A 55,880-nucleotide genomic window follows, 5' to 3' on the forward strand; every position below is an offset into this window, starting at 1 on the left:
TAAATGTGTGGCAATTTCTACTCAGGCTTCTTTAAAAGAAATGATGTTGCCGGGTCTGTTGACAATAGGTTTTCCATTGGTTATTGCTTTTGCTCCATTATTGTTCGGAATGAACAAATTGGCCATTGCGGAAATGTTGGGAGGCTACATGGCCGGTGTAACAGTTTCCGGAGTGTTATGGGCAATTTTTCAGAACAATGCTGGTGGTGCCTGGGACAATGCTAAGAAGTCTTTTGAAGCCGGTGTTGAAATTAATGGGGAAATGACCTATAAAGGTTCAGAAGCTCATAAGGCAGCTGTAACTGGTGATACTGTCGGTGATCCATTTAAAGATACTTCTGGACCGTCAATGAATATCTTGATTAAATTAACCTGTTTGATCGGCTTGGTCATTGCGCCAATCTTAGGCGGACATACAGAAGATGGAGTTGCTATGGTGAACAATACAAAAGAAGTGACAATAGAAATGAATGTTGAAAGTGAACAATTGGTAGAGGCCATTGTGACTTATGCTACAACTGTTGATGGGGAATTGGTTACGGAAGAAGTTGTTTACAACGGAACTAAGAGCGAAGTCGAAGAAAAGCTGAAGGCATTTGAAAAGGATACCATTGAAAAGAAGGGTACGGCAACCGAAATAACTATTGAAAAAGTGGAGATCAATAAACAATAATTCCCCGCTTTATATATAAAACCATCAGCTAGGCTGATGGTTTTTTGTTTTTAAACTATTCTAGTTTAAATGTAATTGGTATGGCAAATGAAACCTTTACGGCAGAGCCTCTTTGTTTACCTGGTGTCATTTTAGGTAGTTTAGATAAAATTCTTACGGCTTCTTTTTCTAGTACATCGTGCGGACCTCTTTTTTGAATAGCGCCGATGGTACCATCGTTGTTAATCATGAACTGAGTATTTACTCTACCTTGAATTCCCATTTCTTGAGCTAGCTCTGGGTAGCGGAAGTTTTTACGAATGTGTTTTTTCATCATTTCATTGAAGCAGGCGCGTTTGTCTTCTGAACTTTCACAACCAGGAAATATAGGAACCTCTTCAATAGTTGTCCAAATTACTTTTACTTCTTCTGGTTCTTCAATAACTTCAAAATCAGAGGGGTCTACAATTTCCGTGTCGGTGTCAACTTCACTTGCAATAACCTCAGTTTCGATTATGGGTTCATCATCTTCTATGATCTCTATTTCAATAGGTAAGACCTTTGGTTTTGGTGGTGGGGTTGCCTTTAACTCAATAATAGTAGCTTCTTCAATAATGGAATCATCAACCTTGTTCTGGGCTACATCTATTTGATTGATGGGGTCAAAGGATTTCCATTCCAAGGCGGTGTATACCATGGCTAGTACTAACAATAGTCCAATCACGAAGAATGTTCCGCTTTTTTTGTTTAGATCTTTTTGTGGATTCTTTTTTGGTCTCATAATCTTACATTTTTTTTGACTTGTGTGAACAAGACAGGTTATTTTTCCTTTTACTTGTTTAAAAGTATAGCATAGGTGTTGCCGCTAAAATGAGCAATGAGCTAACCCTTGTTTTGAATGAGTGAACGGTCTAAAAAAAATATATTCAAAAGTTTAATGGCTTTGATTGACTGGTATTTTGATAATTCTTGAAATAAATATTTTAAAGGTTGTTGAAAGACCGTAATTTTAACGCCATGGGTATTTTTAAGAAAGATAAACTTCAGATCATCAACTTTCAGTCGTATGGGAGTGCTACTCGTTTATACGTTAGGGGTAGGGCAATTGAAGATGAAAATATCGATTTGGATCAAAAAGGGATTTTCAATTTAATGAAGAATACCTGGAAACGTTTTGAGACCGATGAAATTAAAAATGCACCAATAAAGATTACTTTTTCAAATGGCAACACGGTGCAAGGTGTTACTGATAATGATGGGTATTATTTAATTGATGAGAATATTGAAGGACTGCAAAATTTGGCAAATGAAGAAGGTTGGGTCAAATTTGAGTTGTCATTTAGTAATACCAAATTAAAAAGGGAGATTCTTTTACAGAATAGGTTTCCTGGAGAAATGCTAATACCTAGTGCTAATGCAAAATTTGGGGTAATCAGTGATATAGATGATACCATTTTACATACAGGTGTAGTATCTTCTTTAAAATGGAAGGTTATTATAAATACCATGTTCAAAAGGGCTACAAAACGTTCTCAATTGGAAGGAGCTTCGGATTTTTATACAAAATTGCATTTAGGCAAATCTGGCGATGAAGCCAACCCTATTTTTTACGTAAGCCATAGCCCATGGAACTTATACAGGTATTTGGAACTCTTTTTAAAGACTAACAATTTCCCTAAAGGTCCGGTTCTTTTACGAAGTATGGCAAGTTTTAAAATGCGAAAGAAGAGTGATGAAAAACCGCAAAAACAAAAGGAAATCAGCAATTTGCTCATGTCTTATCCCAATTTGCCATTTATTTTAATTGGTGATAGTGGTGAAAAAGATGGTGATATCTATCAAGAAATATCAACTCTATTTCCGGGCAGGATAAAAGCTATTTATTTGCGTAGCGTAAATCATTCCAAACGTATGGCACGAATAGAAAATCTCTTTGCGGATTTTAAGGATATTCCATTTTTAATGGTCAATAAAACCGAGGAAGCTATACAGCACGCCAAGAAAAACGGATTTATATAAGGTTTAATTCTTTATATTCTTGATCGGGATCCATCTGGCGTCATCAAAATCATTTAGAGCATTGATCAATTGAAAGCTTTTAAAATGTTGTAAATCGGCCGTTGTAATTTTTTTTTCCGTTATTTTATTTTCATCTAATAACCTAGCTCTACAAGTGCCTTCAAGTAAAGGGGTAGAAGGGGTTACAATATGTTCGCCATCGGTAAGTAGAATGTTAGCGTAAGAGGCATCGGTAATAAATCCGTTCTTAACGATCAAAACATCATCACATTGGTCACGTAGCTTAAAAAGGTTGTTCAATTTTTTACGATTGTTTCTTTTAACGGTGTATGAAATAGTATCATCATTAACCAATTGTAGAGAGGTGGCTATGCTATTTTTATATTCGGAAATAGAGAAACGGGTACCGTGCTGTTTATAGCCAATACGTAACTTGTATTTTAATGTATTGTCTAAGTTGGTAAGGTGAATACCATCAAATAAAGAATAGGTAGGGTGGGTTTTATATTGTTGCATGTAAGAAGCTCTAAATCTAGCTTCGTGGTATTGTTCGTTTTTAATTTCACTATTTTCTATACAAACAGATTCAAATAATGGGTACATATATTTTTTCTAAAAGTTCGTGATATTCTTCTTCCATCTCGCTGAGGTGGGTTATACCGCCACCACTTTTGTAGAAAAGCGTATCGTTAATTTTTTCAATAAACCGAATGCTAACTGCACTGTCTATTTGTTGTCCATCAAAAACACCAAAAATACCTGTGTAAAAACCACGTGGTGCAATTTCTGCCTTTGAGATAATTTCCAAAGTTTTCTTTTTAGGAGCCCCACTAATTGATCCTGCGGGTAATGTTTTTAATAGTAATGTAGCAAATTCGTCTTTCCAGTGTTTAGGAAGCTCTCCCTGTATTTCCGTGCTGGTCTGTAGTAATTCTTGATCTCCTTTTTTAATTTTATCTACATACCTAAATTTATTTACCCTAACCTTTTTTGCGATCATAGAAAGATCGTTTCTAATTAGATCAACAATGGTGTTGTGCTCGTACAGTTCTTTTTTATTGGATAACAACAACTCTTTGGCATTGGGAACATTGCTGTTGATCGTACCTTTCATTGGATAAGAGAATATGTTGTCCTCCTTTATTTTAAGATAACACTCAGGTGAAAAAACAACAAATTTATCTTTATATAAAAGCTTATATGGCGCATGCGCTTTTTGGTAAATCTCCTTTAATTCTAACGGGGTGTCAAGCGCCGTTGGAAAGGTAAGGTTTAATAAAAAGCTATTACCTGTTTTTAACTCATGTTTTACTGTTGAAAAAGCCTCATTGTAAATTTCTTCTGAAACCAATGTTGGTTTCAGGTCAAAATTTAATTTTTCTAAAGATGAAGATGCTAGATTCCCATCATTACCGTTACCTTTTATATTGAAAAAGATATTTTCGTTAGCAGCTTCTTCAAACGTAAAAACCTGTTTCGTTGTTTTGTCAAAATCTATGATAAATAAAAAGGGAACTCCATCTTGAAGAAAGCGGGTAACTTTATGTTCAAAATTTTCCAATGGTTTCGGGCTTTGCAAAAATGAACCTAAAATAGACCGTTGATTTGAGCGTCAATTTTATTGAGAATACTTCCTAAATCTTCAGGATTGTCCACAAAATCCAAATCATCTACATCAATGATCAATAAATTGCCTTTGTTATAGCCATGTATCCAAGCTTCGTAACGTTCGTTCAACCTGCTCAAATAGTCAATGGAAATGGTATTTTCATATTCCCTGCCTCTCTTATGAATTTGTTTCACCAAATTAGGTATAGAGCTGCGTAGGTAAATTAGAAGGTCTGGTGGATCTACCAGGCTTTCCATTAGATCGAATAAACTAGAGTAATTTTGAAAATCCCTATTGGTCATAAGGCCCATAGCGTGTAAGTTGGGCGCAAAAATATGTGCATCCTCGTAAATGGTCCTATCCTGTATAATTTCTTTACCGCTTTCCTTGATCTGTAAAATTTGGCGGTATCTACTATTTAAAAAGTAAATCTGGAGGTTAAAGCTCCAACGTTCCATCTGATTGTAAAAATCATCTAAATAAGGGTTCTCTACTACATCTTCAAAATGAGCTTCCCAATTATAATGTTTTGCAAGTAATCTGGTTAGGGTCGTTTTTCCTGCACCGATATTTCCGGCAACTGCTATGTGCATAGAATTAAATTGATTAATGGTTGTGTTCTTGTTCCCAAGAAGAATTCGATGGTACAAGATACAAGATAACAACAGGAAGTAAAAACATATTTGTTGTATGGCATAAAAAAAATGAAAGGAACGTAATTATTAACATACTTCAATTAAACCAAAAGCCAAAATTGGTGTCATACAAGCATTCTAATACGTACACATGAAGATATATAAGTGGTTTTTGAGTTTTATAATCCTTTGTATGGGCATAAACTTGCATGCACAGGATTTTCAAGGAAAAGCGGTATACCAGAGTAAAACTCAGGTAAATTTTGATTTTGGAAACCGAAATATACCAGAGGACCGAAAAAAGGAGATGACGGAGCGTATTAAAAAGGCAAACGAGAAAACCTTTATACTCAGCTTTGATAAAACAGCATCTATTTATAAAGAAGAGGAGAAGTTAGAGCAACCTGGAGAAAGAGGTGGTGGTCGTGGACCGCGGTTTGGAGCTATGGCCGGTACAGATGGCGATTTATATAAAAATATAAAAGAGCAAAGGTATTTGATAAAGAACGAGCTTTTGGGTAAGATTTTCTTGATCGATGATGAGTTGGAGACCTTGGAATGGAAAATGGGTAGCGAGTCTAGAAAAATAGGAAATTATACGGCGTTCAAGGCAACGGCAACAAAGACTATAAAAAGACCCAATATGAGTGCCATTTTTAGAAGACCTGGTAGAGGCGGGCAAGATAATGAAGAGAAGGAGAAAGAAGCTGAATTTACCATTAAAGAAGTAGAGGTCGTTGCGTGGTATACTCCCGAAATTCCTATAAATCAAGGTCCTGGTCTGTATTGGGGTTTGCCGGGGTTAATATTGGCGGTGAACGATGATATCACCACAATTGTGTGTTCGGAGATTACAATGAATCCTTCTGAGAAAATGGAAATAAAAGCACCTAGCAAAGGAAAAAAGGTCAGCCAGGCAGAGTATGATGAAATTTCTCAAGAAAAGATGAAAGAAATGCGAGAGAATTTCAGGAATAGAGGTGGTCGTGGTGGCGGTAGGCCAAACTAATAAAAGTGCTTTTTAATTCATTTCAATTTATACCTATTACATGAGAAACAAAGTGCTTTTAACACTATTGCTAGTGGTGACGTCTGCTGTTGCCTTGGCCCAAGAAATTTCATTGTCCGGTACGGTTAAGGACAGTTTAGGGGTTGGTGTAGATATGGCCAACGTCATTGCGATCAATACGGCTACACAAGGTTTGGAGTCTTACGGTATAACCAACCATGCAGGGCTATTTAAATTGAAGTTGAAAACTGGTGAGCAATACACGGTTAAAGTGAGTTATCTTGGTTTTAAACCGGAGTCGTTTACTTTTACCGCTGGGGAGAATGATGCGGTTAAGGATATTGTTTTGCAAGAGCAGGCGGCACAATTAGATGAGGTAGATGTTACTTATGAAATGCCGGTTTCGGTAAAAGGAGATACTATTGTATATGATACGGATGCCTTTGTATCCGGTACCGAAAAAAAATTAAAAGATGTACTTGAGAACCTTCCCGGTATAGAGATTAACGATGACGGGCAAATTGAGGTAGAGGGTAAAACCGTGAGCAAGGTCATGGTAGAGGGCAAAGACTTTTTTGATGGCGATAGTAAATTGGCGGTAGAAAATATTCCAGCTAATGCTTTGAGTAAGGTAGAGGTGTTACGTAATTTTAATGAGGTTTCACAAATGAAGGGACTCACCAATGACGATGATAATGTAGCCTTGAATATTAAACTAAAAGAGGGGAAGAAGAATTTTTGGTTTGGGGAGTTAACTGCCGGTTATGGTCCAAATGATAGGTATTTGGCCCACCCGAAATTGTTTTATTACAGTCCTAAATACAGTATCAATATTATCACTGACCTTAACAATATTGGTGAAGTACCTTTTACCCGTAATGATTATAGGAATTTTACCGGAGGATTCAGAAATCTAAATTCAAGAGGAGGTAGTTCTATTTCTACAGGGGCAGATGGCTTAGGGCTTTCATCTGCCCAGAATAATAGGGCAAATGATATTGATACAAAATTTGCCGCCGCAAATTTTAGCTATGCACCCATGGAGGGGTTAGATTTAAGTGGCTTCGGCATTTATTCGTATACCGGTACCATTTTAAAATCAGAAGGAGTTACATCTTACATAGCCAGTAATGATGTGGAAAGTACTACCTCAAATACAGATCAAACAATACATTTGGGTCTGGCTAAATTGAGTGCCAAATATCAGCCAAATGATAGTTTTCAGTTAGATTATGACGCATTATTAAAACAATCTGATGATACTGAGGAAGTAAACGTACTGTCCATTTCATCTATAACTGATGAGATCGCAGAGGTGAAGAAACAAAAACCGTTATCGGTAAATCAAAATCTGAACATTTACTATACTTTGAGCGATAAGAATATTTTTGCTGTAGAGGCGCAATATTTGTATCAAGATGAAGATCCATTTTATGAAGCAATTAGAAATGAGTTTGCCTTTGTAGATATTTTTCCGGTAGATGAGAACCAAGAGTTGTATAACATTAATCAGGCAAAACAAGTAGTCACCAATAAGGTAGACGCAAAAGTGGATTATTACAGGGTTCTGGGTAGCAAAAGCAATATTAATTTGACTTTGGGTACCACACAGAGCAATCAAAACTTTAATTCGAACATATTTCAGATTTTAGATAATGAAGATGTTTTAAATATGAATGGCGATGATTTTGGTAATGACGTTGCCTTTCATGTTTCAGATGTTTATGCCGGCTTGCACTATAAAGTTATTTCTGGAATTTTCACGTTTAATCCGGGTGTTACCTTACACCAGTTTAATGTAAAAAATGAGCAATTGGGTAGTGTGGTCAAGGATAATTTAACGTCATTGTTGCCAGATGTATATATAAACGCCCAGCTTAAAAAGTCAGAAAACTTACGATTTAATTATCAAGTAACCCGTTCATTTACAGATGTAAGCAATTTTGCTCAGGGTTATGTGTTGAACAACTATAATTCCCTGTACAGTGGTAACCGGGATCTGGAAAGTGCGTTGAACCATAATGTGTCGTTGAATTTTTTCAGTTTCAACATGTTCAACTTCACCAATATTTTTGCCAACGTGGCATACACTAAACGAATAGATGCCTTAAAAAGCGGGGTGAACATAGTTGGTATCAACAGGGTCAGTAGTACCATTAACTCTAATTTCGATGATGAATCTTTTACGGCAAACGGAAAATATGAGCGTACTTTTGGTAAGATAAAAGCATCGGTACAAGGCAATTTAGGTTGGTCTACCACCAATAACCTTGTTGACGATGAGCAGCGAACCTCAAATTCTTTGACACAGAATTATACGGGCGCGCTTTCTACGAATTTTAAAAATGCCCCTAACTTGGAGTTGGGGTATAGGTACACCGTAAACAATTATGAAAATGGTGATTTGGAAACTACCTTTTATACCAGTAGGCCCTATGCCCGTTTTGATGCCAGTTTTTTAAAGAACTTTATTTTTACCGTAGACTATGATTATTATAATTATACGGATAAGGAAGATACCATAACCAATACCTATAGTTTTTTAGAGTCTAATTTAACCTATCAAAAGAAAGATAGCCGTTGGGAATATGGCATTAAGGGAACCAATTTATTGAATACCAATACATTGAATAGGGATAGTACCAATGAACTTTACTTTAGTACACAGGCGTATTTTGTACAGCCTAGGTATGTGCTATTTTCTGTAAAATATGATATATAACATTTGATGATTCTAGCAGGATAAAGAGCCTTAATTTTAATTGGGTCAATAAATAACATCATATTAAGATAAGGAACAGAACATTTTTTCTATTTTTGCATCTGAATTAAAAAAAGAGGAGGGATTTGACTGATTGCAACCTCTGTTTTAGCCTTAGGGTATAAAGCGAAAAAAATGCTAAAGCAGTTGATGTAGATACCTATCGCATCATACTTCTTTTCGGCATTCATACAAATCCCTCCATAGAATAAAAAGTTTGTTATGCCATATTTATTTACATCAGAATCTGTTAGTGAAGGCCATCCGGATAAAGTTGCGGATCAGATCAGTGACGCCTTATTAGATCATTTTCTTGCTTTTGACCCAGAAAGTAAAGTTGCTTGTGAGACCTTGGTAACTACCGGCCAGGTAGTTTTAGCGGGAGAGGTAAAAAGTGATACCTATTTAGATGTACAGAACATTGCCCGTGAAGTCATTAATAAAATAGGATATACCAAGGGTGAATACCAGTTTAGCGGAGACTCTTGTGGAGTTATTTCGTTGATTCATGAGCAGTCTCAAGACATTAACCAAGGTGTAGACCGTGGAGCAAAGGAAGAGCAAGGGGCTGGTGATCAAGGTATGATGTTTGGCTATGCAACCAGTGAGACCGAAAATTACATGCCTTTGGCGTTAGATATTTCACACAAGATTTTGCATACCTTGGCAGAACTGCGTAGAGAGGGTAAAGAGATTTCATATTTAAGACCAGATGCTAAAGCGCAGGTTACTTTAGAATATTCAGATGCCAATGAGCCACAGCGTATAGATACTATCGTGGTCTCCACACAGCATGATGCTTTTGATGCCGATGATGAAAAGATGCTGGCAAAGATCAAATCTGATATAATATCAATTCTTATTCCAAGGGTGAAGGCACAATTACCGGTAGAGACCCAAAAATTGTTCGATGATCAGATCAAATATCATATTAACCCTACAGGTAAATTCGTAATTGGTGGACCACATGGTGATACAGGATTAACAGGGCGTAAAATTATTGTTGATACTTACGGTGGTAAAGGAGCTCACGGTGGTGGTGCTTTTAGCGGTAAAGATCCAAGTAAAGTAGACCGTAGTGCGGCATATGCGGCACGTCATGCGGCAAAAAATTTGGTAGCTGCAGGTGTAGCGGATGAAATTTTGGTACAAGTGAGCTATGCGATCGGTGTTGTTGAACCCACATCTATTTATGTAGATACCTACGGTACTTCTAAAGTTGGGTTAATTGATGGTGCTATTGCGAGAAAGGTGGCTAAGTTGTTTGATATGAGACCTTTTGCCATTGAAGAAAGATTGAAGTTGAGAAATCCTATTTATTTGGAAACGGCCGCTTACGGTCATATGGGTAAACAACCAAGAACTATTACCAAGGTTTTTGAATCGCCATATAACGGTCGTATTGAAAAAGAAGTGGAATTGTTCACTTGGGAAAAATTAGACAAAGTAGCAGAGATAAAATCTGCGTTTAGCATATAGATATAAAGTGAAACCGTTTTGCACGGTTAGTACTTACACATCTAATGAATATAAAATGCCTCGTATTTTACGGGGCATTTTTTTGTGCACTGATTTATGGAACGATTGTAAAAACATCACGAGTATTTCCGCTGCTTTTAAAAATTGTTTTTATAGTTGTTTTTGGTGCTCAATAATTCATACAAGCCAATTAACACCTCTTCACAACAAGATTATATAGTTTTACCACAAAATCTATTTTGTAGGAAAAGTATTACATATATTTATATAGTAATTATTGGTGAATCCCCAAGTTTTGCCAAGTTATAAGATAAAGAATATGTTAGTACTGTAAAATAAATTATCCATGTAAATACCGGTTGAAGTCCCAAATGTCTGCTTGTATTCCGCATTGTTAAAAAGAGTCTTTGTCTTTAAAAAACCTATAAAATATAAACTTAACCTACGAATGCCATGCTTAAAATGCCCAGATTTCTATTAGCGCTTTTCATTGGTATATGCCTGCAATCGTGTGCAAAAGATACAGACCTTATTTCTGAATTTGTAGTTTTAGATACCTCAAAATACGAATATCGTTCCGTAGAAATGAATCCGGAATTTAAAATTGAAAAATCTATAGAAAATTTAGAAACAGTTGTATTAATTCCTTTTTCTAATTAAATTTAGATCCAACTAAACACTATTTTAATGAAAGACCAACTACTAAAAGAGACCACCATTGAAGAATATAAAAGCGATTTTTTCACCGGCATTGTTATGCTAATGAGAAAGTTGTTTATGATTTAAATGCTTTTGCTTTTCTCAATTTCCTGTGAGAGAAGTACAGTGCCTATCCACCTATCAAAACTTTATTTTAATTTTTCGTTCCCCGTAAATGTAATATTGCGGTCCTACTCGTCTTGCCTTGTTCTCATTTAAAAATGATTGACAGACAGCTAAAGTTAAATTAGCAATTTTCGGTTCAATTTTATTCCGTACAGTAGTAAACTTTCTTAGTTTTAAGATTTCAAACCTTTAAGACATGTCAAAGTTTACCATCAAACAGTTTTTTACGTTCATTTTACTAGCTACAGTTCTTATTTCCTGTAGAAAAACAACACAAAAAGTAGCCGATGCCGAGGTTTCTGATACCTACGTAGAGGATAACTACACAAAAAAGGAAGTGGATATTGCCATGCGAGACGGTGTTACGTTACATACCACTATTTATTCGCCAAAAGATACTTCAAAAGAGTACCCAATTATAATGCAAAGAACCCCGTATAGTTCTCAGCCTTACGGAGCGGGTAATTTTAAAACAAAGATCGCGCCCAACATTCATATGATGCAAGATGGCTATATAGTGGTCTATCAAGATGTGCGCGGCCGTTGGTTAAGTGAAGGGCATTATGAAAATATGCGCGCCTATAATCCCAACAAAAAAACGGAGCAGGATATTGATGAAAGTTCAGATACTTATGATACTATTGAGTGGTTGGTCAATAATGTAGAGAATAATAACGGTAATGTAGGTATTTGGGGAATTTCGTATCCTGGCTTTTATTCTACCTATGCCGTGGTAGATGCGCATCCGGCATTAAAGGCAGCATCTCCACAGGCAAGTATTGCCGATTTCTTTTTTGATGATTTCCACCATAATGGCGCTTACTTATTGAGTTATTTTAGGGCTACTTCATTGTTTGGTACACCAAGACCAGATGGAGATAAACCTATAGATACGGCTTGGTATACATTGCCGGATTTACCTACTGAAGATCAATATCAATTCTTTTTAGATGAAGGACCGTTAAAGAACTTAGATCGATTTTTTGAATACGAAACAGCCGATACCCCACGTATGGCAAAGGAGGGTGTTACCGATGATTATTTTTGGAACGAACTTAAAGAGCATCCAAATTATGATGAAATGTGGCAAAGCAAGGGCTTGATCCAGCATTTAAAAGATGTAAAGCCAACAGTGGCTACCATGGTAGTTGCGGGCGAGTTTGATGCGGAAGATTTATACGGACCGTTAGAAACCTATAAGAATATAGAAAAGTACAATGCCGATAATTACAATACCTTGGTTTTTGGACCATGGGATCACGGCGGATGGGCACGTAGAAAAGGTCAGAATACCGTGGGCAACTATTATTTTGGCGATGGAATTTCTGAATTTTTCCAAGAACATATAGAAACCAAATTCTTTGATCATTTCTTAAAAGGTAATGGCGATAAGAATAGCGGTTTGCCAGAAGCCTATGTTTTTGATACCGGTAGAAAAGATTGGAAAACCTATGATACCTGGCCACCGGCAGGTGTCGTGAAAAAGGATATGTATTTATCTCCAGATCAAGAACTGACTTTTGAGCCAAAAGCAGTGGAAGAAGTAAAGTTTATCAGTGATATTAAAAAACCGGTTCCATATTCAGAAGATATTAAAACAGTATTTACACCAAGAAAATATATGACCGATGATCAGCGTTTTGCAGCTCGCCGTGGTGATGTGTTGGTGTTTGAAACTGACGTTATGCAAGAAGATTTGACCTTGGCGGGTGATATTTTGGCGAAGCTAAAAGTTGCTACTACGGGTACCGCTGCAGATTGGATCGTGAAAATCATTGACGTGCACCCAGCAGATGAACCTGCTTATGAAGGCATGCAAGATCACTTAAAAATGAGCAACTATCATTTAATGGTACGTAGCGAAGTATTGCGTGGTCGTTTTAGAAATAGTTTTGCCAACCCGGAACCGTTTGTGCCAAATGAAAAAACAGATGTAACCATTAAGTTGCAAGATGTATTCCATACCATTAAGAAAGGGCACAAATTACAGGTGCAAGTACAGAGTACTTGGTTTCCGTTAATAGATTTAAATCCGCAGACCTATGTAGATAATATATTTGAAGCTGATGAGTCGGATTTTAAAACCCAAACACATACGGTGTTTACGGATTCTAGTATAGAGTTTTCTGTTTTGGAGTAAGTACTTATAAATTATGGATGATTTTTTTAATCGAGAGGTAGGTCAAATAATTTTGTCAACGTACAAAAGAAGTGAAAAGATAAGAAAATCAGATGGTTATAGTTGCTTCAAAACAATTCATACAATTCGGAATTCATTTTTTATTTACAAACACAACTATATTGAATGGAAGAAAGCATTACATGAATATTACTCGAATGAAGATAATTCCATATCAGACTCAGTGAAAAGACATTATCGACAAAGGGTATTAATTGCTAAAATTCATAATTTACTTTCTAGTTCTACAACTTTTAATGAAATTCATAATGAAGGACAAATAGAAGATTCATTCCATTGTTTTATTAAAGAATTAAGAAATTTCACTATGCATAGGCAATATTTTCCATTGAGTAGTTATGATAAAAATACTGTATTAGAAAATATAAAGTACGAGTCATTTCAAACTGATGAATTTAGGAATTATCTCAGAAATTATATTGCCAAATACCCAAATAGGAAAGGTTTGAAAAGAGCTTTGGATTTTTTGGATAGTATTTTTGGTTCTATAAATTTGGAAGATTTATTAGAAAAGTATGATAAAAAGATGCACGGTTTATACAATAAAAAAATCAGAGAAGTAATAAGTAAAAATAAGGATTTGTTTTGGCAATTAATGAATGATACTGAACAGGTGCATTTAAGTTTGAAGAAAGTTAATAAGTTGCCCAAATATCCTTTGTCCTCACCTGAACTGAGATATTTAAAACTAATTCTAAATTGTCATGACGGTAAGTCGCCATAATTAACCCTATTTTTCTTAACAGTCAAAACCAGCAACTAACAACTAACAACCAACAACGAACAACAACAACCAAAATGAAAAATCTAATTCTAATCGCTGCAGTCCTGCTTTTCTTGCTGCCATTTACGACTAAGGCGCAAAAAAGCAATGCTAAAAAGCCCAATATCATTTTCATCATGTCAGATGATCATGCGTATCAGGCCATAAGTGCATATGATAATAAATTACTGCAAACACCTAATATTGATCGTTTGGCAAAAGAGGGCATGCTGTTTACCAATGCCAGCGTTACCAACTCTATTTGTGCGCCTTCTCGTGCAACCATATTAACAGGCAAGCATACACATATCAATGGGAAAGTGGATAATTATTTTCCGTTCGATACTACACAGGTGACCTTTCCTCAAATTTTTAAAAAGAACGGTTATAAAACGGCGATGTTCGGTAAGCTTCACTTTGGCAATAATCCAAAAGGGGTAGATGAGTTTATGATCTTGCCGGGTCAAGGGCACTATATTAATCCAGATTTTATAGTCACCAATGGTGATACCATAACCAAGCAAGGCTATGTTACCGATATCATAACAGATGTATCACTAGATTGGTTGAAAGAAGAAGCGTCCAATGACGAACCTTTTATGATGATGTACTTGCACAAAGCACCGCACAGACCGTGGTGGCCAAGACCGGATAAGTTTAAGGAGTTCACGAAAAAGACCTTTCCAGAGCCAGAAACGTTATTTGATGATTACAGCAACAGAGGATCGGCGGCAAAGACGGCAGAAATGAATTTGTTGACACACATGATGTACAGTCATGATAGTAAGATCAGACCGGAAACCTTGGCTAAAATGGAGGGTAAGGTTTTACCGGTAGTGGAGGAATTTCCCAATAGTTTTTACGGTCCGTATAACCGTGCAACGGCAGAGCAAAAAGCATTGTATGATTCGGTGTTAGATTCCATCAACGATTTTTTCTATAACAATTGGCCAAAAATGAACGATACCGAGAAAATGAAATGGAAGTACCAGCGCTATATGCAAGATTATTTGGGTAGTATTTCTTCGGTAGATGATAATGTAGGTCGCTTGTTAGATTATTTGGATGAAAGCGGATTGGCGGAAAACACCATAGTGATCTATACCTCTGATCAAGGATTTTATTTAGGGGAGCACGGTTGGTTTGATAAACGATTTATTTATGACGAATCGTTCAAAACTCCGTTATTAGTGCGTTGGCCCAATGTGGTTGAACCGGGAGCTGTAGAAAATGAAATGGTACAGAATTTAGACTTTGCACAGACCATGTTAGAAGCTGTAGGCATCACGCCGCCAAGTGATATGCAAGGCGAAAGTTTAATTCCCCTGTTGAAAGGCGAAAAAGAAAAATGGACTAGAGATGCCGTGTATTATCAATATTACGAATATCCATCTGTACACATGGTAAAGCGTCACTATGGTATTGTGAATAAGGAATTTAAAATGGTGCATTTCTACTATGATGTTGATGAGTGGGAGCTGTATGATAGATTGAAGGACCCAAAGGAAATGAATAACGTCTACAACGACCCTGCCTACGCAGATACCGTTAAAAAATTAAAGATAGATTTAATTGCACTTCGTAAAAAATATAAAGACTCCCCGGAGCAAGATCAGATGTATATAGATAAATATAAGAGCGCAGGGATGATTGAGTAGTTTTTCGTTGATCGTTGATCGTTTCTCGTTGTTCGTTTTTCGTTTATAGTAAAATGTCAGTTCGAGTGCTCTTAAACTAATTTTTCTTTAGGTTAAGAGTGTATCGAGAATATTGTAATTGAACAAGTGTTCCATTGCTTTTAAGCCTTCAGAAAACTAACAACAAGACCAAGAATTATATATTTTTCATAAAATACTAGGTTTTTAAATTTTTCTGCCTTTATATTTGTAGTTCAAAGTTCACAAACGTATTGAATAGTTATCAAGAAAGGTGGAGGGATTAGACCCTTTGAAACCTTAGCAACCCTTTGTTCCATACAAAGAAGGTGCTACATTCTACCCTTAGGGGAAGGATAACAGTAATCGATTTTCTCGATATTACTTTCTTATAACTTTTTGATTTTACTTACTCACATTTTTATGTGTTTAGGTTGGGCTTTTTAATTATTAAAATAATTTTTAAAAACAACAAAATCATGAGTAATCACAAATTAGCAACAAACGCATTACACGCAGGTCACGACACCACTACAAATGGAGGTACAAGGGCAGTGCCTATTTATCAAACATCATCGTATGTATTTAATGATACCGATCATGCGGCAAATTTATTTTCACTTAAAGAACTAGGGTTTATTTACACACGTTTAAACAATCCTACCAATCAAATTTTACAAGACAGGTTAGCTGCTGTTGAAGGTGGTGTTGGTGCTGTGGTCTTTGCATCTGGTACTGCTGCCATTTCTACAGGTTTATTGACCTTGTTAAAAGCGGGCGATCATATTGTAGCATCAAGCAGTTTATACGGTGGTACCTTTAATTTATTGAATGTTACCCTACCAAGATTCGGAATTACGACCACCTTTGTAGATGCATCTGATCCTGAAAATTTTGGAAAAGCGGTACAGGATAATACAAGGGCTTTCTTTGTGGAATCTTTAGGGAATCCGAAATTGGATGTGTTGGATCTGAAAGCGATTTCTAAAGAATCGAAAGCAGCGGGAGTACCTTTTATAGTTGATAATACGGTAGCTACTCCTTCATTGTTAAACCCCATTGAGCACGGTGCCAACTTGGTCATTCATTCATTGACAAAATATATTGGCGGTCAAGGAACGTCCTTAGGTGGCGCAATTATAGATGCCGGTACGTTTGATTGGACCAACGGAAAATTCCCTGAATTTACGGAACCATCTGCAGGTTACCACGGTTTGGTATATAGCGAGGCATTAGGTGCGGCAGCATTTACCTTTAAATTGATATTGGAAGGTTTACGTGATTTTGGTGGGGCATTGAGTCCGTATAACGCCTTTCAAATTATACAAGGTTTAGAGACTTTGCCGGTACGTATAAAGCAACACAGTGCAAATGCATTGGAATTGGCTACTTGGTTAGAAGGAAGGGAAGAAGTGGCTTGGGTAAATTACCCAGGATTAAAGAGCAATAAATACTATGACTTGGCACAAGAATACTTGCCAAAAGGTCAAAGCGGATTGGTTACCTTTGGTATCAAGGGCGGTTTTGAAGCGGCTAAAAAGGTTACCGATGCCACTAAGATCTTTTCTTTGTTGGCCAACATTGGTGACACCAAATCATTGATCATTCACCCGGCAAGTACTACCCACCAGCAATTAACCGCAGAGCAGCAAGAAGGTGCAGGTGTAGGGCAAGATTTAATTCGTTTGTCGGTAGGTCTTGAAGATATAGAAGATTTAAAAGCAGATTTAGAGCAGGCATTTGCCAGTCTTTAAATTAGATAAGGTAAAAGCTGAAACCACCGATCACTGAGCGTAGCCGAAGTGATCGGTGGTTTAAGAAAAAAAGAATATTGGTGGCGGCTGAGCCTAGCCGAAGTCATTGAATGTTCAAGAATATATTATTTACATGAGGTGGCTGAGCGCAGTCGAAGCTCAGCCACAAATTGATTTTGAAATAGATGTTACATCAACTACAGATTAAAAAATACAAGGCCCTAAGCGGTAGTGTTCAAGATATTCAATTATCGTATCAGGTATTTGGGAAAGCTCTTCATACAGCGCCAATAATTTTGGTGAACCATGCATTAACGGGCAATTCTAATGTTACCGGAGAAAATGGTTGGTGGTCTGCCTTGATCGGGGAAGAGAAGTGTATAGATACCAACAAGTACACTATTTTGGCATTCAACATTCCGGGCAATGGTCATGACAAGTTTGTAATAGAGAACTATAAGGATTTTGTAGCCGGTGATGTAGCTAGAATATTTTTATTAGGTCTACAACAGTTAAAGGTAGAGCGTTTGTTTGCATTGATCGGTGGATCTTTGGGTGGCGGTATCGCTTGGGAAATGGCAGCATTGCACCCAACGCTGACAGAACATTTGATTCCTGTGGCATCTGATTGGAAATCGACCGATTGGTTAATAGCCAATTGCCAAATACAGGAACAGTTTTTAGTGAATTCTAAACAACCTGTGCATGATGCCCGTATGCATGCCATGTTATGTTATAGGACTCCGGCTTCCTTTAAAGAACGGTTTAAACGAAGTACTAATGAGGAGCTTAAGGTTTTTAATGTAGAAAGTTGGTTAATGCACCATGGCGATAAGTTACAAGAGCGTTTTCAATTGTCTGCGTATAAGTTGATGAATCAATTATTAAAGACCATTGATGTTACTAGGGATGGTGATGAGAATTTTGTTAAGCTACAAAATAGCGATACCAATATTCATATTATCGGGGTAGATTCGGATATGTTCTTTACTGCCCAAGAAAACAAAGATACCTTTAAGCAATTGGCGCAGGCAAAGAGTAATGTGACCTATGGAGAAGTACAATCGTTACATGGGCATGATGCCTTTTTGATCGAGTTTGATCAGATGGAAAAATTGCTGACCGGTATTTTCAATACCAACGGTAATATCAAGAAAATCAAAATCTTAAAATTTGGAGGTAAATCTTTGAGCAATGGCGAGGGACTTGAGCGTGTTTTGGATATCGTGACACAAAAGGTCAAGAACAATGAGAATGTAGCCATGGTGGTTTCCGCCAGGGAAAAGGCTACGGATCAGCTAGAGGATATGCTGGAGAAAGCAGCCAAGGGAAAAGATTATAGGTCAGATTTTGAAGCGCTGGAGAAGTATCAAAAACATACCTATTCCAACGTAAATCTATCTATGGAATTCAAGGGCTTGGCAAAGCTGTATGAAGGAGTTTCCTTGTTGGGAGATTATAGTGCCAAAATAAAAGATGAGGTGTTGGCGTATGGCGAGTTGATCTCTGCCAAACTGGTAACCAAGCTATTGATCGGTAAAGGGATCAATGCCAAACTTGTAGATACTCGTGAAGTCATTAAGACCGATGATACCTTTGGTGACGCCAAGGTGCTTGAAAATGAATCCAAAGAATTGGTGCTTTTAAAATTTGCTGAAATTCCGAGTGATACGGTAGCGGTAGTTACAGGTTTTATAGCTTCTACAGTGGAGAACGAGACAACTACTTTAGGTAGGAACGGTAGTAACTATTCCGCCGCATTATTGGCTAATTTCTTAGATGCCGAAGAATTACAGAATTATACCCATGTTGATGGTATTTATACTGCAAATCCTGATTATGTGCCGGAGGCGAAAAGACTGGCTAACCTATCTTATGAAGAAGCAAATGAGCTTGCCAATTTTGGAGCTACTATTTTACATGCCAAAACCATAATTCCCTTAATTGAGAAGAACATTCCGTTACGTATTTTAAATACCTATAATGATGATAATGAAGGTACTTTAATAAGCGCTAAATCCAGTAAAGAAGGTATAAAGTCGCTCTCGGTTATAGAAGATGTTGCCATGATCAATATAGAAGGTCGTGGCTTGTTAGGGAAAGTAGGGGTGGATGCCCGTATTTTTAAAGCCTTGCAATCTAGCAATATTAGTGTGAGCATTATTTCCCAAGGATCATCTGAAAGGGGAATAGGTCTTGTGGTGAAAAAGGATAAGGCAAAAAGGGCAAAGCTGGCATTGGAAAATGAGTTTAGCAATGACTTTGAATCCAAAGATGTAAATATGATTACGGTGATGGATGATGTATCTATCATATCTATCGTAGGTCAAGATTTAAGCACTTTTCACAATCCGTTCAATGCATTGATCAAAAACCAGATTGTACCGTTATTGTTCAATAATACGGTATCTGGCAAGAACGTAAGTTTGGTGGTGAAGAAATCGGATTTACATAAGGCTGTCAATGTTATGCACGGTCAGGTGTTCGGCATCAGTAAGAAAATTAATATTCTGATTTTCGGTCACGGTAATGTAGGCGGTACGTTGATAGAACAGATTTTAAAGTCGGCAAAGTCCATTAAAGAGCGCAAGAAATTAGACCTAAGGGTTTTTGGAATTGCAAACTCTAAAAAGATATTGTTGAATGAAAAAGGCATTGCCAAAAACTGGAAGACACAATTAGAGCAGAAAGGAAAACCGTATAAGGTTGATGATGTCTTTGAATTTGCAAAGCGTCACCATTTGGAGAACCTTATTGTAATAGATAATACGGCAAGTAAAGATTTCGTTGCCAACTATTTTGAATTTGTAGAGCATGGTTTTGATATTGTGTCATCTAACAAAATTGCCAATACCTTGCGTTACGATTTTTATCAGTTACTGAGGGAAGAATTGCAAAAAAATCAAAAGCAATATCTGTACGAAACCAATGTAGGAGCAGGTTTGCCATTGATTGATACTATTAAGTTGTTACATTTATCCGGAGAGAATATAACAAGGATAAAAGGCGTTTTCTCAGGTTCTTTAAGTTATATTTTCAATACATTCTCAGAAGTGGATGTACCTTTTTCATCGATTTTGAAAGATGCAATGCAAAAAGGATTTACGGAACCAGATCCACGTGAAGATCTTTCAGGAAATGATGTTGGGCGTAAATTATTGATTTTAGCACGTGAGCTAGATTTGCATAATGAGTTTGCAGATATCAATATTGAAAACCTGATACCTAAAAAATTGCAAGATGGTCAGGTAGATTTCTTCTTACAGCATTTAGAAGTGTTGGATACCAAGTTCAATGAAATTAAGAAAAACCAAAAACCAGATCATGTATTGCGTTATGTAGGTGATCTGCACGGAAATCTTCAGAAAGAAAAAGGAGTGTTAGATGTTAAATTAGTCTCCGTTCCAAAAGAAAGTGCCCTGGGGCAAGTAAAAGGGTCAGATTCCATAATAGAGATCTATACGGAATCTTACGGGGAAAATCCGTTAGTAATACAAGGTGCAGGTGCAGGCGCAGCAGTAACCGCAAGAGGTGTCTTTGGTGATATATTACGAATTGCGGAGAAAGGATGACTTCGGCTCCGCTCAGTCACCGCGTACCAATATTTGTTAGGTAAAAGGCTGGCAGCTGAGATAGCTGAATCCAAATAATAGTAATAAAAATAAGTAAGTTTAATGTTGGTGGCTGAGTGTATATTTGTTAGGTAAAATATTTGTGACTGAGATAGCTGAATTCAAATAATAGTAATAAAAATATGAAAGTTTAATGTTGGTGGCTGAGCGTATATTTTTTAGGTGAAAGATTTGTACTTGAGATAGCTGAATCCAAATAATAGTAATAAAAATAAGTAAGTTTAATGTTGGTGGTTGAGCGTAGCCGAAGCCAATAAATGATAATTGTATGTCAGGATTCATGTATATTTTGGAATGTTCAGACGGAAGTTATTATACTGGTAGTACAAAAGACTTAGATAAAAGAATAGTAGAACACCAAGAAGGTAAAGGGGCTAATCATACAAGATTAAGATTACCTGTGAAGTTGGTTTATGTAGAAGAGTATTTAAGAATTGATTCTGCATTTTATAGAGAGAAACAAATACAAGGTTGGAGAAGAGAAAAGAAAGAAGCATTAATTAATGGGGAATTAGGTAAGTTGCCAGGTTTGGCAGAATGCCAAAATGATACACATTATAGATATTTTAAAGAATAATAAAATGTCAATTCGTCTGAGCGTAGCCGAGATTAGGTGGCTGAGCGTAGCCGAAGCCAAATAATGTGAATAAGAGTAAATTAGTTAGTTTAAGTGGCTGACGGTAGCCGAAGCCAAAAAGTAAAGAAATGAAAAAGAACAACAATAAATTTGAAACGAACGCAATACGTACACAATTAAAACGAAGCGAAAATTTGGAGCATTCCGTTCCATTGTATTTGACCTCTAGTTTTGTATTTGAAGATGCTGAAGATATGCGTGCTTCGTTCGCCGAGGAAAAAGATCGTAATATATACTCAAGATATTCTAACCCAAATTCATCTGAATTTATTGATAAGGTTTGTCAAATGGAAGGTGCGGAGAGCGGATTTGCTTTTGCATCGGGTATGGCAGCGGTATTTTCTACATTGGCAGCATTGTTAGATAGCGGTGATCATGTGCTATCGGCAAGAAGTATTTTTGGTTCTACGCATTCGTTATTTACCAACTTTTTTCCAAAGTGGAATATTGATCACACATACTTTAAAATAGATGCCTTAGAAGAAATAGAGCGTTTAATTACTCCGAAAACAAAAATCATCTATGCGGAAACACCTACCAATCCAGGTGTTGATGTGTTGGATTTGGAGGAATTGGGTAAAATTGCCAAAAATAATAATCTAATTTTAATCATAGATAATTGTTTTGCATCACCTTACTTACAACAGCCTATTAAATTTGGGGCGGATTTGGTCATACATTCCGGTACCAAACTAATGGATGGTCAAGGTAGGGTTTTGGCTGGTATTACCGTAGGTAGTGCAGATTTGATGGATAAAGTATATCGATTCTCGCGAATTACTGGTCCGGCACTTTCACCTTTCAATGCTTGGGTGCTTTCTAAAAGTTTAGAAACACTGGCAATAAGAGTCGACAGACATTGTGATAATGCTTTAAAGTTAGCCGAATATTTAGAAGCGAGCGATAAGGTAAATTGGGTAAAATATCCATTTTTAAAATCGCACCCTAAATATGAAATTGCAAAAAAGCAAATGAAAGCGGGTGGTTGTGTAGTAGCCTTTGAAGTTAAAGGCGGTTTAGAAGCGGGTAGGGAATTTTTCGATTCCATTAAACTATTGTCCCTTTCTGCCAATTTAGGAGATTCAAGAACTATCGTTACGCATCCGGCATCTACAACACATAGTAAATTAAGCGTAGAGGAACGTGCTGCAGTGGGCATATCAGATGGTACGGTCAGAATTTCTGTAGGTCTGGAACATATAGACGATATCATAGCGGATATTGCTCAAGCTTTAGGCTAAAAGATATAGTGATTAAAACAAAAAGCCCGGTACGTACCGGGCTTTTTGTTTGTTTTATATAAGGTGGGTTATTTTGTTAATGTCATATTATAAGTTGCACTAACGCTAGTTGTAGCACCAAAGAAATCTACAGTTTCATCCACTTCATATCGTAATGACATTTTACCATCTGTAAGTTCTGTAATGGTAAAGCCTACTTCTTCATCACCAGTGCCAAAATATAGGATACTGCCATCTAGTCTCCATTCATCACTTTCAAAAAAGTCTTCACCGGTTTCTTCTTCAGTTGATGTTTCTCCCATAACCGTAGTGGTAATCACTGTGGTGTAAGAACCTTCACTGGTTACTATGTTAGGGTTTTCTGAAAAAGTAACTACGGTATCAAAATCTTTACCAACTGCGGTGAAAGTAGTGGGTATAGAAGTGCCGTCAAAATTAGTATCTGATCTACCATCTTTTGTTTCTAGGGCGGTCAGGTTCCAGGTACCCGTAATTTGAGATTCACTGGCGTTGGTAACAGCATCTTCATCGTTAGAGCATGATAAGAACACCAAAGTAAATGCACTTAAAAGTGTAGATAATAATATTTTTTTCATGATTTGGATTTTTAGGTTGCCCAGTATTAACGCTAAAATTGTCGTCTTAAGTATTTCTTCGATATTTTATTATTTGGCTATCTTAGCATCATGCTCTCGAAAAAGACAAAATATGGTTTAAAAGCGCTTTCTTATTTAGCGGCGCAAACAGACAAGCAACCTGTTCAAATTTCAGAAATTGCTGAGAAGGAGAATATCTCCCAGAAATTCTTGGAAAGCATTTTGCTAAGTTTAAGAAAAACAGGTTTTTTAGGTTCTAAAAAAGGTAAAGGGGGCGGCTATTATCTTTTAAGGTCACCCGAAGAGATTTCAATGACCGATGTTATGAGAGTGCTTGAAGGTCCTATAGCGATGGTGCCATGTGTTAGCCTTAATTTTTATGAGACCTGCGATGATTGTCCCGATGAAAACACATGTTCGGTACATAAATTAATGTTGCAAGTGCGTGATAGTGCCTTAGAGGTATATAGAAGCAATACTTTAAAGGATATCATTTCTTAGCGTTCAAAATTCATTCATTTTTTAGTTTACTGGAATTCAATATGTTGCGAAATATTAAATTTTTGCGTCCATTTGTTAATAATCTACTAAATCTATAGGGTAATGGAAATTTATCTGAATTTTTGGCGACTACTTTGAAAATATATACTATTTTTGAAAACTCTATTAAATTAGTAGGGTAATAAAAATTAAGTAAAAGATGATTTCAGATCAACTTGTTTTGAACAAAAAAGAGTCAAAGACTACCTATAAAGAAGATAAAACTTCAGAGAAGCCGCTACGTAGTATTGCAAAAGCGTTTAGTTGGAGAGTAATTGGTACGTTAGATACTTTGGTGATATCCTATATATTAACAGGTGAAATTTCTATTGCGGCCTCTATTGCCTCTATAGATTTTGTAACAAAAATGGTTCTGTATTTTTTTCACGAAAGAATCTGGAATTTAGTAAAGTGGGGTAAATAGAAAAGAAAAGGATTATGGCATTGACAGAAGCACAAGTTCAACAATTGAACGTTCAGTTTAAAGGGATACCACCTCAAGAAATTATTTCTTGGGCAGTAAAACATGCTAAGGTTCCTGTAGTGACTACTAATTTTAGACCGTACGAAGTAGCTATTTTGCATGCTGTTTCAGAGGTGAGAAAAGATATTCCTGTAGTTTGGTGCGATACGGGGTATAATACTCCTAAAACCTATAAACATGCAGAAGAATTGACTGAAAGGTTGAATTTGAACATAAAATTATATGTGCCAAAACAGACTACCGCACATAGAGATGCTGTAATGGGTATACCACAAATAGATGATCCTAGGCATGCAGAGTTTACCGAGCAGGTGAAATTGGAGCCTTTTAAAAGGGCAATGGCGGATTTTAAACCGGATGTTTGGTTTACTAATCTTAGAAAAGGGCAGACCGCACATAGGGATAGTTTGGATATATTAAGCCTAAGTAAAGATGGTGTATTAAAGGTGAGTCCGTTTTATCATTGGAACGATACTCAGCTAGATGCCTATTTGAAAAAATATGACCTACCTAACGAGCATAACTATTTTGATCCAACCAAAGTGTTGGCAAATAGGGAGTGCGGGTTACACAGTTAATCATAGGTAGTAGAAAAAATAAAGATAATTGATCTAAAAAAGTATAATGAGTAATACAAGCACGGAATTGGAGGCAACCCCTTCTTTAGACCTTTTAAAAGATACGTCTCATATAAATGCCCTTGAAAATGAGGCCATTTATATCATTAGGGAGGTTGCAGCTCAGTTTGAGAAGCCGGTACTTTTGTTTTCGGGAGGAAAAGACTCGATCACATTGGTACGTTTGGCACAGAAGGCATTTTGGCCATCAAAAATTCCTTTCCCTTTAATGCATATTGATACAGGTCATAACTTTCCTGAAACCATAGAATTTAGAGATAGATTGGTAGAGGAGTTGGGTCTGGAATTAATTGTACGTAATGTACAGGATTCTATTGATCAAGGTAAGGTGAAAGAAGAATCTGGTAGGTATTCAAGTAGAAATAGCTTGCAGACAACCACGTTGTTAGATGCCATTGAAGAATTTAAGTTCGACGCTTGTATTGGTGGAGCTCGTAGAGATGAGGAAAAGGCACGTGCAAAAGAACGTATATTTTCTGTTCGTGATGATTTTGGTCAGTGGGATGAGCGTAATCAGCGCCCAGAGTTGTTCGATATGTTGAACGGGCAAATAGAATTGGGGCAGAACGTAAGAGTGTTCCCTATTTCTAACTGGACGGAGCTAGATGTTTGGTCGTACATCAAAGAGGAGCAAATTGAAATTCCTTCTATCTATTTTGCGCATAAGCGTAAAACCTTCTTAAGGGACGGTATGATCTGGTCTGCAGAAGATGGTATCGTATTTAGGGAAGAAGATGAGGTAGTAGAAGAGCGTTTGGTGCGTTTTCGTACTGTAGGCGACATGTCTTGTACGGCAGCCGTTCTTTCAGATGCAGAAACGATTGATAAGGTAGTAGAGGAAATTAGGGATTCATCCATTTCAGAGCGTGGCGCACGTATAGACGATAAGCGTTCAGAAGCGGCAATGGAAAAAAGAAAACAACAAGGATATTTTTAATCTGGTTGATAGTTGTTAGTTGTTCGTTGATAGTAGATCACGAATAAAACTAACAACCAACAACCGACAACGAACAACGAAATTGGAAGTACTAAAAATAGCAACAGCAGGTAGTGTAGATGACGGTAAAAGTACCTTGATTGGGAGAATATTGTATGATACAAAGTCACTGACCAGCGATAAATTAGAGGCAATAGAAAAGACCAGTAAGCAAAAGGGATATGATTATTTGGATTTCTCTTTGGCAACAGATGGTCTGGTAGCGGAACGTGAGCAAGGCATCACGATAGATGTAGCCCATATCTATTTCTCAACGGCAAAGAAAAGTTACATTATAGCGGATACACCTGGGCACGTAGAATATACGCGTAACATGGTAACTGGAGCTTCAACTTCACAAGCGGCGATCATTTTGATCGATGCACGTAAAGGGGTAATAGAGCAAACTAATAGACACTTCTTCATCAATAACCTATTACGCATAAAAGATGTAGTGGTAGCTATTAATAAGATGGATCTGGTAGACTATTCTGAAGAAACTTACAATGCAATTAAAGCTGATTTTGAGGCATTGATGGCAAAGAGAGATTATCAAGATCAGAAAATCACTTTTATTCCTGTAAGCGCGTTGAAAGGGGATAACGTAGTAAACTTGTCAGACAAGACCCCTTGGTATAAAGGACAGTCTTTGTTAGAGCATTTTGAAGCATTGGATAGAAAGGATATTTTCAATGTGGGTACACCACGTTTTCCGGTGCAATATGTTATCCGTCCAAAAACGGATGAACACCATGATTTTAGAGGATTTGCCGGTAAAGTATATGGTGGTGAATTAAGCGTTGGTGATGAGGTAGTGGCGCTTCCATCACAGACACGCTCTAAAATAAAGGATATTTATTTTCATGACAAGAAATATAAAACGGCATCAAGGAGATCATCGGTAACCATAACATTGGAAGATGAAATTAATTTGAGTCGCGGAGATATGTTAGTGAAAGCGGGTGATCTGCCAACGGTAGACAAGCAATTTACGGCAACAATTTCTTGGATGGATTCATTGCCTTTGGCAGCCGGTAATAAATATATTGTTCAACATGGTGTCAATAAAGTATTGGCAAAGGTAGAGCAAGTGCACCATAAGATCGCTCCGGATTATTCTGGTATAGATGAGAAAACGGAGTCTTTGGGCATGAATGATATTGCTCAAGTGAGTTTCCGTTTAAATAAACCAATTTTCTATGATCAATTTAAAAATCACAGAACAAACGGTTCATTTATATTGATCGATACAAAATCCAACAGTACCGTAGGTGCAGGATTCATAAGTTAATAAAAACATGTCAATTTTATATTGACTGTTTTTATTAAGTCTATAAAATCTATAGGCAAAATATAGTAATAATTTACATCGGTATTTATACTGAACATTTAATACTAAGCAATGCAAAGTTTTAGAACAGAATTAGAAAATCAGGTAGTTGAAAAGGATATTCTTGAATTGGAACGTAAAATTCATGAGTTTCATGGTGGCAAGCTAGATGAAGAGAAATTTAGAAGTCTTCGATTGGCACGTGGTGTTTACGGACAGCGTCAAGAAGGGGTTCAAATGATTCGTATAAAATTGCCTTATGGTAAAGTGACCTCTAAGCAGTTGCTTCGTATTTGTGATGTATCGGACGAATATTCTACAGGTAGATTGCATATTACCACACGCCAAGATATTCAGATCCACTATGTAGATTTGAATAGAACGCCGCAGTTGTGGGCAGAATTGGAGAAAGATGAAATTACCTTAAGGGAAGCCTGTGGGAACACGGTACGCAACGTAACCGCAAGTGAAACGGCTGGTATTGATGTTGATGAACCTTTTGATGTTTCACCATATGCACACGCATTATTTCAGTATTTCCTTAGAAATCCTGTAAGTCAAGAAATGGGACGTAAGTTCAAAGTTTCTTTTTCCGCAAGTGATGCAGATACCGGTTTGTCCTATATGCATGATTTGGGCTTTATAGCCAAAATACAAAATGGTGAAATAGGTTTTAAAGTAATGCTTGGTGGCGGATTGGGTTCCCAACCACGACATGCGGATGAGTTGTATAGCTTTTTGCCTGCGGATCAGATAATTCCTTTAATGGAAACCGTAGTTCGTGTTTTTGACCGTTACGGTGAGCGTAAAAGTAGAGCTAAAGCTAGAATGAAGTTCTTGTTGAAAGATTTAGGTCTTGACGGATTTAAGGAGCTTTTGGCGGCAGAGAAAACGGCTGTACCTTTTGATACTTTTCCAATAGACCCAGAGGCATATCCTAAAGTAAAGGTGTCGGACTTAGAGGTTCCGGCAGTAGAAGTTAATGATGTAAAAGCTTTTGAACAGTGGAAATCTACCAACGTAATACCACAAAAACAACCAGGTTATGTTGCTTTGGGTATTAAAGTGTTATTAGGTGATTTCTATACGGATAAAGCACGTTTATTGGCAAACTTGGTGCAGAAATATGCAGCAGGTGAGTTAAGATTGTCCTTACGTCAAAATATTTTGATTCCTTTCGTAAAAGAAGAGAACATAGCGTTCTTTTATACTGAATTGGAAAAGTTAGGTTTTGTTGAGGCTGGTTATAATAAGGCCCTTGATATCACTGCTTGCCCAGGTACGGATACCTGTAATCTGGGAATTGCAAGTAGCACGGGAATTGCAGAGGAACTGGAAAGAGTGATAAAAACAGAATACCCAGATTATATAAATAACGATGATGTTGTCATAAAAATCAGTGGTTGTATGAATGCCTGTGGGCAGCACAATATGGCAAATATTGGTTTTCAGGGCATGTCCGTTCGTACAAAGGATAAATTGGTAGCTCCTGCGCTTCAGGTATTGTTGGGCGGTAGCAATGATGGTAATGGTAACGGTCGTTTTGCGGACAAAGTGGTGAAAGTGCCAAGTAAAAGAGGTCCGGAAGCATTGCGTTTGATCTTAAATGATTTTGATGCCAATGGTGGAGATCTATCGTTCCCGGATTATTATGCCGAAAAAGGACAAATGTATTTCTATGATTTTCTTACGCCATTATCATCAATAGATGATTTAACGCCAGAAGACTTTATAGATTGGGGTAATACCGAGCGTTATGAAAAAGCTATCGGTGTAGGTGAGTGTGCCGGTGTTGTTATCGACTTGATCGCAACATTACTTTTTGAAAGTGAAGAGAAAATTCAGAATGCACAAGAAATGTTCGATGCGGAAAAATGGTCTGCCAGTATCTATCACGCATATTCTTCTATGGTAAACTCTGCTAAAGCGATGTTGACCGCAGAAAATACGAAAGTGAATACCCACGTAAGTATCATTAAGGATTTTGATGAGAAATTTGTTGCCGATGGCAGAATTGCCGTGGCTGGTGGATTTGAAAAATTGGTACTTCAATTAAATCAGAACGAACCAACAAAAGAATTTGCACAATCTTACATAAAGGATGCGAAAGAATTTTTGGAAACTGTTGAAAAGTTCAGACAGCAAGAATTGGCAGAAGCATAGATAATGGCAAATCATTTACAACATATAAAGAAACCTAAGTTAACCGTTGTTGGTGCAGGACCAGGTGATGTGGAGCTGATTACGTTAAAAGCGATCAGAACGCTGGAAAATGCCGATGTGGTTTTGTACGATGCTTTGGTAAATGAGGAGTTGCTGGATTATGCCAAGAATGCGGAATTGATTTTTGTAGGTAAACGCAAAGGATGCTATGCATATCAACAAGAGCAAATTAATGAGCTTATTGTAAGTAGGGCAAAATCTAACGGACATGTGGTGCGGTTAAAAGGAGGGGATCCTTTTGTATTCGGTCGTGGTTCGGAAGAAATGGAATATGCTGCCTCGCATGGTTTGCAAGTAGCCATGGTGCCAGGTATATCGTCAAGTTTAAGTGTGCCTGCATATCAAAACATTCCAGTGACAAAAAGAGGTTCTTCAGAAAGTTTTTGGGTAGTTACAGGAACCACAAAAGAGCATAAATTATCAACAGATGTTGCCTTAGCTGCAAAGAGTAGTGCTACGGTAGTCATATTGATGGGGATGTCAAAACTCCCTCAGATAGTGGAATTATTTAAGTCTGAAGGTAAATCGGAATTACCTATAGCTATAATTCAGAACGGAACGCGAAAGAATGAAAAAATAGGAGTTGCGACTATAGATACCATAGTTGATGTGGTGGAGAAAGAAAATCTTTCTAATCCTGCTATCATTATCATAGGAGAAGTAGTTAGACATCGTGAAGCGTTAGCGGAGGCAACTCATAAGTTTGCTGAAGAAAATGTCAGTTTTGTTGAAGTAAATAAAGCATAGCATATTTAGTAAAGGATAAGTATATAGAATAAGTGAAATTAAAAGAAGCTAAAAAGTAGTTGTATAGAATGATGTCAACTTTGTAGAATTACTTTTTACTAAAAAGAGAATTATGATTAAAACAGATATGCTCATTATAGGAGCGGGACCTACCGGATTGTTCACGGTATTTGAAGCAGGATTATTAAAGTTAAAAACGCATTTAATAGATGCATTGCCACAACCAGGTGGTCAGTGTTCAGAGATATATCCTAAAAAGCCTATCTATGATATTCCTGCATTTCCAGAAATTTTGGCAGGTACTTTGGTAGATAACCTTATGGAACAGATAAAGCCTTTTGAACCAGGATTTACCTTGGGAGAAAGAGCGGAAACGCTAGATAAGTTAGAAGATGGTTCTTTTGTGGTAACTACCAATAAAGGAACAAAGCACAATGCACCTGTAGTGGTAATTGCAGGTGGTCTGGGTTCTTTTGAGCCAAGAAAACCACCTATTTCTAATATTGTAAACTTTGAAGATACAGGTGTTTCCTATATGATCAAAGATCCAGAAGTATATCGCGATAAAAAAGTGGTTATTGCCGGTGGAGGTGATTCTGCCTTGGACTGGGCTATATTTTTGACCGATGTAGCGGCAGAAGTAACCTTGGTACACAGAAGGGATGAATTTAGAGGGGCATTGGATTCCGTTGAGAAAGCATCTGAACTGGCGAAATTGGGTAAAATCAAGTTGATTACCAAAGCTGAGGTAAAAGAGCTACACGGTGAAAATGAACTTAAGGCAGTGGTTATTAAGCACACGGACAAGGAAAAAGAAGATACTTATTTAGAAGTGGATAATTTTATTCCTTTATTCGGTCTGTCTCCTAAATTAGGTCCTATAGGTGATTGGGGCTTGGAAATTCAGAAAAATGCCATTAAGGTAAATAACGCAAAAGATTACCAGACCAATATACCGGGAGTATATGCCATTGGTGATGTAAATACTTATGAAGGTAAGTTGAAATTGATACTTTCAGGTTTCCATGAAGCAGCTGTTATGTGCCAATATGCATACCAGCAGATCAATCCAGGTAAGCGCTTTGTAATGAAATATACAACCGTTGGTGGTGTTGAAGGTTTTGATGGTTCTAAGAAAGAAGCAAAGAAAGAAGTAGTACAGAGTATCGCATAAATTATATTATTTGAGTAGTACGGCCTCCGGATGCTTTAGACGTGCGGGGGCTTTTTTTGTGACATTTTTTAAGAATTTCGTTGGCTAAAAAAACCATTGAAGTCTTGGTAAAGAGCGAGTAGTGCCGTTACTTTGCAATTCGTTCCTAATTAAATTGTATTGTTATCAAGAAAGGCGGAGGGACTAGACCCTGTGAAACCTTGGCAACCCTTTCCGTAATGGAAAAGAAGGTGCTACATTCTATCCTAATTCAAAAGGACAGATAACTAAAGAAAGAACATAATTACCTTCCTTTCCTTACTTGATATCATATATTTTAAAGCGAACAAATAATTTGTTAAGCATAAAATGAAGGATATAAAAGAAATTTTAAAAGAGCGTATTTTAATACTGGATGGTGCCATGGGTACCATGCTTCAACGTTATAAGTTTACTGAAGAAGATTTTAGGGGAGAACGCTTTAAGGATTGGGAACATCCGTTGCAAGGTAACAATGATTTGTTGTCGTTAACGCAACCCGATGCTATAGCAGATGTTCACCGTCAATATTTTAATGCTGGGGCAGATATTGTAGAAACCAATACCTTTTCCGGAACTACAATTGCTATGGCAGATTATTTTATGGAAGATTTGGTGTATGAGCTTAACTATGAATCTGCGCGTATTGCCAAAATGGTAGCAGATGAATTTACTGCAAAAGAACCAAATAAACCTCGTTTTGTAGCCGGTAGTATTGGACCCACCAATAAAACGGCAAGTATGTCACCAGATGTAAATGATCCAGGTTATAGGGCTATTTCTTTTGATGAGCTACGTATAGCATATAAACAACAGGTAGAAGCTTTATTAGATGGTGGGTCGGATATTTTATTGGTTGAAACCATTTTTGACACGCTCAATGCCAAGGCGGCATTATTTGCCATAGAAGAAGTTAAAGAAGAACGAAATATAGATGTTCCCATAATGGTTAGTGGTACTATTACCGATGCATCCGGTAGAACGTTATCGGGTCAAACGGCCGAGGCATTTTTAATATCCATATCCCACATTCCTATTTTATCGGTTGGGTTTAATTGTGCTTTAGGTGCAAACCAGTTGGTACCTCATTTAGAGGTGTTGTCTACCAAAAGTGAACATGCGGTCTCAGCGCACCCCAATGCCGGTTTGCCAAATGCATTTGGAGAGTACGATGAAACTCCTGAGCAAATGGCGGAACAGATCAAGGAATACGCGGAAAAAGGATTGGTAAATATAGTTGGCGGTTGTTGCGGAACCACTCCGGAACATATTACTGCGATTGCTGAGGTGGTGGCCAAGTATGAACCTAGAAAGTTGACAGTTGTCGGTAAATAAATCGTTTTTCGTTGCTCGTTAATGGTTTATCGTGGTTTTTTAAATATGATATGGATTATAAAGAATTAGATATTTGGGTGCAGGCTAGGATGTTGGTGAAAACAGTATATGTTTTGACGAAGTCCTTTCCACAAGATGAGCAATTTTCTTTAACCTCACAGGTTAGAAGATGTGTTATATCTGTTCCTTCAAATATTGCTGAAGGTTGTGGAAGACAATCCAATAAAGAAACAATTCATTTTTTACATATTGCTAGAGGCTCCTTATTCGAGTTGGAAACCCAGTTGATTTTAGCAGGAGATTTAAATTATATTTCAGATACAGATATCGTTTTGAAAGAAATAGAAAGAGTGAAAAAGTTGTTGAACGGATTCATAAATTATCACAAGAAGTTATGAGTAAAGAGAACGAACAACGAACAACGAATAACGAACAACGTTTTCTAAAGCTTAGCGGCCTAGAACCCCTAATTGTTACCCCGGAGACCAACTTCATAAACGTTGGTGAGCGAACAAACGTTGCGGGTTCAAAAAAGTTTCTTCGTTTAGTAAAAGAGGAAAAGTTTGAAGAGGCATTGGCAGTGGCTAGGGAGCAGGTTGAAAATGGTGCCCAGGTTATTGATATTAACATGGATGACGGATTGATCGATGGTAAACAGGCCATGGTGAAATTTTTAAACCTTGTTATATCGGAGCCAGATATTTCTCGTGTGCCAATTATGATTGACAGTTCTAAATGGGAGATCATTGAAGCTGGTCTGCAAGTTGTTCAAGGTAAATGTGTGGTAAACTCCATTAGCTTAAAAGAGGGCGAAGAGCAATTTATACACCACGCCAAACTCATAAAAAGATATGGTGCCGCGGTAATTGTTATGGCTTTTGATGAGGTAGGTCAGGCAGATAATTATGAACGTAGAATTGAAATAGCAAAACGTTCGTATGATGTTTTGGTGAACAAGGTAAATTTTGCACCAGAGGATATCATTTTCGATTTAAATATTTTTCCGGTAGCAACGGGAATGGATGAGCATAAATTAAATGCTGTCGATTTTATTGAAGCTACAAGATGGGTCCGTGAAAACTTGCCACATGCCAGTGTAAGTGGTGGAGTTAGTAATGTTTCGTTTTCATTTAGGGGCAATAACCCGGTGCGTGAGGCTATGCACTCGGTCTTCTTGTACCACGCAATAAAAGCAGGTATGAACATGGGTATTGTAAATCCGAGTATGCTAGAGGTGTATGATGATATTCCTAAAGACTTATTGGAGTATGTAGAAGATGTTATTCTAAATAGAAGAGATGATGCAACGGAGCGCTTGCTAGATTTTGCCGAATCTGTAGTTGGTAAAACCAAGGAAAGTAAAATAGATCTTTCTTGGAGAGAAGAACCTTTACAGGATAGAATTACACGTGCCTTGGTAAAAGGTATTGATCAATATATTGTTGAAGATGTAGAAGAGGCTAGAGTAGCTGCCGATAAGCCAATTGAAGTTATTGAGGGCAACTTAATGACGGGTATGAACGTGGTGGGCGATTTATTCGGTAGCGGAAAAATGTTCTTGCCGCAAGTGGTAAAATCTGCCCGAGTGATGAAAAAAGCAGTGGCATATTTACTGCCGTACATTGAAGAGGAGAAATTATTAAATCCGGTTACAGACGGGTCTGGGGCTCCCGGAAAGATTTTAATGGCAACCGTAAAGGGCGATGTTCATGATATTGGTAAAAATATTGTGGGTGTAGTACTGGCGTGTAACAACTATGAGATCGTTGATCTAGGTGTAATGGTGCCACCGGAAAAAATTATTGCAGCAGCTATTGAGCATAATGTAGATATTATAGGGCTTAGCGGATTAATTACCCCATCATTGGATGAGATGGTGCATTTGGCAAAGGAAATGCAACGTAAAGATTTCAAGATCCCGTTGTTGATCGGTGGTGCAACCACCAGTAAGGCACATACAGCGGTAAAGATCGATCCACAATATAAAGAGGCAGTAGTTCATGTAAACGATGCTTCTAGAGCGGTAACCGTGGTGGGCGATTTGTTGCAGAAAGAAACAGCTACGAGCTACAAGAAAAGTATAAAAGATGATTATGATGTGTTTAGGGAAAAGTTCTTGAACCGTTCATCTAGTAAAACATATAAGCCAATTTCTGCAGCACGGAGAAATAAGTTTAAAATAGATTGGAAAACTTCTGAAATTGTAAAGCCGAACAAATTGGGTATTCAGGTGATCGAAGATTTGGATCTGAATGTTTTGGTTCCCTATATAGATTGGACTCCCTTCTTTAGAAGTTGGGAACTTCATGGTAAATATCCTGCAATATTGACCGATGAGGTTGTTGGGGAACAAGCAACCGATTTATTCGCAGACGCTCAAGAGATGCTGAACAAGATAATTTCCGAAAAGAAATTAAAGGCTAAAGGTGTATTTGGACTGTTTCCTGCGAATTCCATTAATGACGATGATATTTTAGTCGAAACTAGTTCAAGTTTAGAAGGGAATACTGGGTCGCCTAGCGGAGCCAAAACAGATGGGAACTATACTTTCCGTACCCTTCGCCAACAATTAGAGCGTAGGGAAGGAGTCGCAGATTATGCCTTGGCGGATTTTATTGCTCCAAAAGAATCTGGGAAACAAGACTACATGGGTTGTTTCTGTGTATCCACAGGGTTTGGTACTGCAGAAATGGCGGCGCAATATGAGAAAGACCTAGATGACTATAACTCCATCATGGTAAAGGCATTGGCGGATCGTTTAGCCGAAGCATTTGCTGAATACTTGCATAAAGAGGTGAGAACGGCGCATTGGGGTTATGCTGCCAATGAAGATCTGAGCAATGAAGATTTAATCAAGGAATCTTACAAAGGTATTCGTCCTGCGCCTGGTTATCCTGCTTGTCCCGATCACTTGGAAAAATTGACCATTTGGGATGTTCTGAAAGTAAAGGAAACCATAGGTGTGGAGTTAACAGATAGTCTTGCCATGTGGCCGGCCGCATCTGTAAGCGGATATTATTTTGGTAACCCGGAAGCCCGTTACTTTGGTCTTGGTAAAATAAAACTGGATCAAGTAAAGGATTTTGCGGAACGAAAGGGGATTTCGTTTGAAGAAGCCGAGAAATGGCTTGCACCAAATATAGTGGAAGCCCCCTAGCCCCCAAAGGGGGCAGTTTTCTTATTATAAAAAGCATATGCAGTTGATTAATATAGAAAATTGGAGGCAAAATAGTAATTTGAGTTATACTCAAAATAGTTAAATAAATTATTAGATAATTAAAAATACCCGAGTAAAAGTTCCCCCATGGGGGGCTAGGGGGCTTATGAAAGTTACAGACCATATCACCAATGCAAAGGGAAAAACACTTTTTTCTTTTGAGATCGTACCGCCGGTAAAGGGGAAAAATATTCAGGAATTGTACAATAATATTGATCCTTTAATGGAGTTTAACCCTCCGTTCATTGATGTGACTACATCGCGTGAAGAAACTATCTATATTAAAAAAGAAGGGCTTTTAGATAAGAAGACTACACGTATGAGACCTGGTACTGTGGGTATTTGTGCATCTATTCAACATAAATATAATGTAGATACGGTGCCTCATGTGCTTTGTGGCGGTTTCACCAAGGAGGAGACGGAATACTTGTTGGTTGATTGTCATTATTTAGGCATACAGAATGTAATGGCTTTACGTGGTGATGCTCGAAGTGAGCAAAAATATTTTGAGCCTACTGATGGAGGACACCCGTTTGCTATAGATTTGGTTAAGCAGATCCAGGATTTGAATAAAGGTAAATATTTACATGAAACCGTGGAGAGCGAACACAGTAGTGAGTTTTGTATAGGGGTGGCGGGTTATCCGGAAAAACATTTAGAATCTCCATCATTACAATCGGACCTAAAGCGATTAAAGGAAAAGGTAGATGCCGGTGCGGATTATGTGGTTACGCAAATGTTCTTTGATAATAAGAAGTATTTTGAATTTGTAGAAGCTGCAAAGGAAATAGGAATTACCGTACCTATTATACCGGGCATTAAGCCTATTGCCGTAAAGAGGCACATGCAATTATTGCCGCAGGTGTTCAGAATAGATATGCCACAAGATTTAATAGAAGCTGTTGATGCTTGCGCCACCAACAAAGATGTACGTAAAGTGGGTATAGAATGGGCAATTCAACAATCTAAGGAATTGAAGGCGGCAGGTGTTCCTGTATTGCATTACTATTCTATGGGGAAATCCGATAATATTAAGGCAATAGCGGAAGCACTATTTTAAAGGTTTAAAAAGTATTTAGTAGAGCGTATTACGTACAAAATGTCCGATAATGATAATACTTTGAACTTAATACTTCGTACTTGATACTTATAACTATTTTTGCCTACAATGAATTTTAAGTTTCTAACCATTGTAATGCTATCGGTAAGTTTTTGCTTTGCGCAAGAAGGTACCAAGAAAAAGAAGTACACGCTTGATGCCAACCAATTCTATGGTTCCATCATACTGCACAATCCAGATATTTCGCATTTGATCACATCGCACCCGGCAGGGGTTATTTTAAGTTATAACCGCAAGACGTACGGGGAAAAAGAATGGGAAGAGTTGTATAATTATCCGGATCTGGGTTACTCCTTTATTTATCAGAATACGAACAACAGCACGTTGGGCGATAATTATGGTTTGTATGCGCACTACAATTTTTACTTTTTTAGGCGGAACATGCAATTACGCGTAGGGCAAGGTATTGCATACGCTACTAACCCGTACGATAAAGAGACCAATTTTAGAAATAATGCCTACGGCTCGGATTTTTTAAGTTCAACCTACTTAATGCTGAACTATCATAAGGAGAATATTATAAAAGGATTGGGATTTAAGGCAGGTGTGTCCGTAATTCACTATTCCAACGCCAATTTTAGGGCACCGAATACGTCTACTAATACCTTGGCATTTAATGCCGGTTTTGTATATGATCTAGATAGTGGTGCTGAAATTGATTATGTACACAGGGAAAAAGAAAAATTGACTGAGCCATTGCGTTACAATTTTGCGTTGAGAGCTGGTTTAAACGAGAGTGATGTTATTGATTCCGGTCAATATGGCTTTGTAGTGCTATCTGCCTATGCCGATAAAAGGGTTGGAAGAAAAAGTGCTCTTCAAGTGGGAACAGATGTATACTTTTCTAATTTTTTGAAAGAGTTGATCAGGTATCAAAGTATTGCTTTTCCAGAGAATAATGTGGATGCAGATGATGATTATAAAAGGGTAGGTGTATTTGCGGGTCATGAACTGTTCATTAATGAAATGTCGGTCATTTCACAATTTGGCTACTACGTGTATTATCCGTTCGATTTTGAAGGTCGCACCTATTTGCGTGTGGGATTAAAGCGCTATTTTGGAGATAGAGTTTTTGGGGCGGTAACCTTAAAGTCTCACGGCGCAAAAGCGGAAGCGGTAGAATTTGGGATAGGAATACGATTGTAGAAATATGATGTTAGAAAATAGAAAACATAAAATGGACATTTGGACAAAAGGGATGTGCCAAACATTTTTGACCTTCACTACTATGTTTGTTTTGCTGGTCATAGGTAATTCTTGCGACTCCGAAAACGCTTCGGATTGTTTTCAGAGTACAGGTGATATGATACGAGAGGAAGTTACAGTAGCTGAATTTACGAGTATTACCGTATTTGAGAATGTGACTTTGGTTATAAAACAAGGCGACACTCAAAAAGTAGAAATAGAAACCGGTGAAAATCTTAGAAATGAGGTTTCTGCTGTTGTAGAAGATGGTCAATTATTACTGACAGATACGAACGATTGTAATTATGTAAGAGATTATGCTACCACTACGATCTATGTAACTACGCCTAATTTGACCAGTATACGTAGCAGTACAGGTTTTCCTATTAAGAGTGACGGAGTTTTGGCTTTTGATAGCTTAAGATTGTTGTCCGAAAGTTTTACGAATCCGGAAGCAGAAACAACAGATGGGGAATTTGATCTAGATTTAGAAGTGGCTTCGTTAAGTTTAACGGTTAACGGCATTGCCTATTTTAAGTTGAAGGGAACAGCGGAAAGTATGAGTATTACCATAGCTGCAGGTGATTCTAGAATTGAGGCTGAAGCATTGATCGCTGATTGGGTTACCATAAACCATAGAGGTTCAAATGATATTTTAGTGAATCCGCAAGAAAGTCTTACCGGAGTATTAAGGGGTACTGGCGATGTACAAAGCTATAACCGCCCGGCAACTGTTGAAGTGGAAGAATTGTATAACGGAAGATTGATTTTTGTGGAATGAATCCCATTTTAAAATATCTGAAAAATGTATTCGCTACTAAACGAGTGTTGGGAGATGACCCGACTTTGACCGGATTGGTAAAAGCAGATGCTATTTTACAAGATATGTATGCCGATGATAAATTTCCAGGATTGGCAATTACGGTTTTAAAAGAAGGAAAAACCATTTTCCAAAAAGGGTATGGGTATGCGGATTTAGATACCAAAAAATATGTAGACCCAAAATCCTCAATTTTTAGAATTGCAAGTGTATCCAAGCCTATAGCGGCTACCGCATTGGCACATATGGTGCAAGCAGGCTTGATCTCATTAGACGAATCTTTCTATACCTATCTGCCAGATTACCCCAAGAAAAAGTGGGATTTCACTATTCGTCAATTGGCTAGCCACACTGCAGGCATACGTGTGTATAAAGGCAAGGAATTCGCCTTGAACGAACCTTTTGGGATAAAGGATAGTTTATCAATTTTTAAAAACGATCCGTTGGTATTTGAACCGGGTACCGAATATTTGTACAATAGTTTTGATTGGGTAATGATCTCGGCGGCCATGCAAGAAGCAAGTGGTATTCCGTTTGAAGCATATGTGCAGGAGAAAGTATTGGATCCATTGGGAATGAAAAACACATACATACCAAGAAGGCATCCTGATGATAACCTTAAGCAATCGGATATAGATGTGAATGCTATTGCAACATCCGAAGCACGGAACAATGTAACTGCATTTTATACCAAAAGCTTGTCCGGGTTTAGAAAAGCGACTCCCGTAGATATCTTTTATAAGCTTGCTGGTGGAGGTTATTTATCAACTTCAGAAGATATTGCAAAATTCGGGCAAGCATTTTTAGATCAAAAAGTAGGGGTAAAAGAAGCCGTTTTGAATCAATTTTTAAATGCTCAGCTAGTAAACGGTAATTCTACATACTACGGTTTAGGTTGGCAGGTAAGTGAAGATGCCAAAGGGCGTAAGTTTTTTGGACATGTGGGTAGTGGGGTAGGTGGGTATTCCAATTTTTTCGTGTATCCAAAAGAGCAATTGGTGTTTTCAATTCTGATCAATAGTACAGACCCTAAAGTACAAGAAGATCTTGATGTTGTGATAGATTCTTTTTTTGATGAGCTTGATTACAACTGATTTAATGTTTTTTAAAATTTAAAGAAAGGGTATATTAGTCTCGCTAACCGTGAGATTTTTAATATAGAATGAGCTTACCACCAGAAACCACCCCAGTTGAAGAGAAAAAAAAGAACATAAAATGGCTTCAACGACTTAAAGAAGAAAGTTGGGAAGCAGAATTGCTAGTTTCTGCAATTGCCATTTTTGGAACGTTTCAACTATTTGGTTTAATAGAATGGGCTACAAATAAATACATTGATCTATTACCTGTTGAGCAATACATTTATGGGTATATGATTGTTTTTTTAGGCTTGTTGGCTATTAGTATCTTGGTTTCTATGTTCGTAATTCATTTCGTTTTACGAGCGTATTGGATTGGATTAGTGGGGTTGAATTCTGTTTTTCCAGATTATAGTATTGAAGATAGTGTATACTCTAAAATTTATACCGAGAAGATTTTGTCCATACTCCCAAAGCAACAAGATACTATTCAAAAGGTAGATGAATTGTGCAGTGTAATTTTTTCTTCAGCATTTACTATTCTATTGATTTACTCTTACATGTCTTTGTTTTTAAGTATTTATATGCTGATATATAATTTGTTATTGGATTATGTGCCAAGTTATATACTGTTAATACCTTTATTTATAATTTCAGGTCTTCTTGTATTACAAATGATTTTTAGTGTCATCGGAAATTTAAAAAAGTACAAGTCTAATGTATTGGTACAAACTTGGATGTTTAAATTGGTCAAATTTACATCAATGGTTACCTATGGTCCTTTATACCGTAATTTACTGCAGGTTTCAATGGTTTTTGGGTCTAATTTTAAGAAGAAAAAGTCTTTAGTTTATCTCGTGCTATCGTTTTTTGCATCAGGCATATTTTTGACATTAGTGAAATTTCAAGATACCAACATTCCTCATTTGATTTTTCCAAAAGATCATGATGTAAATCTAATGTACTTGAGTTATTATAGCGATCAAAACCCTGATGAATCATTTTTGCTGACTCCACAAATACAGTCTGATATTATAACGGGTGAGGCTGTAAAGCTGTTTATTCCCGTATTTCATCATGAACGTAATTATCAAGCTGCTACTTGCGGCGAATATCAAGAAGATGATAACTTGTCCAATGAACAGGAAAGAGTTAAATCTAGAAAATTTTATCTTGATTGTTATGAAAAATATCATAAGGTTACCCTCAATGGTACTTTGTTAAATATTGATTTCCTAAAGAAAGATCATGCTGTTTCAGAACAATTTGGTATTGTAGGTTTTATTGACAAAGAGTTATTGAAAAAAGGTAATAATACCTTGTTGGTCACTAAAACGTTAGGTGATGTAAAAGAATTTAAATGGTCTATTCCTTTCTATTATCAGCCCAATGCACAATTAAAGTAACTTTTTAACGCTATGAGATTATCAAATTTAAATTTATTGACATGAAGGTAAAGTGTTTTTTAATTGTATTGTTTGCAATGGCTATAAACGTTTCTGCACAAGAAATTACGACGTTTACAGGCATATGGGGAATGGAGTATTATCAAGACGATAAGGAAATTACCAAGAAGGAAGTAAAAAAATTATTTTCTAATAATGATGAAATTTATAGCGACTGGAAAAAAGCTGACACAAAAAAGAGTATCGCTACCATTGCTTTAGTCGGAGAAATAGTTGGAGTAACCTGGGGCTCGGTAGAATTATTTAATAATGACCCTTTTGTAAGTGACAGGGATAAAGCGAGAAAGGCAATTGGACCATTGTTGGGTGGTATTGGCTCTGGTATAATTGCTATTATATTTTTGAATGGTTCTAATAAGGCAAGAAAACAAGCTATACTTGCCTACAATAAGCAATTTGATGATAAAACGGCTTTTAAACTTAGACCGGTAGCTAATGAGAATGGACTAGGTATTGCACTTAGATGGTAAGAGGTTTAAAGATTTAACACAAAACCTTCACTTTTTGAGAAAGAAATTGATTTTTATAAAAAAATAAAATCCAAAACAGCCATTTTTAAATATAATTACTACATTAGCCACAGATTACAAAAGTGATGACAAAACAATATTTCTGGAACGGTTTTTATTTTTACTTCTTTTTTAAGAGAGGTACGGGACTGTTGTAGTATATTTTAAATATAAAATAGAATCTAAGTTCCGATGTACATCGGAACTTTTTTTTTGAATAAAACGGAGCAAAAGTGAGTCTAAAAATAGCCATACAGGGAATAAAGGGCAGTAACCACCATCAAGTGGCAAAAGATTGTTATGGTGATGATATTGAGTTGGTAGAATGCCTTTCTTTTGATGCTCTGGTAGATAAGTTGTTAACCAAAGAAGCGGATCAGGGTGTTATGGCCATTGAAAATTCCATTGCAGGATCAATCATTCCTAATTATGCCTTGGTAAACCATAATGACCTACACATCATTGGGGAGTATTATTTAAACATCCATCACAACTTAATGGTATTAAAAGGCCAGAAAATTGAGGATATTACAGAAGTAAGTTCACACCCAATGGCACTATTGCAGTGTAAGGAATATTTTAGACAATATCCGCATATAAAATTGGTGGAAGACGTAGATACGGCAGAGACCGCAAAGCGAATTCAAAAAGAAAAACTTAAGCATGTAGCGGCTATTGCTCCTAACGTTGCAGCAGAATTATATGGGTTGGACATCGTAGCGAACGACATACAAACCATTCAAAATAATGCTACGCGTTTTATCATTGTAAAAACAAAAAATGATGCACTGCCAGAGGCAGAGATCAGTAAGGCGTCTTTACGGTTTTTAACCGACCATAAAAGGGGTAGTTTGGCGGCAGTGCTTAATGTCATGAGCGATTGTAGATTGAATTTAACCAAAATACAGTCGTTACCGGTGATAGAAACACCTTGGAAATATGCTTTTTTTGTTGATGTAACTTTTAATGATTATGCGGATTTCACGAAGGCTAAAAGTCTATTGAACATCATGGCGGAAGACTTTAAGATTTTGGGTGAATATAAAAATGTAAGACAATGATACGTACTGCCAAAAGGTTAGATACCATACAGGAATACTACTTCTCAAAAAAATTGAGAGAAGTTCGTGGTTTAATGGCACAAGGTAAACCTATCATTAATATGGGTATTGGTAGTCCTGATCTGGCTCCGTCCCAAGAGGTTTTAAAAGCCATACAAGCAGCAGTGTTAGAGAACGGTGCGCACCAATACCAAAGTTACCAAGGATTGCCTCAGTTAAGAGATGCCATAGCCAATTTTTATAAGAATAAATTTAATGTTACTGCAGACCCAAATACCGAAATTTTACCATTAATGGGGTCAAAAGAAGGTATAATGCATATAAGCCTGGCTTTTTTGAACGAGGGTGATGAGGTATTGATACCAAATCCCGGGTATCCAACATACACCTCTGTAACCAATTTGGTAGGGGCCGTGCCAAAATACTATGATTTAACCGCTGATAATGGTTGGTTTCCAGATCTGGAGGCATTGGCAAAGCAAGATTTATCAAGGGTAAAGGTAATGTGGTTAAGCTATCCTCATATGCCAACAGGTGCTACGGCAACCAAAGAGCAGTTTATAAAGATGGTGGCATTTGCCCAAGAGCATGATATTTTATTGGTGAACGATAATCCATATAGTTTTGTTTTGAATGACGAACCTGCCAGTATTTTAAGTTTGCCCAATGCAAAAAAGGTGTGTTTAGAATTGAATTCTTTGAGTAAAACGTTCAACATGGCCGGTTGGCGTGTAGGTTTTGTTTTGGGTAGCGAAGAGCATATCAATGCTATTTTAAAGGTAAAGAGCAATATGGATTCCGGTATGTTCTACGGCATACAAAAAGGAGCAATTGCCGCCTTGAATAGCAGTGATGACTGGTTTAAGGAACTAAATGAAGTTTATGGTAAGCGAAGAGAATTGATCTATAAGTTGGTAGACAAGCTTGGCTGTTCATATGATCGTAACGCTGTAGGCATGTTCGTTTGGGCTAAATTGCCGGCAGGCAGTGTATCATCAGAAGAGTTCATAGATGATATTTTATATAAGAAAGATCTATTTATTACGCCAGGAACCATTTTTGGGAGTAATGGTGAAGGCTATATTCGTTTTTCACTATGTATAACGGAGCATAAAATAGAAGAGGCAATAAAAAGATTTGAATAATAGGTCTTAAGACTAAAGCGTAGCTTTAAAATGAATGTATTTGTAATAGGTATCGGTTTAATAGGAGGTTCTTTGGCGAAAGACATAAAGTCGGCATTCGACAATGTTACCGTCTATGGCATAGAATCTAATGAGGAAAACTTAGCTGAAGCATTGTCTTTAGGTATTATAGATAAGAAAGCTACCTATCAAGATTTACAAATGGCAGATATGGTCATTGTAAGTATACCGGTAGATGTTATGGTTACCGAGCTTCCTGTTATATTGAATGCCGTTCATGAAGATTGTGTTGTTTTTGATGTTGGGTCTACCAAATCCATGATTTGCAAGGTGTTGGAAAATCATCCTAAGAGAAGAAATTTTTTGGCATGCCATCCCATTGCAGGAACGGAGTTTTCGGGTCCGTCTGCAGCGATCAACAATTTATTCAAAGACAAAACAAATATTATTTGTGAGGTAGAATTAACGGCATTTAAGCTCCAAGAAAGAGCGTTAAAAGTTTTTCAAGCTATTGGCATGAGAATACGTTATATGAACCCTGTTGCTCATGATAAGCATATTGCTTACGTATCGCATTTATCGCACATAAGTTCGTTCATGTTGGGTAAAACAGTGATTGAGAAAGAGAAGAACGAGCGTGATATTTTTGACATGGCCGGTAGTGGGTTTGAAAGCACGGTGCGTTTGGCAAAGAGTTCTCCCGCCATGTGGACACCTATTTTTAAACAGAATAAGGAGAATGTGGTAGAAACTTTGGAGGAGTACATTCAAAATCTAACCGCATTTAAGGAACTGTTGTTGAAAGATGATTATGAGGGCATTTATAATGAAATGAATAATACGAATAAGATTAAAGGAATATTAAAAAGAAATACCGTTAAACAAGAAATAGAATAAGTAAAAATGGAAAATTCAAAACAAATGAGAACATGGTTGGATGATTTAAACCTTGACCATCCACTAGTAATAGCAGGGCCATGTAGTGCGGAAACCGAGGAGCAAGTGTTAGGTATAGCACACTCCCTAAAAGATACCGATGTAAACTATTACAGAGCAGGTATATGGAAACCACGTACTCGCCCAGGAAATTTTGAAGGTGTTGGAGCTTTGGGGCTTAAGTGGCTTCAAAAGGTAAAGGCTGAAACAGGTATGAAAACGGCTACAGAGGTGGCTAACCGTGCTCATGTGGAATTAGCTTTAGAGCATGATATAGATTTATTATGGATAGGGGCAAGATCAACTGTTAGTCCGTTCATCATGCAAGAATTGGCAGATGCACTTGAAGGTACAGATAAGATTGTATTGGTGAAGAATCCTGTAAATCCAGATTTAGCTTTATGGTTAGGCGGTATTGAAAGGCTACATACGGCAGGTATTAAAAAGTTGGGTGCAATTCATAGAGGATTCTCTACATATGAGAAAACCAAGTATAGAAATATACCGGAATGGCAAATGGCGATCGAATTTCAGAATAGATTTCCAGATTTACCTTTGATCAACGATCCATCTCATATCACAGGTAAAAGAGATATGATCTTTGATGTTTCTCAGACTGCTTTAGATTTGAATTTCGACGGATTAATGATCGAAACGCACCATGACCCTGATAATGCATGGAGTGATGCCGCTCAACAGGTAACTCCAGAGAAATTGGTTCAGATTATGAGAGACCTAAAAATTAGAAAAGAGAGTGATCCAGAGGCGGAATACAATTCTCAATTAAGTAACCTTAGGGCACAGATCGATGTTATTGATAACCAATTGATCGAGACTCTAGGTAAAAGAATGAAAGTTTCTGATAGTATAGGTGAACTTAAAAAGCAAAAGAACGTTGCCGTACTACAATCTAATAGATGGAACCAAATTCTGGGAGCAATGATTCTTGAAGGGGAAAGTAAGGGACTTAGTGAAGAATTTGTTCTTCGTATGTTCAAGGCTATTCACCAAGAGTCTATCAACCACCAAGAAAAGATAGTGAACGGTTAAGGTTTACATAACTTTATAAATACAAAACATCCGTAATATGCGGATGTTTTTTTATGTCTTAATTTTAATAAGTAAGAAAAATAATACATTTTAACAATATCCTTAATTATGAACCGTTAGGGGTCTAAAGAACCATTTTAACCAATCAAAAAGTATGAAGAAAGTAGTATTGTTTACGTTCATGTTAATGGCATCATTTGCTGTAAAAGCCCAATCGTATATAGGCTTTTTAACAGATAATTACAGTGGTGTCAATAGTGTGATCTCTAACCCTGCAAATATTGCAGATTCACGTTTTAAAACAGATATTAATCTAATAGGAGCTAGTGGTTTTTTAGCTAATGACTATGTAGGTGTTGGGTATTCTGATTTGGTTTCCAGTGATTTTGACTATGATACAGATGCATTATTGACCCTTTCGGATAACAATAGTTTTTCTGGTAACGTAGATGTGTTAGGTCCTTCGTTTATGTTTAATGTTGGTAGTAAATCTTCTATTGCCATATTTACAAGAGCAAGAAGTTTTGTGACAGGAAATGAATTTAACGGAGAAAGTATTGATGACCTTGATGATAGTATTGATGAAAGTCAAGACTTTTTGGTAAACGAAGGTGATTTCTTTGCCGCCGGTCATGGTTGGGCAGAAGTGGGGATCACGTATGCACAAGAATTAATGAATAAAGAAGAGCATTTCTTAAAAGGTGGTCTGTCATTTAAATATTTGAAAGGATTTGGTAATGCCTATGTGGCCGGTAGAAATGTAACTATTGATTATGATGCGGATGGTGCTACTTTACCGGATAATTCTACTATTGGAACTTTAGCATCTACGGGAGATTTAATTTATGGTAGAGCTGATCAGTATGATGTAGAAGACTATGATTATGAAGTGCCAGATGCCAACGGATTCGGTTTCGATTTAGGTTTCGTTTATGAATGGAGACCAGATTATGAAGATTATGTGGTAACGGGTGCTGATGGAGAAAAAACCGTCATGAAAGATAAAAATAAGTATAAACTAAAATTTGGTTTGTCACTTACTGATATTGGTGCGGTAAACTATAAAGGTAGTTTGGTAGATACCTATAATATCAATAATACCATTACACAAGACGATTATGATAATATAGAAGATTCAGATGATCTTCAAAATTTATATACGTTTACACAGACAACAGAAGATTTAAAGACGGGTTTGCCAACTGCATTACATTTTAATGCAGATTGGAATATTAAAAATCATTTTTATTTGAATTTCAACACTGATATCTCTATGCGTTCTGCAGGTGAGAATAATTTACGAACTGCAAACGTATTATCATTGACTCCACGTTTTGAGAGTAAGTGGTTCAGCTTCTATTTGCCTGTAAGTAGCTATCAATATAGTGGTTTACAAGTAGGTGCAGGCTTACGTGCCGGCCCTCTTTATCTTGGGTCGGGATCATTGATCTCTACATTTACAAAAAATGAAATACAAGGAGCAGATGTATATGCAGGGTTGAAAATTCCGGTGTACTATGGTCAGCCAAAAGATTCAGATGGTGATGGTATTCCAAATAAAGAAGATGGTTGCCCAAAAAAGGCAGGACCAATAGAAAATAATGGTTGCCCATGGGGAGATACTGATGGCGATTCGGTAATGGATAATGAGGACCAATGTCCAGATGAGGCAGGTCCTGTAGAAAACAATGGTTGTCCTTGGGTAGATACGGATGGAGATACCTTGTTGGATAATGAAGATCAATGTGTACATGTAGCCGGACCTGTAGAGAATAATGGTTGTCCTTGGCCAGATAGTGACGGAGATTCAGTTTTTGATAAAGATGATAATTGTCCTGATGAAATGGGTACGGTAGCGAATAACGGTTGTCCAGAACCGGTTGTTACGGCTGAGGTTCAAAAGTCGTTGAACGAGTATGCAAAAACTATTTTGTTCAACACAGGAAAATCAACATTAAAGGATGAGTCAACACCGGTATTGGTTGATATCATCGGTATTTTAAATGAATATCCCAATGCAAATTTCACTATTGAAGGGCATACGGATAGTATAGGTTCAGAAGCTACCAATCAAAAATTATCGGAGAAAAGAGCTCAAGCTGTTCTACAATTTTTAATAGATGGCGGTATTTCACCAGCAAGATTGACCGCTATTGGTTATGGGGAAAGTAAGCCAATTGCTACCAATATGTATAAAGACGGTAGACAGAAAAACAGACGTGTTGAGATTAACTTGGCACAGTAGCTATACAAAGATTTAGTACTAAAAAAGCCCGGTTTTACCGGGCTTTTTTTATGTGTACTAATGCTATCTTTTAAAGATATATCGGGTAATGAAAATGCCTTGTCCGTCTGTGTTACCGGCATCAGCTTCTACACCACTGGTTACAAAAACAAGTTCCCATCCATTTTGTGCCATATCACTTAGTTTAGATGAAATAAGTGCATCGTTTGCCGCAATGTTCTGAAAGCGAATACCGGCCACATTATAGAAATTAAGCAATTTGGTCTCTTCAAAATCCTTTACCCTAATATCACTGCGTTTAGATTTATTTCGGGTATTATCTTCCTCCGTCTGTTCAGAGGTGAACTCCTTAAAATCTCGATCTGAATTTGCATCAATGATACGTGATCTACCTAATCCGCTAGGTACAATAGATTCTACGCTGGTAATAACCTTGTATTCCTGTGCTTGTGCTGTAATTGTGGTGGCACCTAAAAGGGCAACAAAACTCAATAGAATAATTTTTTTCATGATAGTGGTTTTAAAAATTGATTGTTAATTGTGCCATGAAAGTATACTCTTAAATGAAGAAAGCAAAGAGCGAAACATTAAAACAATGTAAAATGATATGAAACCCTTAAAAAAAACTACCACAAACCAGTAGACAAAAAAAAGTCCCGATGCTAAAAGCATCGGGACTACCTATAAAATTATGTTTTGTTTCTATTGAATAGAGAAATCAAATACAGATTGGTTTTCTCTACCTTGTGGAACCTGACCTTGGTAAATAAAGCAATATTCCCCTGGTTCTAACGTATCTGGAGTAACTTTGAACTTGTTACCTTCAATTTCTTCGATAGCAAAATTTAGTGCATATTTTGGATCAATACCGCTGCTACTGGTGATCCAGCTACTTTTTCCGGTGATAACCTCTCTAAGGTTCTTTTTCTCTTTAACGGTAAGTTTTACCAAAACAAACTCATTAGGGTTACTTGCCATTCTAAACCACCAGTTAAAAATACCGGTATCTCCACCTTGGTTGTTCTGCATATTATCAACTTCTGTAACACTTGGGTCAAAGATGAACGTAAATTCTGGTCTGCTTTGGCGAATTACATTGTTGGATTGCGTTTTAGGTAACTGAGCCTTCTTTTTAGAATTGATCAATCCAGATACCAATTTCTGCGCCACTTGATTAGAATTTGAACCAGAGAATACACTTGGTTGTATTAATTTATCTTCACCGCTAGCATCGGCATAGTAAATACCTGTTTTAGATTTTGTGTTTTGTTTTGATTTATCCATGATCAAGGATAATATTTCAGAAGAAACCCCTGCATTTTTCATAGCGCCTAGAGCGGAAATAGAAGCATCGAATTTAACATCCGAAGTGTTTATTTTATCTATGATCATATAATCGTCGAAACCTAGTTCAACCATTTGTACTACAGATTCGTTTGTAATAGTTTCTTGGGCAGTTCCAAAAGTAATGGCTGATAAAGCTAACATCAGCAATGATTTTTTAATAAATTTCATTTTCTTGATTTTGGTTGTTATTTAATGTTATAGTTCTAAATTCAAATTTATGTTAATTTTTATATTTAAAGCAGTTACTTTGTATAAATGGAAGGATTTTTGGGTAAATGGTAGGAATTGTTTATAAATCTACGGGTAGTTGGTACACTGTTAAGGCAGAAAATGGTGATTTCTATGAATGTAGAATAAAAGGTAAGTTTAGGATCAAGGGTATAAAAAGTACGAACCCTGTAGCGGTTGGTGATCAAGTACGCTTTGAGGTGGAGACTATTGGAGATGACACCATTGGTATTATCAATGAAATAGAAGATCGTAAAAATTATATAATTCGTAAATCTGTAAACCTGTCTAAACAGACACATATCATTGCTGCCAATTTGGATCAGGTCTTTTTATTGATAACATTGAACAATCCGCCTACATACCCAGTTTTCATAGATCGATTTCTGATCACTGCAGAAGCCTATGAAATTCCGGTTGTTTTACTTTTTAATAAAGTAGATACTTATGCCCCGGAAGAATTAGATGAGATTAAGTTTTTGGCGGCCCTTTACCGCAATATTGGGTATACTTGTTTGGGTATTTCAGCGGCAACGGGCAAGAACGTTGATAAGGTGAAAGAAATGATGATCGGTAAAACATCAATGTTCTCGGGTCATTCTGGTGTTGGTAAATCTACCTTGGTCAATGCTTTGGAGCCAGAGTTGGATATTAAGACCAAACAAATTTCTCAACAACACGCACAAGGGCAACATACCACCACATTTGCGGAAATGTTCGATCTTAGTTTTGATGCTAGAATTATAGATACGCCCGGTATTAAAGGTTTTGGTATTGTAGATATGGAAAAGGAGGAGATAGGCGATTATTTTCCAGAATTTTTTGAACTAAAGCAAGATTGTAAATTCAATAATTGTATTCATGTAGACGAGCCAAAATGTGCCGTTAAAGATGCCTTGGAAACTGGTGATATAGCTTGGAGCAGGTATAACAGTTATCTGCAGATGATCAAAGGAGAAGATGAGAATTATAGGGTAGATATACACGACGATAAAAAATGAGAACAGTAATACAACGAGTGACCAAAGCTAGCGTAACGGTCAATGGCGAAAAGATAAGTGCTATTGACAGTGGGTTTTTAATTTTAGTGGGTATAGAAAATGCAGATGCTCAAGATGATATTGATTGGCTTACGAACAAAATAGCAAACCTTCGCATTTTTAATGATGAAGATGGTATAATGAACAAATCGCTTGTAGATGTAAATGGTGATATCATTGTGGTTAGCCAGTTTACTTTACATGCAAGTACTAAAAAAGGGAATCGACCTTCTTATATAAAAGCGGCAAGACCAGATGTTGCCATACCCCTGTATGAAGCCTTTATTGCTACTTTAGAATCTAAATTGGGTAAGAAAGTCGGTACCGGAGAATTCGGTGCGGATATGAAGGTTGAATTATTGAATGATGGTCCTGTGACCATAATGATTGATACAAAAGATAAGGAATAATGAACATTGAAAACGCACAAAAAGCAGTTGATGACTGGATCAAGGAGCACGGAGTTCGCTACTTTAACGAATTAACCAATATGGCACAGCTTACCGAAGAAGTGGGCGAGGTGGCTAGAATCATTGCTAGACGTTATGGAGAGCAAAGCGAAAAAGAGTCTGATAAGAATAAAGATCTGGGCGAAGAATTGGCAGATGTAATGTTCGTAGTGTTGTGTTTGGCTAATCAAACAGGTGTTGATTTGCAACAAGCTTTTGATAAAAAGTTAGATTTAAAAACAAAGCGAGATCATGACCGTCATCACAACAATAAAAAGTTGAAATAGGCTTATATTTGTTGTTCTATTTTTAAAAAGATACGCATTGAAACTTCACTTGAAAGGTCCGTCCAATACCACGCTTAATGATACGATTACCATAACAGGTTCAAAGAGTGAATCTAACCGTAGTTTATTATTGGCTGCATTGTTTTCTGATATAACCATTGAGAACATTTCCAATTCAGATGATGCCCAGGTAATGGCAAAAGGTTTGAAAATTTCAGAAGGTACGGTTGATATTCATCATGCAGGTACCGCCATGCGTTTTTTAACCGGATATTTTGCATCACAGGCAGGTAAGGAAGTAGTGCTTACTGGTTCTAAAAGAATGACGGAGCGACCCATAGAAATCTTGGTAGATGCCTTAAAAACTTTGGGGGCTGAAATATCTTATGTTCAAGATGAAGGGTATCCTCCCATTAAAATTAGAGGACAGCATATTGTAAAAGATAAAGTGAGTTTGCCGGCAAATGTAAGTAGCCAATATATTTCTTCGCTATTGTTGATTGCTCCAAGTTTAGAGAACGGACTGCAATTAGAGTTAATCGGTAAAATTACTTCAGTACCGTATATAAAAATGACCTTGGCATTGTTAGAGGAAATTGGAGTGGAAACTTCTTTTGAGGGCAATCTGATTAAAGTGTCGCCAAAGGCAAAAGTAGCACCAATGACATTGGTGGTAGAATCAGATTGGAGTTCTGCCTCATATTTTTATGGTATTTGCGCTCTGGCAGCACCAGGAACGCAAATTACTTTATCGGCATATAAAAAAGAAAGTCTTCAAGGAGATAGCGTACTTGCCAGTATTTATACTTCATTTGGTGTGGAGACTACTTTTGGCAATAATACGGTTACTTTAAAAAAGACCGATAAAAAGATAGAAGCTAAGAATGAGTTTGATCTTGCAAATGCTCCAGATATAGCCCAAACAATTGCGGTTACCTGTTTTGGTTTGGGGGTAGGTTGTTATTTAACCGGACTACACACGTTAAAGATCAAAGAAACGGATCGTTTAGAGGCTTTGCATACAGAACTGTCTAAATTAGGGGCAAACATATCCGTAACAGATAAAACGTTGACCATAATACCATCTGTAGGCATTTTGGAAGATATTGCTATAGACACATATAATGATCACAGAATGGCAATGGCTTTTGCTCCATTGGCCATGAAAACTACACTTATTGTTAATGATGCAGAGGTGGTATCTAAGTCATATCCAGATTTTTGGAACGACCTAAAACAATTGGATTTCGGTATAAAGGAATTATAATTAAGGATTTACTTGACAAGGCCTATCTGCAGATTGTATATTTGCAGCCGCAATTTGCTACATTAAATATAATAGCTACATGAAATTATCAAATTTTAATTTTGAGCTTCCTAAAGAATTATTGGCGGAGCATCCATCTGAAAATAGAGATGAGTCTAAGTTAATGGTCATCCACAGAGATACCGGAAAAATTGAACACAAAATGTTCAAGGACATGATCGACTATTTTGATGAAGGTGATGTCATGGTTCTTAACAATACAAAAGTATTTCCTGCCCGTTTGTACGGTAACAAGGAAAAAACAGGAGCTCGTATTGAGGTTTTTCTTTTACGTGAGTTAAACGAAGAGCAACGCCTTTGGGATGTTCTTGTAGATCCTGCACGTAAAATACGTATTGGTAACAAACTATATTTTGGTGATGATGAAACCTTGGTAGCGGAAGTTATTGATAATACTACTTCTAGAGGTAGAACGTTACGTTTTTTATATGATGGTGCTTACCTTGATTTCAGAAGAAAATTAAGGGAATTAGGAGAAACTCCGTTACCAAAATATATAAAGAGAGATGTTGAGCCAGAAGATGAAAATCGTTACCAAACGATCTATGCCAAGCATGAAGGTGCTGTGGCGGCTCCAACTGCTGGTTTGCACTTTTCTAAACATTTGTTGAAGCGTTTAGAAATTAAGGGTGTAGATTTTGCTGAGTTGACTTTGCACGTAGGTTTAGGTACATTCAACCCAGTTGAGGTAGAAGATCTTTCTAAGCATAAAATGGATAGTGAGGAAATGTTCATTGATGAAAAAGCTGCAGAGATCGTAAACAATGCAAAAGCGAAAAAACGTCGTATTTGTGCAGTAGGTACTACGGCAATGCGTGGCTTGGAAAGTGCAGTGTCGTCTAAGCAGACATTGAATACCTATGAGGGTTGGACAAATAAGTTCATATTCCCTCCATATGATTTCAGTATTGCAAATGCCATGATTACAAACTTCCATTTGCCAAAATCAACATTGTTGATGATGGTATCTGCATTTATGGGTCATGATCTAATGAACAAAGCATATAAAGAAGCAATATTGGAAAGCTATAAGTTCTATTCTTATGGTGATGCAATGTTGATCATATAAGTTGATATAATCCTTTTTAAAAAGGAAAATTTTTTAATCCCGCTTTATCTACATATTGACAAAGCGGGATTTTTATCACCAGTAATACCTACCTTTAATAGATGGAAGAAATAAAGAAAAAAGATATCCGGGCACTAACGAGAGAGCAGCTTAGGGAGTTCTTTGTTTCTAATGGTGACAAAGCTTTTCGTGGCAACCAGGTCTACGAATGGTTATGGCAAAAAGCTGCGTATTCTTTTGATGTAATGACCAATTTATCAAAAGAGACCAGGGAAATGCTAGAAGCCAATTTTGTCATTAACCATATTAAGGTAGATCAAATGCAGCGCAGTAGTGACGGTACTATAAAAAATGCCGTACGCTTGCATGACGATTTAATTGTAGAGTCCGTTTTAATACCTACAAAATCAAGGACAACTGCTTGTGTGTCCAGTCAAGTAGGGTGTAGTTTAGATTGTAGGTTCTGTGCAACGGCACGTTTAAAACGAATGCGAAATTTAAATCCCGATGAAATATATGATCAGGTTGTCGCTATTGATAATGAAAGCAGATTGTATTTTGACAGACCTTTAAGCAATATTGTTTTTATGGGCATGGGAGAGCCTTTAATGAACTACAATAACGTATTAAAGGCTATTGATAAAATCACCTCTTCAGATGGGCTAGGCATGTCTCCAAAGCGAATTACGGTCTCCACCTCTGGTGTGCCTAAATTGATCCGAAAAATGGCCGATGACGAAGTTAAATTTAAATTGGCGGTTTCTTTACATTCAGCTGTTGATGAAATTCGTACGTCAATAATGCCCTTTAACGCTAAGTTTACCTTGAGCGATTTAAGGGAGTCTCTACAATACTGGTACCAAAAGACAAAAAGTAGAATTACGTATGAGTATGTGGTTTGGGAAGGCATAAACGATACTCAAAAAGATGTAGATGCGTTAGTGGAGTTTTGCCGTTTTGCGCCTTCTAAAGTAAATCTTATAGAATACAACCCTATTGATGACGGTGAATTTAAGCAAGCGTCCAATGCAGCTATAGATCGCTATGTAAATTCATTGGAGCGTAATAATATCACCGTAACCGTTCGTCGTTCTAGAGGAAAGGATATTGATGCCGCATGTGGGCAGTTGGCGAATAAAAGTTAGAAGTACAAAGTAGTAAGTGCGAGGTACAAAGTGAAAAGTACTAAGTATTAAGTTAGAAGAGAGAAAATAGAGTATAGAAAAAAGACTTGTTAGAAGATAAATTATTTAGCACAGCTAAGCTTTAGAAATGGAAAGTATTAAGTAATACGTATTACTAAAGCAATTGCTGATATAATATCTTTATTCTACATAACGCGAAGCGTTATAACCAACAACCAACAACCAA

At 37.1% G+C, this 55,880-nt stretch carries 48 protein-coding genes and 2 riboswitches (1 of these 50 only partly in view); of the genes, 41 read left to right on the forward strand and 7 right to left on the reverse strand.

Going from position 1 to position 55,880, the window contains the following annotated elements:
- Positions 1-673, forward strand: partial view of a sodium-translocating pyrophosphatase gene (locus CSC80_RS18655; protein WP_099193443.1) — the end only. 1,754 nt of this gene lie to the left of the window's left edge; 673 of the gene's 2,427 nt are visible here — the last part of the coding sequence; its start codon lies beyond the left edge, outside the window; its stop codon occupies positions 671-673.
- Positions 674-728: 55 nt separating this feature from the next.
- Here CSC80_RS18655 and CSC80_RS18660 read toward each other — a convergent pair whose 3' ends face one another.
- Positions 729-1,433, reverse strand: a complete 705-nt coding sequence (locus tag CSC80_RS18660) for an energy transducer TonB (protein WP_099193444.1) — start codon at positions 1,431-1,433, stop codon at positions 729-731.
- Positions 1,434-1,645: 212 nt separating this feature from the next.
- Between CSC80_RS18660 and CSC80_RS18665 the strand changes: the two genes are divergently transcribed.
- Positions 1,646-2,671: a phosphatase domain-containing protein gene (locus CSC80_RS18665; protein WP_317038737.1), complete on the forward strand. Its 1,026-nt coding sequence runs from the start codon at positions 1,646-1,648 to the stop codon at positions 2,669-2,671.
- A 3-nt stretch (positions 2,672-2,674) separates the two neighbouring features.
- Here the strand turns inward: CSC80_RS18665 and CSC80_RS18670 are convergent, their stop codons facing one another.
- The 3 genes from CSC80_RS18670 to CSC80_RS18680 are packed head-to-tail and all read right to left on the reverse strand — an operon-like array spanning position 2,675 to position 4,873.
- Entirely contained in the window at positions 2,675-3,274 is a 600-nt protein-coding gene (locus tag CSC80_RS18670) for an aminotransferase class IV (protein ID WP_099193445.1), read from the reverse strand.
- Entirely contained in the window at positions 3,258-4,232 is a 975-nt protein-coding gene (locus CSC80_RS18675; RefSeq protein WP_099193446.1) for an aminodeoxychorismate synthase component I, read from the reverse strand. The genes CSC80_RS18670 and CSC80_RS18675 overlap by 17 nt, the downstream gene beginning before the upstream one ends.
- Before the next feature lie 26 nt (positions 4,233-4,258).
- Positions 4,259-4,873 carry a deoxynucleoside kinase gene (locus tag CSC80_RS18680; protein ID WP_058105302.1) on the reverse strand — a complete coding sequence of 205 codons (615 nt, stop codon included), beginning with the start codon at positions 4,871-4,873 and terminating at the stop codon, positions 4,259-4,261.
- 193 nt (positions 4,874-5,066) lie between these two features.
- Here CSC80_RS18680 and CSC80_RS18685 point away from each other — a divergent pair, with 193 nt between their 5' ends.
- The 11 genes from CSC80_RS18685 (at position 5,067) to CSC80_RS18735 (ending at position 22,871) form a co-directional block, all read left to right on the forward strand.
- Positions 5,067-5,924: a GLPGLI family protein gene (locus CSC80_RS18685; protein WP_099193447.1), complete on the forward strand. Its 858-nt coding sequence runs from the start codon at positions 5,067-5,069 to the stop codon at positions 5,922-5,924.
- A 40-nt stretch (positions 5,925-5,964) separates the two neighbouring features.
- Positions 5,965-8,646, forward strand: a complete 2,682-nt coding sequence (locus tag CSC80_RS18690) for a TonB-dependent receptor (protein WP_099193448.1) — start codon at positions 5,965-5,967, stop codon at positions 8,644-8,646.
- A 261-nt stretch (positions 8,647-8,907) separates the two neighbouring features.
- Complete coding sequence (gene metK, locus CSC80_RS18695) at positions 8,908-10,164, forward strand: methionine adenosyltransferase (RefSeq protein WP_099193449.1); 1,257 nt, start codon at positions 8,908-8,910, stop codon at positions 10,162-10,164.
- A gap of 462 nt (positions 10,165-10,626) precedes the next feature.
- Positions 10,627-10,824, forward strand: coding sequence for a hypothetical protein (locus tag CSC80_RS18700; protein WP_099193450.1), 198 nt, complete (start codon positions 10,627-10,629; stop codon positions 10,822-10,824).
- Between the two features lie 361 nt (positions 10,825-11,185).
- Positions 11,186-13,129, forward strand: coding sequence for a CocE/NonD family hydrolase (locus CSC80_RS18705; protein ID WP_180268641.1), 1,944 nt, complete (start codon positions 11,186-11,188; stop codon positions 13,127-13,129).
- Positions 13,130-13,142: 13 nt separating this feature from the next.
- Entirely contained in the window at positions 13,143-13,913 is a 771-nt protein-coding gene (locus tag CSC80_RS18710; protein WP_099193451.1) for a hypothetical protein, read from the forward strand.
- A 74-nt stretch (positions 13,914-13,987) separates the two neighbouring features.
- On the forward strand, positions 13,988-15,610 hold the full coding sequence (locus CSC80_RS18715; RefSeq protein ID WP_099193452.1) for a sulfatase: 1,623 nt from the start codon (positions 13,988-13,990) through the stop codon (positions 15,608-15,610).
- 256 nt (positions 15,611-15,866) lie between these two features.
- A riboswitch (SAM riboswitch) is annotated at positions 15,867-15,970 on the forward strand.
- Between the two features lie 116 nt (positions 15,971-16,086).
- A complete protein-coding gene (locus tag CSC80_RS18720; protein ID WP_074669881.1) occupies positions 16,087-17,361 on the forward strand; it encodes an O-acetylhomoserine aminocarboxypropyltransferase/cysteine synthase family protein in 1,275 nt (424 codons plus the stop codon).
- A gap of 185 nt (positions 17,362-17,546) precedes the next feature.
- A complete protein-coding gene (gene thrA / locus CSC80_RS18725; protein ID WP_099193453.1) occupies positions 17,547-20,933 on the forward strand; it encodes a bifunctional aspartate kinase/homoserine dehydrogenase I in 3,387 nt (1,128 codons plus the stop codon).
- Between the two features lie 328 nt (positions 20,934-21,261).
- Positions 21,262-21,570 (forward strand): GIY-YIG nuclease family protein, encoded by a 309-nt coding sequence (locus CSC80_RS18730; protein ID WP_091602059.1) that lies wholly within the window; start codon positions 21,262-21,264, stop codon positions 21,568-21,570.
- Between the two features lie 128 nt (positions 21,571-21,698).
- Entirely contained in the window at positions 21,699-22,871 is a 1,173-nt protein-coding gene (locus CSC80_RS18735) for an aminotransferase class I/II-fold pyridoxal phosphate-dependent enzyme (protein ID WP_099193454.1), read from the forward strand.
- A gap of 68 nt (positions 22,872-22,939) precedes the next feature.
- On the opposite strand, the gene CSC80_RS18740 is transcribed toward CSC80_RS18735, so the two are convergent.
- Positions 22,940-23,467, reverse strand: coding sequence for a hypothetical protein (locus CSC80_RS18740; RefSeq protein ID WP_071340189.1), 528 nt, complete (start codon positions 23,465-23,467; stop codon positions 22,940-22,942).
- Between the two features lie 90 nt (positions 23,468-23,557).
- Here CSC80_RS18740 and CSC80_RS18745 point away from each other — a divergent pair, with 90 nt between their 5' ends.
- The 22 genes from CSC80_RS18745 to CSC80_RS18850 all read left to right on the forward strand — a co-directional run bounded on the left by CSC80_RS18745 (position 23,558) and on the right by CSC80_RS18850 (position 48,762).
- Positions 23,558-23,968, forward strand: a complete 411-nt coding sequence (locus CSC80_RS18745) for an Rrf2 family transcriptional regulator (RefSeq protein WP_058105314.1) — start codon at positions 23,558-23,560, stop codon at positions 23,966-23,968.
- A gap of 199 nt (positions 23,969-24,167) precedes the next feature.
- The gene (locus CSC80_RS18750) at positions 24,168-24,431 is read left to right on the forward strand and encodes a DUF2061 domain-containing protein (protein ID WP_099193455.1); all 264 of its coding nucleotides are present in this window, start codon (positions 24,168-24,170) and stop codon (positions 24,429-24,431) included.
- A gap of 14 nt (positions 24,432-24,445) precedes the next feature.
- Positions 24,446-25,069, forward strand: a complete 624-nt coding sequence (locus CSC80_RS18755; protein ID WP_058105316.1) for a phosphoadenosine phosphosulfate reductase family protein — start codon at positions 24,446-24,448, stop codon at positions 25,067-25,069.
- 46 nt (positions 25,070-25,115) lie between these two features.
- Complete coding sequence (gene cysD, locus CSC80_RS18760) at positions 25,116-26,066, forward strand: sulfate adenylyltransferase subunit CysD (protein ID WP_058105317.1); 951 nt, start codon at positions 25,116-25,118, stop codon at positions 26,064-26,066.
- Positions 26,067-26,148: 82 nt separating this feature from the next.
- Positions 26,149-27,396: a GTP-binding protein gene (locus tag CSC80_RS18765; protein WP_058105362.1), complete on the forward strand. Its 1,248-nt coding sequence runs from the start codon at positions 26,149-26,151 to the stop codon at positions 27,394-27,396.
- A 111-nt stretch (positions 27,397-27,507) separates the two neighbouring features.
- Positions 27,508-29,598, forward strand: a complete 2,091-nt coding sequence (locus CSC80_RS18770; RefSeq protein WP_099193456.1) for a HEPN domain-containing protein — start codon at positions 27,508-27,510, stop codon at positions 29,596-29,598.
- A 3-nt stretch (positions 29,599-29,601) separates the two neighbouring features.
- Positions 29,602-30,405 (forward strand): uroporphyrinogen-III C-methyltransferase, encoded by an 804-nt coding sequence (gene cobA / locus CSC80_RS18775; protein ID WP_099193457.1) that lies wholly within the window; start codon positions 29,602-29,604, stop codon positions 30,403-30,405.
- Between the two features lie 112 nt (positions 30,406-30,517).
- Entirely contained in the window at positions 30,518-31,579 is a 1,062-nt protein-coding gene (locus CSC80_RS18780) for an NAD(P)/FAD-dependent oxidoreductase (RefSeq protein WP_071340185.1), read from the forward strand.
- Positions 31,580-31,738: 159 nt separating this feature from the next.
- Positions 31,739-31,848: riboswitch (SAM riboswitch) on the forward strand.
- 79 nt (positions 31,849-31,927) lie between these two features.
- Positions 31,928-32,932, forward strand: coding sequence for a homocysteine S-methyltransferase family protein (locus CSC80_RS18785; RefSeq protein WP_099193458.1), 1,005 nt, complete (start codon positions 31,928-31,930; stop codon positions 32,930-32,932).
- A 50-nt stretch (positions 32,933-32,982) separates the two neighbouring features.
- Positions 32,983-33,330, forward strand: a complete 348-nt coding sequence (locus CSC80_RS18790) for a four helix bundle protein (RefSeq protein WP_058105322.1) — start codon at positions 32,983-32,985, stop codon at positions 33,328-33,330.
- Positions 33,327-36,089, forward strand: a complete 2,763-nt coding sequence (gene metH / locus CSC80_RS18795) for a methionine synthase (protein ID WP_236973447.1) — start codon at positions 33,327-33,329, stop codon at positions 36,087-36,089. Before CSC80_RS18790 ends, metH begins: the two co-directional genes overlap by 4 nt.
- Positions 36,090-36,255: 166 nt before the next feature.
- A complete protein-coding gene (gene metF / locus CSC80_RS18800) occupies positions 36,256-37,209 on the forward strand; it encodes a methylenetetrahydrofolate reductase [NAD(P)H] (protein WP_099193460.1) in 954 nt (317 codons plus the stop codon).
- A gap of 108 nt (positions 37,210-37,317) precedes the next feature.
- Positions 37,318-38,415, forward strand: a complete 1,098-nt coding sequence (locus CSC80_RS18805) for an acyloxyacyl hydrolase (RefSeq protein WP_099193461.1) — start codon at positions 37,318-37,320, stop codon at positions 38,413-38,415.
- Positions 38,416-38,419: 4 nt separating this feature from the next.
- Positions 38,420-39,235 (forward strand): head GIN domain-containing protein, encoded by an 816-nt coding sequence (locus tag CSC80_RS18810; RefSeq protein WP_236973448.1) that lies wholly within the window; start codon positions 38,420-38,422, stop codon positions 39,233-39,235.
- Positions 39,232-40,368 (forward strand): serine hydrolase domain-containing protein, encoded by a 1,137-nt coding sequence (locus CSC80_RS18815; protein ID WP_099193462.1) that lies wholly within the window; start codon positions 39,232-39,234, stop codon positions 40,366-40,368. Before CSC80_RS18810 ends, CSC80_RS18815 begins: the two co-directional genes overlap by 4 nt.
- 68 nt (positions 40,369-40,436) lie before the next feature.
- Positions 40,437-41,756, forward strand: a complete 1,320-nt coding sequence (locus tag CSC80_RS18820) for a hypothetical protein (RefSeq protein WP_099193463.1) — start codon at positions 40,437-40,439, stop codon at positions 41,754-41,756.
- A gap of 41 nt (positions 41,757-41,797) precedes the next feature.
- Positions 41,798-42,286, forward strand: coding sequence for a hypothetical protein (locus CSC80_RS18825; RefSeq protein ID WP_099193464.1), 489 nt, complete (start codon positions 41,798-41,800; stop codon positions 42,284-42,286).
- A gap of 272 nt (positions 42,287-42,558) precedes the next feature.
- A complete protein-coding gene (locus tag CSC80_RS18830) occupies positions 42,559-43,386 on the forward strand; it encodes a prephenate dehydratase (protein WP_058105328.1) in 828 nt (275 codons plus the stop codon).
- The gene (locus CSC80_RS18835; RefSeq protein WP_099193465.1) at positions 43,383-44,531 is read left to right on the forward strand and encodes an aminotransferase class I/II-fold pyridoxal phosphate-dependent enzyme; all 1,149 of its coding nucleotides are present in this window, start codon (positions 43,383-43,385) and stop codon (positions 44,529-44,531) included. The genes CSC80_RS18830 and CSC80_RS18835 overlap by 4 nt, the downstream gene beginning before the upstream one ends.
- A 30-nt stretch (positions 44,532-44,561) precedes the next feature.
- A complete protein-coding gene (locus CSC80_RS18840) occupies positions 44,562-45,428 on the forward strand; it encodes a prephenate dehydrogenase (RefSeq protein ID WP_099193466.1) in 867 nt (288 codons plus the stop codon).
- Between the two features lie 6 nt (positions 45,429-45,434).
- Positions 45,435-46,517 carry a bifunctional 3-deoxy-7-phosphoheptulonate synthase/chorismate mutase type II gene (locus CSC80_RS18845; protein ID WP_071340176.1) on the forward strand — a complete coding sequence of 361 codons (1,083 nt, stop codon included), beginning with the start codon at positions 45,435-45,437 and terminating at the stop codon, positions 46,515-46,517.
- Between the two features lie 154 nt (positions 46,518-46,671).
- The gene (locus tag CSC80_RS18850) at positions 46,672-48,762 is read left to right on the forward strand and encodes a DUF5723 family protein (protein WP_099193467.1); all 2,091 of its coding nucleotides are present in this window, start codon (positions 46,672-46,674) and stop codon (positions 48,760-48,762) included.
- Between the two features lie 63 nt (positions 48,763-48,825).
- Here the strand turns inward: CSC80_RS18850 and CSC80_RS18855 are convergent, their stop codons facing one another.
- Positions 48,826-49,272 carry a hypothetical protein gene (locus CSC80_RS18855; RefSeq protein ID WP_099193468.1) on the reverse strand — a complete coding sequence of 149 codons (447 nt, stop codon included), beginning with the start codon at positions 49,270-49,272 and terminating at the stop codon, positions 48,826-48,828.
- Between the two features lie 192 nt (positions 49,273-49,464).
- On the reverse strand, positions 49,465-50,277 hold the full coding sequence (locus tag CSC80_RS18860; RefSeq protein WP_058105334.1) for a hypothetical protein: 813 nt from the start codon (positions 50,275-50,277) through the stop codon (positions 49,465-49,467).
- Between the two features lie 107 nt (positions 50,278-50,384).
- On the opposite strand from CSC80_RS18860, the gene rsgA reads away from it, so the two are divergent.
- From rsgA to rlmN, 6 genes are all read left to right on the forward strand, one after another.
- Positions 50,385-51,338, forward strand: a complete 954-nt coding sequence (rsgA, locus tag CSC80_RS18865; RefSeq protein ID WP_099193469.1) for a ribosome small subunit-dependent GTPase A — start codon at positions 50,385-50,387, stop codon at positions 51,336-51,338.
- Complete coding sequence (gene dtd, locus CSC80_RS18870) at positions 51,335-51,787, forward strand: D-aminoacyl-tRNA deacylase (RefSeq protein WP_099193470.1); 453 nt, start codon at positions 51,335-51,337, stop codon at positions 51,785-51,787. The genes rsgA and dtd overlap by 4 nt, the downstream gene beginning before the upstream one ends.
- Positions 51,787-52,113: a nucleotide pyrophosphohydrolase gene (locus CSC80_RS18875; protein WP_071340171.1), complete on the forward strand. Its 327-nt coding sequence runs from the start codon at positions 51,787-51,789 to the stop codon at positions 52,111-52,113. Before dtd ends, CSC80_RS18875 begins: the two co-directional genes overlap by 1 nt.
- A 37-nt stretch (positions 52,114-52,150) precedes the next feature.
- Positions 52,151-53,380 (forward strand): 3-phosphoshikimate 1-carboxyvinyltransferase, encoded by a 1,230-nt coding sequence (gene aroA, locus CSC80_RS18880; RefSeq protein WP_099193471.1) that lies wholly within the window; start codon positions 52,151-52,153, stop codon positions 53,378-53,380.
- Positions 53,381-53,459: 79 nt separating this feature from the next.
- Positions 53,460-54,509, forward strand: coding sequence for a tRNA preQ1(34) S-adenosylmethionine ribosyltransferase-isomerase QueA (gene queA, locus CSC80_RS18885; protein ID WP_058105341.1), 1,050 nt, complete (start codon positions 53,460-53,462; stop codon positions 54,507-54,509).
- Between the two features lie 101 nt (positions 54,510-54,610).
- Entirely contained in the window at positions 54,611-55,654 is a 1,044-nt protein-coding gene (gene rlmN, locus CSC80_RS18890) for a 23S rRNA (adenine(2503)-C(2))-methyltransferase RlmN (protein ID WP_058105342.1), read from the forward strand.
- The last annotated feature ends 226 nt before the right edge of the window (positions 55,655-55,880 follow it).

Origin of the sequence: Maribacter sp. 6B07 (assembly GCF_002700155.1) — a bacterium.
Taxonomy (GTDB): Bacteria; Bacteroidota; Bacteroidia; order Flavobacteriales; family Flavobacteriaceae; genus Maribacter; species Maribacter dokdonensis.

Excerpts from the sequence above, each read along its gene's own strand:
- CSC80_RS18660 (WP_099193444.1), bottom strand. The coding sequence starts at position 1,433 with ATGAGACCAAAAAAGAATCCACAAAAAGATCTAAACAAAAAAAGCGGA.
- CSC80_RS18670 (WP_099193445.1), bottom strand. The coding sequence starts at position 3,274 with ATGTACCCATTATTTGAATCTGTTTGTATAGAAAATAGTGAAATTAAA.
- CSC80_RS18680 (WP_058105302.1), bottom strand. The coding sequence starts at position 4,873 with ATGCACATAGCAGTTGCCGGAAATATCGGTGCAGGAAAAACGACCCTA.
- CSC80_RS18685 (WP_099193447.1), top strand. The coding sequence starts at position 5,067 with ATGAAGATATATAAGTGGTTTTTGAGTTTTATAATCCTTTGTATGGGC.
- CSC80_RS18690 (WP_099193448.1), top strand. The coding sequence starts at position 5,965 with ATGAGAAACAAAGTGCTTTTAACACTATTGCTAGTGGTGACGTCTGCT.
- metK (WP_099193449.1), top strand. The coding sequence starts at position 8,908 with ATGCCATATTTATTTACATCAGAATCTGTTAGTGAAGGCCATCCGGAT.
- CSC80_RS18700 (WP_099193450.1), top strand. The coding sequence starts at position 10,627 with ATGCCCAGATTTCTATTAGCGCTTTTCATTGGTATATGCCTGCAATCG.
- CSC80_RS18705 (WP_180268641.1), top strand. The coding sequence starts at position 11,186 with ATGTCAAAGTTTACCATCAAACAGTTTTTTACGTTCATTTTACTAGCT.
- CSC80_RS18710 (WP_099193451.1), top strand. The coding sequence starts at position 13,143 with ATGGATGATTTTTTTAATCGAGAGGTAGGTCAAATAATTTTGTCAACG.
- CSC80_RS18715 (WP_099193452.1), top strand. The coding sequence starts at position 13,988 with ATGAAAAATCTAATTCTAATCGCTGCAGTCCTGCTTTTCTTGCTGCCA.
- CSC80_RS18720 (WP_074669881.1), top strand. The coding sequence starts at position 16,087 with ATGAGTAATCACAAATTAGCAACAAACGCATTACACGCAGGTCACGAC.
- thrA (WP_099193453.1), top strand. The coding sequence starts at position 17,547 with ATGTTACATCAACTACAGATTAAAAAATACAAGGCCCTAAGCGGTAGT.
- CSC80_RS18730 (WP_091602059.1), top strand. The coding sequence starts at position 21,262 with ATGTCAGGATTCATGTATATTTTGGAATGTTCAGACGGAAGTTATTAT.
- CSC80_RS18735 (WP_099193454.1), top strand. The coding sequence starts at position 21,699 with ATGAAAAAGAACAACAATAAATTTGAAACGAACGCAATACGTACACAA.
- CSC80_RS18740 (WP_071340189.1), bottom strand. The coding sequence starts at position 23,467 with ATGAAAAAAATATTATTATCTACACTTTTAAGTGCATTTACTTTGGTG.
- CSC80_RS18745 (WP_058105314.1), top strand. The coding sequence starts at position 23,558 with ATGCTCTCGAAAAAGACAAAATATGGTTTAAAAGCGCTTTCTTATTTA.
- CSC80_RS18750 (WP_099193455.1), top strand. The coding sequence starts at position 24,168 with ATGATTTCAGATCAACTTGTTTTGAACAAAAAAGAGTCAAAGACTACC.
- CSC80_RS18755 (WP_058105316.1), top strand. The coding sequence starts at position 24,446 with ATGGCATTGACAGAAGCACAAGTTCAACAATTGAACGTTCAGTTTAAA.
- cysD (WP_058105317.1), top strand. The coding sequence starts at position 25,116 with ATGAGTAATACAAGCACGGAATTGGAGGCAACCCCTTCTTTAGACCTT.
- CSC80_RS18770 (WP_099193456.1), top strand. The coding sequence starts at position 27,508 with ATGCAAAGTTTTAGAACAGAATTAGAAAATCAGGTAGTTGAAAAGGAT.
- cobA (WP_099193457.1), top strand. The coding sequence starts at position 29,602 with ATGGCAAATCATTTACAACATATAAAGAAACCTAAGTTAACCGTTGTT.
- CSC80_RS18780 (WP_071340185.1), top strand. The coding sequence starts at position 30,518 with ATGATTAAAACAGATATGCTCATTATAGGAGCGGGACCTACCGGATTG.
- CSC80_RS18785 (WP_099193458.1), top strand. The coding sequence starts at position 31,928 with ATGAAGGATATAAAAGAAATTTTAAAAGAGCGTATTTTAATACTGGAT.
- CSC80_RS18790 (WP_058105322.1), top strand. The coding sequence starts at position 32,983 with ATGGATTATAAAGAATTAGATATTTGGGTGCAGGCTAGGATGTTGGTG.
- metH (WP_236973447.1), top strand. The coding sequence starts at position 33,327 with ATGAGTAAAGAGAACGAACAACGAACAACGAATAACGAACAACGTTTT.
- metF (WP_099193460.1), top strand. The coding sequence starts at position 36,256 with ATGAAAGTTACAGACCATATCACCAATGCAAAGGGAAAAACACTTTTT.
- CSC80_RS18805 (WP_099193461.1), top strand. The coding sequence starts at position 37,318 with ATGAATTTTAAGTTTCTAACCATTGTAATGCTATCGGTAAGTTTTTGC.
- CSC80_RS18810 (WP_236973448.1), top strand. The coding sequence starts at position 38,420 with ATGATGTTAGAAAATAGAAAACATAAAATGGACATTTGGACAAAAGGG.
- CSC80_RS18815 (WP_099193462.1), top strand. The coding sequence starts at position 39,232 with ATGAATCCCATTTTAAAATATCTGAAAAATGTATTCGCTACTAAACGA.
- CSC80_RS18820 (WP_099193463.1), top strand. The coding sequence starts at position 40,437 with ATGAGCTTACCACCAGAAACCACCCCAGTTGAAGAGAAAAAAAAGAAC.
- CSC80_RS18825 (WP_099193464.1), top strand. The coding sequence starts at position 41,798 with ATGAAGGTAAAGTGTTTTTTAATTGTATTGTTTGCAATGGCTATAAAC.
- CSC80_RS18835 (WP_099193465.1), top strand. The coding sequence starts at position 43,383 with ATGATACGTACTGCCAAAAGGTTAGATACCATACAGGAATACTACTTC.
- CSC80_RS18840 (WP_099193466.1), top strand. The coding sequence starts at position 44,562 with ATGAATGTATTTGTAATAGGTATCGGTTTAATAGGAGGTTCTTTGGCG.
- CSC80_RS18845 (WP_071340176.1), top strand. The coding sequence starts at position 45,435 with ATGGAAAATTCAAAACAAATGAGAACATGGTTGGATGATTTAAACCTT.
- CSC80_RS18850 (WP_099193467.1), top strand. The coding sequence starts at position 46,672 with ATGAAGAAAGTAGTATTGTTTACGTTCATGTTAATGGCATCATTTGCT.
- CSC80_RS18855 (WP_099193468.1), bottom strand. The coding sequence starts at position 49,272 with ATGAAAAAAATTATTCTATTGAGTTTTGTTGCCCTTTTAGGTGCCACC.
- CSC80_RS18860 (WP_058105334.1), bottom strand. The coding sequence starts at position 50,277 with ATGAAATTTATTAAAAAATCATTGCTGATGTTAGCTTTATCAGCCATT.
- rsgA (WP_099193469.1), top strand. The coding sequence starts at position 50,385 with ATGGTAGGAATTGTTTATAAATCTACGGGTAGTTGGTACACTGTTAAG.
- dtd (WP_099193470.1), top strand. The coding sequence starts at position 51,335 with ATGAGAACAGTAATACAACGAGTGACCAAAGCTAGCGTAACGGTCAAT.
- CSC80_RS18875 (WP_071340171.1), top strand. The coding sequence starts at position 51,787 with ATGAACATTGAAAACGCACAAAAAGCAGTTGATGACTGGATCAAGGAG.
- queA (WP_058105341.1), top strand. The coding sequence starts at position 53,460 with ATGAAATTATCAAATTTTAATTTTGAGCTTCCTAAAGAATTATTGGCG.
- rlmN (WP_058105342.1), top strand. The coding sequence starts at position 54,611 with ATGGAAGAAATAAAGAAAAAAGATATCCGGGCACTAACGAGAGAGCAG.